Source organism: Bacillus cereus group sp. BfR-BA-01453 (assembly GCF_022662915.1).
Lineage (GTDB): Bacteria > Bacillota > Bacilli > Bacillales > Bacillaceae_G > Bacillus_A > Bacillus_A paranthracis.
In genome coordinates, this window is the sequence record NZ_JAKUEN010000020.1 from 1 (window position 1) to 56416 (window position 56416).

Here is a 56416-nt window from a genome sequence, read left to right on the forward strand (position 1 = left end):
AAGTGAAGCTAGCTTCACTTTTCACATACCAAATCATTATAAATTCATACTGGATAAACCAATGTATTGGGCCTTATCAAATTACACAGACTTCTTGACGGAACCGATATAATTTGATAATCGCTGATATATTTCGAGTTGCGCCGATATATTTCCAAAATCGCTGATATATTTTCAAACAGCAATTAATATAATTTCATTTACCGAGAAACCATTATCTGAATTTCATCAACTATTAATCAGTTGCCTTCCTATTTAAAAACGACTACAATTTTACTGTTATAGATGAACGAAAAAATAGAATAGGAGGGGAGACTATGCCAAGGAAAGTATGGCTATTAGTAGCTGGGATGATTATTAATGTCACGGGTGCTTCTTTTTTATGGCCTTTTAATACAATTTATTTGCATGATCACCTAGGGAAATCTTTATCTGTGGCCGGAATGGTATTAATGATCAACTCGCTTACTGGTGTAATCGGAAACTTGCTCGGCGGTGTTTTATTTGATAAATGGGGCGGTTATAAATCAACTTTAGTAGGGATTGTCATTACACTCGTATCGATTTTAGGTCTTGTGTTCTTCCACGGTTGGCCGTTATATGTTGTGTGGCTAGCGTTAATCGGCTTTGGTTCTGGAATGGTCTTCCCATCGATGTATGCGATGGTTGGTACGGTTTGGCCAGAGGGCGGAAGACGAGCATTTAATGCGATGTATGTTGGACAAAACGTTGGTATTGCGATTGGAACAGCGTGTGGTGGATTAGTTGCATCGTATCGTTTTGATTATATTTTCTTAGCAAACTTTATTTTATACTTTGTTTTCTTCTTAATTGCTTTTATTGGATTCCGTGGTATGGAAGATAAGAAAGAGCCAGGAGTGCAAAAAGAAGTTGAAACGAAAAAAGGTTGGTCGCTTACACCTGGATTCAAAGCACTTCTTATCGTATGTGTAGCATATGCTTTATGCTGGGTTACATACGTACAGTGGCAAGGAGCAATTGCGACACATATGCAAGAGTTAAATATTAGTCTTCGTCACTATAGTTTATTATGGACGATAAACGGAGCGATGATCGTTTGTGCACAGCCACTAGTTAGTATGTTAATTCGCTGGATGAAGCGTTCGTTAAAACAACAAATTATGATTGGGATTCTTATTTTTGCAGTGTCATTCATTGTATTAAGTCAAGCGCAGCAATTTACGATGTTCCTCGTTGCGATGGTAACATTAACAATTGGTGAGTTATTCGTATGGCCAGCAGTTCCAACGATTGCAAATATACTTGCGCCAAAAGATAAGTTAGGGTTTTATCAAGGTGTTGTAAATAGTGCGGCGACTGTAGGGAAAATGTTCGGGCCGGTCGTTGGCGGAGCAATTGTGGATTTATACAATATGGAAGTATTGTTTATAGCAATCATGGTAATGCTTGTAGTAGCGCTTATCGCAACGAGTATTTATGATAAACGAGTAAAAGTAGAAGAAACAGTTGAAGAAAAAATTGCAGTTTAGTTTGACGGAACATGTTCACATGTTTTAGAATATATTTAAATAAAACAACCTTTCGAACAAGGGAGATAGCTCGGCTGTCTTAAGACGAATTCGTTAGTTATGAAAAGTAACGATTAACCGAGAAGCCCCGCTTTAAGTAAGCTCTTTAGAGATACGAAGTGGAGGGTAGTTCAAATTAACTCATATGTGTAATAACAGTGAGAAGGAGTAGTAGTAATAGAAGCTGGTTTAGAGAGTTGACGGTCGGTGCAAGTCAATCCACGTTTCGTTATGAACTCGCCTTTGAGTTGCAGTTGTGAAATTAATAGTAGCAATTGCCGTTAATCCACGTTACGGATCTAAGCGAATGTATATTTGTACATTAATTTAGGGTGGTACCGCGGGAATCTATAACCTCTCGTCCCTTTCTAGGGATGAGAGGTTTTTTGTATTTTGGGCGGTGAAAATAAATAGAATTTCAAGGAGGGTATCTCATGAGCTTTAATCATCAAGAAATTGAGAAGAAGTGGCAAGGGTACTGGGAAGAGAATAAAACATTCCGTACGCCAGATGAGACAGAAAAACCAAAATTTTATGCACTAGATATGTTCCCATATCCATCAGGTGCAGGCTTACACGTAGGACATCCAGAAGGTTATACAGCAACAGATATTTTATCTCGTATGAAGCGTATGCAAGGATATAACGTTCTTCATCCAATGGGATGGGATGCATTCGGTCTTCCAGCAGAGCAATATGCACTTGATACTGGAAACAGCCCAGCTGAATTTACAGAGCATAATATTAATACATTCCGTAACCAAATTAAATCATTAGGTTTCTCTTACGATTGGGACCGTGAAGTAAATACAACAGATCCAAACTACTACAAGTGGACACAATGGATTTTCCTAAAACTATTTGAAAAAGGCTTAGCTTACGTTGATGAAGTACCTGTAAACTGGTGTCCAGCACTTGGTACAGTACTTGCAAACGAAGAAATCATTGACGGTAAGAGTGAGCGCGGTGGACATCCAGTTGAGCGTCGTCCGATGAGACAGTGGATGTTAAAAATTACAGCTTACGGAGATCGTCTATTAGAAGATCTAGATGAGCTTGATTGGCCAGAAAGCTTAAAAGATATGCAACGTAACTGGATCGGTCGTTCTGAAGGTGCCGAAGTACACTTCAATATCGATGGTACAGACGAGAAGTTCACAGTTTTCACAACGCGTCCTGATACATTATTCGGTGCAAGCTACTGTGTACTTGCTCCAGAACATGCACTTGTTGCTGATATTACAACTGCTGAACAAAAAGAAGCTGTAGAAACTTACATTAATTCTGTAAAAATGAAGAGTGATTTAGAGCGTACAGAACTTGCGAAAGAGAAAACTGGTGTATTCACTGGTGCTTACGCAGTTAACCCAGTAAATGGTGAGAAATTACCAATCTGGATCGCTGATTACGTTCTTGCAACTTACGGAACAGGTGCTGTAATGGCAGTTCCAGCTCATGATGAGCGTGACTATGAATTTGCATCAACGTTCAATCTTCCAATGAAGGAAGTTGTAAAAGGCGGAGACATTACGAAAGAAGCATACACAGGTGATGGTGAACACGTAAACTCAGCATTCCTTGATGGTTTAAATAAAGAAGAAGCAATCGCAAAAATGATTGAATGGCTTGAAGTAACGAGCGCAGGAAATCAAAAAGTAACATACCGTCTACGTGACTGGTTATTCAGCCGTCAACGTTACTGGGGTGAACCAATTCCAGTTATTCACTGGGAAGATGGCACAATGACAGCTGTAAAAGAAGAAGAATTACCATTAGTTCTTCCGAAAACAGACAACATCCGTCCTTCAGGTACAGGTGAATCACCACTTGCTAACATTGACGAGTGGGTAAATGTTGTTGATCCTGAGACTGGTAAAAAAGGTCGTCGTGAAACGAACACAATGCCACAATGGGCTGGTAGCTGCTGGTATTACTTACGTTACATCGATCCAAACAATAGCGAAGCACTTGTAGATCCTGAAAAAGTAAAACAATGGCTTCCAGTTGATATTTATATCGGCGGAGCAGAGCACGCTGTACTTCACTTACTATATGCTCGTTTCTGGCATAAAGTATTATACGATATCGGTGTAGTTCCAACGAAAGAGCCGTTCCAACAATTATTCAACCAAGGTATGATTCTAGGTGAAAACAACGAGAAAATGAGTAAATCAAAAGGTAACGTTGTAAACCCTGATGATATCGTAGCAAGCCACGGTGCAGATACACTTCGTCTATACGAAATGTTCATGGGACCATTAGATGCTTCAATCGCTTGGTCTGAAAATGGTCTTGACGGAGCTCGTCGTTTCCTAGACCGCGTATGGCGTCTATTCGTTCAAGATAATGGTGAATTAAGTGAGAAAATTACTGATGCACCAAATAAAGAGCTTGAAAAAGCTTACCACCAAACAGTGAAGAAAGTAACAGAAGACTATGCAGAGCTTCGCTTCAACACAGCGATTTCTCAAATGATGGTATTCATCAACGATGCATACAAAGCTGAAACACTTCCGAAAGAATATGTAGAAGGTTTCGTAAAAATGATTGCACCAGTTGCACCTCACATCGGGGAAGAGCTATGGAGCAAACTTGGATACAATGAAACAATCACATATGCAAGCTGGCCAACATTTGATGAGTCTAAACTTGTAGAAGATGAAGTTGAAATCGTTGTTCAAGTTATGGGTAAAGTTCGCGCAAAACTAACAATGAGTAAAGACGCATCAAAAGAAGAAATGGAACAACTTGCACTTGAAGCAATTAAGGACCAAATTGAAGGGAAAACAGTTCGTAAAGTAATTGTAGTTCCTGGAAAACTTGTTAACGTTGTTGCAAACTAATGAATGAAAGAAAAGCTCAGAGCGCTTATACTCTGAGCTTTTTTGTGTAGAAAATAATTTCTGGATCACCCTAGTCTAAGTTTTCAATTATTCCAATACGTACAAATAAAAGAGCGGAATTCCAATACAGACAAACACCTATTTTTCTATAGGAAATATGATAAAAAAGGTAGGCTAAAATGAGTAGAAGAGGTGAAAGGAATGAAAGGGATAGACAATAATGCACCACATGGATTTTTCGGAGGTGGATCGGATAGTTATGAACAAATGATGTTAATGGGAGGGGCTGGCCAACAAGGATACGGTGGAATTCCGAGCTGGATGGGCGGAGCGCCTGGAGGATTTTCCACATCAGTAGCTGGAGCACAAACTGGAATTCCAACATTAACAGGAGGATTTCCATCATCAGTAGCTGGAGTGCAAACAGGAATCCCAACATTTGTAGGCGGAGCAGCGGGAGGAGTACCAGTAGGCGTACCAACTACATTCCCATCTTTCGTTGGAGGAGTACAAACAGGATTTCCGGTACCGGGAGTAGGTGTTGTGGCAGGCGGAGTAGGTGGTTATCCACAAGGTTTTTACGGTCACCATGGCCACCACGACGGTCATCATGGACATCATCACCAAGGTCACCATGGCCATCATGGACACCATCACCACCAAGGTCACCATGGCCATCATGGACACCATCACCACCAAGGTCACCACGGTCATCATGGACATCATCAACAACAAGTACATCACCACGGACACCATCATATACATCCGCAGGCTGTTCTTTATCAAATTCATCAAGATCACCATGGCCACCACGGCCACCACGGCCATCAAGGTCAACATGGTCATCAAGGCCACCACGGCCATCAAGGTCACCACGGTCATCAAGGTCACCAAGGTCACCAAGGTCACCACGGCCACCAAGGTCAACATGGTCATCAAGGTTACCAAGGCCAACAACACCAACAACACCAACAACACCAACAATACCAACAGTATCAACAACAATCTTCTCCTTGGACAGGTGGAATTGGAGCAGGAGCAGCAGGAGCAGCTGCAGGAGCGGCTAGCATTAGTGGAGCAGCAGGACACGCGGGACACGTGGGTCATTAATGATTGCCAGAAAAAAAGACATAATAAAAAACTGCTAGGAAATCCTAGCAGTTTTTTTCAGCTTCTTGGCGTTGACGTTCGATTTCAGCACGAAGTTGTGGTTCTGGTGCTTGCCAGCCTTCAGGTTTTAGAATTTTGCCGTCGCCTTCACGGAATCGAGGTTTTCCATCAGGGAATAGTTTTGCCATGTTTGCGTTATTTACAATTTCGAATCCTTTATCAGGACGTACGCCCATTTCGGCAAACGTGCCGAATGCAAAGTAAATAAGGTCAATCAGTGCATCATATTGATCTTCAACAGTCGTTGCTTCCAGAAATTCTTCTAGCTCTTCTTGCATAAAACTCGCACGGATTTTTGCACGTTCTTCTGTTAGTTTTGTTGGAGTATTTGTCACAGGGTGTCCGAACTCTTTATGCATTTTTGCAACAAGTTCGTATCCTTTATCTAAACCTTTTTCGTTTGTCATGTTGTTTCATCCTTTCTCGCTTTGTCCGAATCTCATTGTAACATAGGGTGATTATGAAATGAAAAGGGACTGTCCAAAAGTTTTAGCTTTTAGTTAAGATAGGGAAAGACTATATCGAATAAACGTCAAAACATAACCCATTAATAAAAGAAAGCCATCCCGGAATACTTTTGGGACGGCCCTGCTCGTTATTTTTCTTCTTTTATTAAAATGGATAAAATAAGGTCGATGCCAAACATACCAACGAGCAACATTGGTATAACGACAAGTAAATAACGTGTGAAGGAAACATTTTTTAAATATGTATGAGCAAATAAAAAGACGCCGAGAAATAAAATACCATTTAAAATAGGCTTTACTAATTTTTTAGACATAAGCTCCCCCATAAATATCTTCTCTCTCTATCTAAAATAAAAACTCCTCTTTCCGTTGTATCATGCTGGAGAGAGGAGTTCAATCATTTCTCATTCAATTACACCAGAATTTGTAATATTTACGGTGTATTTTATAGTAACTGGAACATCTTTGTACATTTGTTTCCACTCCTCTAACTTGAATGGGCGATAATGTTGCTTATATTTAGCACCTAGCCCGAGCGGATCGACGCCTAAAGATTTAAACTGCTTAATTAATTTAGCAGCTTGTGTATTTAATTGTTTTTGAACGACCTTCTCAATCTTTGTTGTGTTCTTAGCATTCTCTAAGTTAATTTGTTTCGATACTTCTTGAATACGGGCATCAAGCTTCACATGAATGGAAAAGGAGGGCTTTCCGTTTTTTATTTTTATATCGTATGTTGGAACAGAACGAATATTGTTAATCATTACGTACCCAGGATCTGCTTTAAATTCATGTGAATCTAACTTATGTTCTTCTAACAATCCTTTAAATACAAACATATCTTTTTCCGCGATTTTACCAACATATTTATCTTTTTTAAAAAGACCAATTCCCGTGATTTTTATTTTATCACCATGTTTCTTTAGAATTGGAATATAGTAGTCTTGCCCTTCTTGATAATAACGGAATGCTCCTATATGCAGATTATCTGTTGGTAAAGGACCTGTCTTCATATTATGTTCGAGCATTTTTTTTATATAAATTGCAACGTTAGATGAAGTCGTGTACTTTCCTTTTAAAAGTTCAGTACCATTGCCGTCGAGTAAAGCAACATATAAGGCATTTCCGATATTTACATCACGAATTAATGTATCGAAGGAAGCAACCATTCCTTTTTTTGCAATTCGGAGGGTAAATAGAGAAACACGCATTTGTCCGCTGGCAAATGGTTGAGAAGACTCTAAAGATGTGTCTGCTTTTACTTGTTTTACCGCATTTGCTGTCCCTTCAAAAACTTGAACTTTGTTACCTTTTTGCTGAATAGGACAAACAAATGTTACCTTTATTTTATTATCTTTTGCTACATCAAAGACAGTTCCTTGTATAAGGTGTACGTCATCGATAATATTTTTTTGTAAACATCCAGTTAAACTAAAAAGTACTATACAAGAAATAAGCATTAATTTGCTTTTGATTTTTTCCATTTTCTTTTCACCCACACAATAATAAATAGGATTGGGATGTATACATAAATAAGCCAAAAACTCCCCTTTGATGCATTACTAATAAAATTATTAATATCGTGTCTGTTTGTTAAAAGTTGTGAAACAATGAGAGTGATAAACATAAAAGCGATTAAAACACCTCTTTGTTTTACACGGAATATTTCATGTGTTGCTCTCGTTGCTGCCCATAAAGGGAGGATAAAACTTGAAATAATAACGAGTGCATAGCCTGAAATTGCAATATATTCGAGTCTTTCTATAAACGGTAATTGAATGACTTGGGTCATAGAAAGTTGGGGCCATATCGTTTTTAACAATTGTTTTTCACTAAAAAATGCAAAAGCTAAAATGGTGCTAAATACATATAGAAGATTTGAAAATAGTGCTCCAAGCTGAGCGTATTTATGAGATTGCATAGGCTTTTTCACAAATGGATACACCATGAGGTAAATCTCAAAACCAGTCATACTGTAGATTGACACTTGAGCGGATTTTAAAATGTCTGAAAAAGAATGTGTGAATATAGGCAGTAAATTCTCCCAATGTGAATATTTCAAAACGAATAAGCTTAAAAATAAATATCCCAATGTACCACCAACAGAGATGACGCAAATACCGGTAATGACACGAAATCCAGAAGAGACAATGTAATAGCTAACTAAGCATAAAAAGAGTGTTAACATCCACGTGGAAGCAGTTGGGAACATCCATACTTGAATAATTTCAACATACGTTCGAATGACCGAAATACTGACGATTAAAAAATAAGCTGCAAAGATGATATTAAAGATATTCCCTATCCACTTTCCAAACGTTTGTCGTTGTAAATCAATTAAATTTCCATTTGTTTCTTTTAATAAAAAATACATCATCCATATAAGAAGATGGATACAGAGTCCTGTGATTACAACGCCCATCCAGCCGTCGTATCCAGCGGCCTTTGCGGTGATTCGAGCGAAGCCGAGAACGCCAGCACCGAACTGTGCACCGTGAATTAAGAAGAAAACGAAAATAGGAGATATTTGATATTTTTCTTGAACTTTACTCATCGAATGCACCTCATTTCTTAATCATCAAAGTCTGATCTATGTTTTGTTGAAATTCCTTTCGCTGCTTTTTTTACATGTTGTGGCCTTGCTTGTACATCCCGTGTATCAATCATTGTTAAAGGAAAACGAATCCAAGAGTCTTTAACAGACTGTTGTCTTGTCGGATAAAACAAAGCGTACGGCTTACGTAAGGAAGTAAGTCTAAATAGATGAGTAAATAAAAAGATAAATCCAAGAGAAATCCCGAACAATCCGCCTATTTCTGCAAACATAAGAAAAGGAAAACGTAGTAGTCGAACCGCATTACCCATTTTATAAATAGGTGTAATAAAGGAGGCGAGTGCTGATAAGGCAACGATAATTAATAAAATATTACTCGTTAAACCAGCTTGTACAGATGCTTGCCCAATTACGATACCGCCTACAATACCGAGCGTTTGACCAACTTTCATCGGTAACCTCGCGCCAGCTTCTCTCAGTAAATCGATTGCGAGTTCTAAAAAGAGTGCTTCAATTAAAGGCGGGAATGGTACTTGCGCCCTTGATAAAATTAAAGTTTCAAGTAAATCACTCGGAATGAGTTCATAATGATAATTTAAAACTGCAACGTATAACGGTGTAGCGCAAATTGAAAATAGAACGGCAATTAATCTTAAAACCCTTGAAAATGTAGCATACATCCAGGAGACGTTATAGTCTTCTGGGGAAATGAAAAAATCGAAATAGGATACAGGTGTTAGTAAAACACTTGGAGAGCCATCCACAAAAATAGCGATTTTCCCATCGATTAGTGCTTTTGTAACTCTATCAGTGCGTTCTGTATTGATATAGAGAGGGAAAATCGACTTTTCTCCCATCAATTCTTGTAAATAAGCACTATCATTAATTTGATCATATTCAAGAGCACGTAAAGACTCCTCTAGAAAATCAACATTATCTTTTTCAGCAAGGTTGTCTAAATACATCATGACAACTTTTGTTTTGGAAAACTCACCGATAATCATCTCTTTTGTTTGTAAATCTAAAACAGGAAGACGTTTTCGTACTAAATTTATGTTTGTATCAATATCCTCTACAAAACCTTCTTGCGGACCAATAACAGTCGATTCATTTAAAGGAGGAGTTGGTGCACGATAATTATCAATTGCAATATTTGCGAGCATACATTTTTGATCTTTCTGATTCAACTGAATAATCGCATGCCCCTTTAAAACCATATCTTCAATTTTTTGTAAGTCGTTCGTAATTGTAATGCCACTCATTGGAATATGTTCTTTTAGCTCTTCTAGTGAAGCACAAGGTCGTTCTAAAAGAGTGGGCATTAAATATTTTTGTAATTTCTCTCCATCAAGCGAAGGACGATAGTAAGAAATCCAATAAGGCATCGTTTCATCGTCAGATGTGTGATAATTAACAAAATCACTAGACTGTTTGAGCTTCTCTATTAAATCTTGTAGAGAATGAATATGTTCTTTTTCTGGTTTCGTAAAATCATAAATACTATTACCTTTAGAATTTTGTTGCTGCTGCCCTTGATCTGAGTTGTTGTGTTTAGAGTGTTGTTGTTGTTGTTGATCTTGCTCCGAGTTGTCTTGCTTGGAATGTTGCTGTTGATTTTGCTCCGAGTTGTCTTGCTTAGAATGCTGCTGTTGATCTTGCTCCGAGTTGTCTTGCTTAGAATGCTGCTGTTGATCTTGATCTGAGTTGTCTTGTTTAGAATGCTGCTGTTGATCTGATTTGTTTTGTTTAGAGTGTTGTTGTCCTTGAGAAGATTCGTCTTGTTTAGCACTTTGTTGCTGTTTCTGATTCGATTTGTTTTGCTTCTTATCTTTGGAAGACTCCTTGTGCTCCTCTTTTGGTTGCTCGCCATTGCTATCTTTATTATGTTTCATACTTCTAGTCTGTTGTTTGCTATTATCCTCTTGATTGTTAGGGTGTTGCTCTGAGTTATCTGTTTCGTTTTTCTCTGTTGTATTTGATTTTTTTTTCTTACGTAGCCAATTCCAAATCATATGTATGCCCTCTTTGATTGTGTAATATAGTGCTATTTTGTGGCTAATTTTGTATATTATTCATTTATTTATGAAAAGAAGGAGGAGATGGGTTTGCATAGAAAAAATCCTTTAGTAAGCAGTACATACTATGACGAGAAGAGGGCGAGTCTGTGCAAATTGTAAAAAAGGAGAAATTTATTTTAAAGGAGTTTACATTTGAAAATGGTAGGACAATTCCTGTTCAAATGGGGTATGAGACGTATGGTACTTTAAATAGAGAAAGGTCAAATACGATTTTGGTTTGTCATTATTTTAGTGCAACTAGTCACGCAGCAGGAAAATATACAGCGCATGATGAGGAGTCTGGTTGGTGGGATGGTTTAATTGGACCGGGAAAAGCAATTGATACAAATAAATACTTCGTTATATGCACTGATAATATTTGTAATGTGCAGGTGAAGAACCCTTATGTAATTACAACGGGACCGAAATCGATTAATCCGAAAACTGGAGATGAATATGCGATAGATTTTCCGGTTTTTACATTTCTTGATGTAGCTCGTATGCAATATGAGTTAATAAAAGATATGGGAATCGCAAGGCTACATGCTGTAATGGGCCCGTCAGCTGGCGGGATGATTGCGCAGCAATGGGCTGTTCATTATCCTCATATGGTAGAGCGGATGATTGGTGTTATTACGAACCCGCAAAATCCAATTATTACGTCGGTAAATGTAGCGCAAAATGCAATTGAGGCTATCAAGCTGGATCCAAGTTGGAAGGGCGGAAAATATGGAGAAGAGCAGCCAATGAAGGGGCTTCAGTTAGCAAATAGAATGATGTTTATGAACGCGTTTGACGAGCATTTTTACGAAACGACATTTCCTCGTAATAGTATAGAGAAAGAGCCTTATGAAACATTTTCTGCATTAACATCATTTGAGAAAGAAATTAACAAAGTGACAAATAGAAGTATAGCTTTAGTAGATGCAAATTCGTGGATGTACACTGCAAAAGCAGTTTTATTACATGATATTGCACATGGATTTTCGTCTTTAGAAGACGCACTGTCTAATATAGAAGCAAATGTACTTATGATTCCGTGTAAACAAGATTTGCTTCAGCCTTCACGTTATAATTATAAAATGGTAGACCTATTGCAAAGACAAGGGAAGTATGCGGAAGTATATGAGATAGAGAGTATAAATGGGCATATGGCGGGAGTATTTGATGTTCATTTGTTTGAAAAGAAAGTTTATGAATTTTTAAATCGGAAAGTGTCTAGTTTTGTGTAGAAAATAAATGATGTGAAAAAGGTGCAATGTATGTAATAGGCACCTTTTTTTACATGATTTGTAGACGAAAAATATATGTGGCAATTGCTATACCGAAGAAGGCGATACTAAGCAATAGAAACAAGAATGACATTTCTTGTGGTGATTTTATCTTTCTATTATTTTTCATACTAAGAGCAATAATTGCAGCGATTAAGAAAATGATGCCCATAATGAAAAGAAAAAGTGTCATTTTCATTGGCTCCTTTCATAAAACAAGTATATTGAGGATACAATGCAAGAGTTATGTTTGTAAAGGATAAGTTTTACGAGAAAATTGAGAAATAAATTCCCTATTCTTTGCGTTCTTTCTTTCGCATGCTAAAATTGATGAGAAATGGTTGTTTAAAGAAGAAATTAAAGGTTTTATTGTATATAAGGAGGAACGACATATGACAGAAGTGAAAACAATTACTACAGAAGAAGTGCAAGAGCGTTTAGAAAAAGGAGAAACGTTATTTTTAGTAGACGTAAGGGAAGATGAAGAAGTAGCAGCAGGAAAAATTCCAGAAGCTGTACATATTAAAATGGGTGATATCCCAAATAAAGTAGATTTCTTTGATAAAGAGAATGAATATATCTTTATTTGCCGTTCGGGAATGCGCAGTGAAAATGTATGTCATTATTTAAATGAGCAAGGCTTTAAAACAGTGAACATGGTTGGCGGTATGCTTCAATATGAAGGCGAAATCAAATAAGTAGTTTAAAAAACTTGAAACGAGTCTGTTTCAAGTTTTTTTCTTTTGCATACAGTGTACAAAAGGGGGATAGGTAAATGGGGATTAACTTACGGAAAGTAAAAATTATAAATAATACAGGGGCTGTTAATGTCGGCGATTGTTATGATATCTCACCTTTAGCTGTAGCGAAAGTGTATGCAGGTGCTGGAGGATCGAGTGCGGCTATTTTTTTAAATGGGAAAAGACAGCCAGAAGCGGTCATTAGAACATCGGTGTTTCTTCCGCCATTAGCAACGAGTACACGTACATTAGGCTCATAGAAGAAAGGTAGAGTGTAATTATGCCTGCTCATATAAAAGAGTTCGTTATTGTGAATAACACTGGGAATATATTTACTGGTGATAATCTGAGTGATACGTCATTTACTGCTTCGAAATCGTATAGTGGTTCGATGGGGTGTACTTGGATTGATGTTGTTACAGTAATAGGGACGGAGACGAAGCTTTGTTTACAGCCAGGAGATTCTGTCACAACAACGTATACGAGAGGTACTCCTGCTGGTACTGTAACAGGAACAAATATGGGGCAAAGTGTAAATGCATCGGGTATAGCACAAGCTGTCCCTAATACAGATAATATGGATTCAGTTGCTGGACTCCCCTAAAATTGTAGGGGAGTTTTTATTTGTAAGAAAATCTATAGCATAAAAATTGAAGTAATTGTTTGGAAATTAGTATTGGAGGCCTATTTGAAAAATACAATTCAAATAGAAGGTGAGTTTTTATCCCGCTTTAACGGGCAGTAAGACCTCACCTCAAAATTCAGCGAAAGTAAAGAAGTGGGGGGCGAGCTGCCCGTAAAAGCCTGATTGGTGAGGGTTGATTAAAGTTTCACTTTATATGAAATATATTTTGTAGTTGTATTTTTGGGAGGTGGTGGGAGTAGTGGAAGGAAATGATGAAAATCAAAAAATACAGAGGTTGATAAATTCTAATTTTAAGTTATCCCCAGATCTTGTCGGCCCTACTTTCCCTCCAGTACCGACTGGAATGACAGGGATAACGGGAAGTACGGGAGCCACGGGAGTAACCGGCGCGACCGGAAGTACAGGACCAACGGGAAATACGGGAGCCACCGGCCCGACAGGAAGTACGGGAGCCACCGGAGTAACAGGACCAACCGGAGATACGGGAGCTACAGGAGATACGGGTTCAACGGGAAGTACGGGTCCAACTGGAGTAACAGGACCAACGGGAAATACGGGTTCAACCGGAAATACAGGACCAACGGGAAGTACGGGAGCCACAGGAATCACCGGCCCGACAGGAAGTACAGGACCAACGGGAAGTACGGGAGCCACAGGAATCACCGGCCCGACAGGAAGTACAGGGCCAACGGGAAGTACGGGTCCAACCGGAGTAACAGGATCAACCGGAAATACGGGTTCAACGGGAAGTACGGGTCCAACGGGAAATACGGGTTCAACAGGAGTAACAGGACCGACGGGAAGTACGGGAGCCACGGGAGCCACGGGAGCCACGGGAGCCACGGGAGCCACGGGAGTCACAGGAGCCACAGGAGTAACAGGACCAATCGGAAATACGGGAGCCACGGGAAGTACGGGTCCAACGGGAGTAACAGGACCAACCGGAGATACGGGTCCAACAGGAGTAACAGGATCAACGGGAAGTACGGGAGCCACAGGAGTGACCGGCCCGACAGGAAGTACAGGAGCCACGGGAGTCACGGGTCCAACGGGAAATACGGGTTCAACAGGAGTCACGGGTTCAACGGGAAGTACGGGTCCAACGGGAAATACGGGTTCAACCGGAGTAACGGGTCCAACGGGAAGTACGGGAGCCGCGGGAGTAACTGGCCTGACAGGAAGTACAGGAGTGACGGGAGATACCGGTCCAACGGGAAGTACAGGAGCCACAGGAGTTAGTACAACTGCAACGTATGCGTTTGCGAATAATACATCAGGAAGTGCTATTTCCGTTTTATTAGGTGGTACAAATGTACCGTTGCCGAACAATCAAAATATTGGACCAGGAATTACTGTTAGCGGAGGGAATACTGTATTTACGGTTGCGAATGCGGGGAATTACTATATAGCTTATACAATAAATTTAACAGCCTCTTTACTTGTAAGTTCTCGTATAACTGTAAATGGTAGTCCGCTTGCAGGAACGATAAATTCACCAGCGGTAGCTACAGGTTCATTTAATGCGACAATCATTGCTAATTTACCTGCTGGAGCTGCTGTTAGTCTACAGTTATTTGGAGTAGTTGCAATTGCTACATTATCTACGACAACGCCAGGAGCTACTTTAACTATTATTAGATTAAGTTAATAGGAAGAAAACCTTGGGGCGTTTATGCTTCAAGGTTTTTATCTCGTTATTTGTAAGTAATCTAATTGTTTAGGAAAGTTTTACTTTATTCACTTGAGCAAAAACATCGCAGTTCGAAAATATATTATAATAGAATGAAAAGAGAGAAATTTGGCAGAAAGGGAGGGTGGCGATGCAGGAGATGGTTACAGATTTTTTTGGACGCCCACTTCAAGATTTACGCATATCTGTCATTGATCGTTGCAATTTTAGATGTACATATTGTATGCCAGCGGAAGTGTTTGGGCCAGATTATGCTTTTTTGAAAGATGAGTTTTTACTGACGTTTGATGAAATTGAGCGTTTAGCAAAACTATTTGTTAGCATCGGTGTACGAAAAATTAGACTTACTGGTGGCGAGCCACTACTTCGTAAAGATTTAGCAAAACTTATTGCACGTCTCGTGAAAATTGACGGGCTATTAGATATAGGGTTAACGACCAATGCAATTCATTTAACAAAGCAAGCAAAAGTATTAAAAGAAGCTGGATTACATAGAGTAAATGTTAGTTTGGATGCAATAGATGATGATGTATTTAAGGCTATTAATGGCCGGAATATTAATACAAATCCTGTTATAAAGGGAATTATGGCTGCAAAAGAAGCCGGACTTGATGTAAAGGTAAACATGGTTGTGAAAAAAGGGATGAATGATCATCAAGTACTTCCGATGGCTGCGTATTTTAAAGAGCAAGGAATCCCGCTTAGGTTCATTGAGTTTATGGATGTTGGTAGTACAAATGGATGGAATTTTGATCAAGTTGTTACGAAGCGAGAGTTAATTGAGATGATTCATCGCGTGTATCCGCTTGAGCCAGCTGAAGCACATTATTTTGGTGAAGTTGCGAAGCGATATCGTTACGTTGGAACAAATGTTGAAGTCGGTTTTATTACTTCTGTTTCTGAGTCCTTTTGTTCCTCTTGTACGAGAGCGAGAATTTCAGCAGATGGAAAGTTTTATACTTGCTTATTTGCGACAGAGGGACTCGACCTAAGGGAACTTCTTAGAGGAAATCTTTCGGATGAGGAGTTAGTAAGCGTTATACAAGATGTATGGATGAATAGAAAAGATAGGTATTCGGATGAACGGACAGAAGAAAGTGCGAAAAATCGTCCGAAAATTGAAATGTCTTATATAGGGGGATAAGAAGGGAGGCTATCGTATGCAGGAGCGATATTCAAGGCAAATATTATTTGCTGGTGTTGGAGAAGAAGGGCAGAGAAAAATTAGAGAGAAGCATGTGCTTATTATTGGTGCGGGAGCTCTTGGCGCAGCAAATGCAGAAGCGATTGTTAGAGCAGGTGTTGGAAAAATAACAATTGCGGATCGTGATTATGTAGAATGGAGCAATTTACAAAGGCAACAGTTATATACAGAAGAAGATGCGAAGCAGTATAAACCGAAGGCGGTAGCAGCGGCAGAGCATTTAAAAGCGATTAATTCTGAGGTGGAAATAAATCCGGTTGTGACGGATGTAACAGTGCAAGAAATGGAAGAGTTAGTGAAGGGTGTAGATTTAATATTAGATGCGACAGATAATTTTGAAACGCGTCTTCTTATTAATGATATTTCACAAAAGTATAATATTCCATGGATATATGGTGGTTGTGTCGGAAGCTACGGAGTAACGTATACAATTGTACCAGGAAAAACACCGTGTTTCCGCTGTTTAATGGAGCATCCAGCAAGCGGAGCAACATGTGATACGGCTGGCATTATACAGCCAGCAGTACAATTAGTAGTTGCGCATCAAATAACGGAAGCGCTGAAAATATTAGTAGAAGACTATGGGGCGCTTCGCGAAACGATGTTATCGTTTGATCTTTGGAATAATCAACAGATGGCATTTAAAGTGAATAGACAGAAAAAAGACACGTGTTTATCTTGCGGAAGATTACGTACATATCCGAGTTTAACATTTGAAGCGCAAACGAAAACAGAAGTGTTATGCGGACGAAATACAGTACAAATCCGTCCAGGTGTGCGGAATGAATTCAATTTAGAAGAAATTAAAAAGCGCTTACAAAGAAGTGTGGATGTAAAAGCTACTCCGTATTTAGTATCGTTTTTAGTAGAGGAATTTCGTTTTGTTTTATTTACAGATGGTAGGGCGTTTATTCATGGGACGAATGATATAAATGTGGCAAAACGTTTATATGCCAGATATATAGGTTGAACCTAAAGGGAAACCCTTTAGGTTCAACAGGGAGAAGATTAAGACTTTCTCGTATAATCTCCACTTTTTCCACCTGTTTTTTCAAGTAAGTACGTTTCACCAATAATCATACCTTTATCAACAGCTTTACACATATCGTACACGGTAAGAGCGGTAGCGGAAGCAGCTGTTAAAGCTTCCATCTCAACACCGGTGCTACCTTCTGTTTTAACTTTTACTTCAATCAGTAATCGATATTGTTCATCGGATTGTTTCCAATCGAAAGAAACGTCAACACCTTTTAATAATAAAGGATGGCACATTGGGATAATATCAGAAGTGCGTTTTGCAGCCATAATACCAGCGATTTGTGCAACTGCTAATACGTCACCTTTCCCGATTTCATTATGAGAGATTTTATCGTAAATTTCTTTTGTAACGATAATGCTAGAGCACGCAATTGCTGTTCGAACGGTTGCTTTTTTGTCGCTTATATCAACCATTTTCGCGCGTCCTTGGTCATTAAAGTGTGTGAATGAAGACATGGAATTCCTCCTTGAAGTAATTTCTATTTAATATATAAAGTTTAATCGAGATAAAAAAAATTGCAAATATGGGGTGAGAAACGATGGTAGAAAAACGAATTCCGATTCAAGTTGCTGAGGCAGTAGAGAGAGTAATGGAATATGCGAAAATTGGTGAAGTAGAAGAGGTTTCTATTACGGAAAGTTACGGGAGAATTCTTGGGGAAGATGTTGTCTCTGATCATGACGTTCCTCATTTTGATCGTTCTCCTTACGATGGTTTCGCAATTCGAGCGGAAGATACGAAAGAAGCAAATCAAGAGAATGCAATTGAGTTTGAAGTAATAGGAGAAATCGGAGCGGGGTCTGTTTTTCTAGATACAGTAGGATCTTTTCAGGCGGTTCGTATTATGACAGGAGCAGCTATTCCAGCGGATTGTAATGCAGTCGTAATGCTAGAACTGACGGAAGGCTTTGAGAAGAACGGAAAAACATATATGAAGTTAAAGCGTCCTTTTCATAGTGGCGACAATGTGTCATTTAAAGGGGAAGATATAAAACAAAATCAAGTTCTCGTTAAGAAAGGTGCTGTAATCAATCCAGGTGTTGCAGCCTTATTAGCTACGTTTGGATATAGTACTGTGAAGGTTGTAAAACAGCCGGTTGTTGGTATTGTGACGACAGGAAGTGAACTGTTAGAAGTACATGAGTCGTTACAGCCGGGGAAAATTAGAAATAGTAACTCGTATATGATTGCCGCTCAAATTATGAAAGCTGGGGGTAAAGTCCGTTATTATGGTCAACTTGCCGACGAGTTAGATGCATGTTTTACAGCTGTTCAATCGGCGATAGATGAGGTGGATCTTTTAATTACGACAGGCGGTGTGTCGGTAGGAGATTATGACTACTTACCGGCTATTTATGAAAGGTTACAGGCGAATGTACTCTTTAATAAAATAGCAATGAGACCGGGCAGTGTAACGACAGTAGCTGAAGTGGATGGAAAGTTACTTTTCGGTTTATCAGGGAATCCGTCAGCTTGTTATGTGGGATTTGAGTTATTTGTGCATCCGGTTATAAAAACATATTTGTATGCGAAGGAACCACACGTATATAGAGCAGATGCTATTTTGCAAAAAGATTTTCCAAAACCAAATCCGTTTACTCGTTTTGTAAGAGCAAAGGTGACAATCGTGGACGGGGCATTACACGCGATGCCGGTCGGTTTAGATAAATCGAGTGCGGTATCTTCTCTTGCAGATGCGAATGCTTTTATTGTGCTACCTGGAGGAACGAGAGGCTTTGAGGCAGGGATGAAAGTGTCTGTATTATTGTTAGAGCACGCTGAGGGATGTGATTGGCCATGGGCAAAGCCCCTTCGCTCTTACAAATAGTAGGGTATCAAAATAGCGGGAAAACAACACTTGTAGAGAAAATTGTGCATGCATTAGCTGAACGGAAAATGAAAGTTGCTACCATTAAACATCACGGGCATGGAGGGTTTCCAGAAGTAGCGCAAAAAGATAGTGAAAGGCATAGAAAGGCCGGTGCTGTCGTAAGTAGTGTAGAAGGTGCTGGATTACTTTCATTGTCGTCATTAAGAGAGGAATGGTCCTTGCAAGAAATTATCCGTTTATACGAGTTTTTTGAAGTGGATACAATTTTAATTGAGGGCTATAAAAAAGAGAGCTATCCGAAAGTGGTGTTACTTCGTTCTGAAGAAGACGTTGAACTTTTACTTAAAGTAGAAAATATAGTAGCGGTTATTACGTGGCATGATGCTCCTGCAAACTTACGAGAAGAATATAAAGTATTTCATATAACAGAAGAAGAGTTGTATATAGACTGGTTTTTACAAACGGTAAGGAGTGCGAAATGACACATACGTATTATGAAGTAATTGATACAGAAATTTCAATTGAAGAAGTAGCGAATAAGGTTATTCGCCGCGAATGTGGTGCTGTTACAACATTTATTGGAACGGTTAGAGAGTTTACGAAAGGGCGTCGTACATTATACTTAGAATATGTCGCTTATAAAACGATGGCAGAAAAGATGCTAGAGAAAATCGGATCAGAAGTGAAAGAGAAATGGCCAGATACACACGTTGCGATTACACATCGCATCGGTACACTGCAAATTTCTGATATCGCGGTTGTTGTGGCTGTTTCAACGCCGCATCGTAAAGCGGCTTATGAAGCAAATGAATACATTATGGAACGCATAAAACAAATTGTTCCGATTTGGAAAAAAGAGTTTTGGGAAGATGGAGACTCTTGGATTGGCGATCAATTAGAAAAAACGCCATATCCGGCGGGAGAGCCTGGGAAGGAGCTATAAGTATGATTCGAGTATTGTTATTTGCGAACTTACAAGAAGAAGCAGGAAGAAGTGAATTACAAATAGAGAAAGAAAGTATTACGGTTGCAGAGTTAAAAGATATTGTTGCAACTGAATATAATGTGCCAGTATCGGCACCAATTATGGTTGCGATTAATGAAGAATATGCAAATGAAGATGATACGATTCAATCTGGTGATGTTGTTGCACTTATTCCACCAGTGAGCGGTGGTTAATATTGGATTTATTAAAACGACTTTCCTACATAGGGAAAGTCGTTTTTTTATGGCAGTTTTGAGAACACTAATGTATAGAACAAGGAGGGAACTATGAAAAAAATATGTGCAGTTATGACAATGCTATGTGTGGCTTTTTTCTCTTCTCCAAGTGATTCTTTCGCGAAAGAATCAAGAGAACAACTTTTAGAGAGTGCATTATCGAATAGGTACTATTCAGTTATTAGGCAAGTGACAGAAGACCAATATGAATGTGCTTCAGTTATAAATATAAAGCGTCTCGGCAAGAATGGTGAGTTCGTTCCTAGATATGAAGTGACGCTACAATTTCTTACATTTCAAGGAGCACATAATCCGCCAAATGATAAAGTTACGCTTACTTTGGAAGATTATTTAGATCACGTAAAGATAAAGAAAGTGGAGCGAGAAAAGAATGTTTCTGGTGCTATTGCAGAAAAGATTTGTGAAAGGGAAAAAGAAAAAATAAAAGCTCACTCTACTGATTCAGAGAGATAACTTATGACATTTAGTAAAGAAAGGTAATGAGCGATGGATATATTTTTAGCGATTTTACCAGCTATATTTTGGGGAAGTATTGTGCTATTTAACGTGAAACTGGGCGGAGGGCCTTATAGTCAAACGCTCGGTACAACGTTTGGCGCACTTATTTTCTCAATTGTTGTTTATATTTTTATGAAACCAGTATTGACTCCTACTGTTATCGGAGTTGGGATTGTGTCAGGTTTATTTTGGGCTCTCGGTCAGGCGAATCAATTAAAAAGTATTGATTTAATGGGCGTTTCAAGGACGATGCCCATTTCAACAGGACTTCAATTAGTTTCGACGACTTTATTTGGAGTCATCGTATTTCATGAGTGGTCCACAACAATATCAGTCGTCCTTGGTGTATTAGCTCTCGTTTGTATTATTATTGGTGTTATTTTAACATCGCTTCAAAGTGAAGAAGAAAAGAATGCAGAGCAAGCGGGGAATTTTAAAAAAGGCATTATCATTTTATTGATTTCAACAGTCGGTTATTTAGTTTATGTAGTAGTGATTAGACTATTTAAAGTAGATGGTTGGTCAGCTTTGTTGCCACAAGCAGTTGGTATGGTGTTAGGGGGGATTTTGCTTACTTTTAAACATCATCCATTTAATAAATATGCAATAAGAAATATTATTCCAGGATTAATTTGGGCAGCTGGAAATATGTTTTTATTCATTTCACAGCCGCGTGTTGGAGTGGCAACAAGTTTCTCGTTATCGCAAATGGGGATTATTATTTCGACACTTGGCGGGATTCTTATATTAGGTGAAAGAAAAACGAAACGTCAATTAACGGGTATTGTTGTCGGTATCGTTTTTATTATTGCAGCCGGAATTATGCTAGGTATAGCAAAAAGTTAAAGGAGGTATGGAAATGTATAGTGATTTAGAAGGAAAAGTTGTCGTTATTACAGGATCAGCAAGCGGTCTTGGAAGAGCAATGGGAGTAAGGTTTGCTGCGGAGAAAGCAAAAGTAGTGATTAATTATCGCTCACGGGAGTCAGAAGCGAATGATGTGTTAGAAGAAATTAAAAAGGTAGGCGGAGAAGCGATTGCTGTAAAAGGTGATGTGACGGTCGAATCAGATGTGGTAAATCTCATTCAATCTGCTGTAAAAGAGTTTGGTACGCTTGACGTTATGATTAATAATGCAGGGATAGAAAATGCGGTACCATCGCATGAAATGCCGCTTGAAGATTGGAATAGGGTAATTAACACAAATTTAACAGGTGCTTTTTTAGGAAGCCGTGAAGCGATTAAATATTTTGTAGAACACGATATTAAAGGATCTGTCATTAATATGTCGAGTGTTCATGAGAAAATTCCGTGGCCCTTATTCGTGCACTATGCAGCAAGTAAGGGTGGTATTAAACTGATGACAGAAACGTTAGCGTTAGAATATGCACCAAAAGGTATTCGAGTAAATAATATAGGGCCAGGTGCAATTAATACGCCGATCAATGCAGAAAAGTTTGCTGATCCTAAAAAACGTGCTGACGTAGAAAGTATGATACCGATGGGCTACATTGGAAAACCGGAAGAAATTGCAGCAGTCGCAACGTGGCTCGCTTCCTCAGAGGCGAGTTATGTAACTGGAATTACGCTATTTGCAGATGGTGGAATGACGTTATACCCATCGTTTCAAGCTGGGCGTGGGTAATAGAAAAGGACGAAGAGATAAAACTCTTCGTCCTTTTTTTACACAAAAAAAATAGCGGCCAGCTATTTTAAATTTAGTGATTAATAGTGTCTTGCAGATATTCTGTTGCTTGATGTTCAGAAACATTTTGTACGAGTGCAACTTCACTAATCATCATTTTTCGGGCGTTATCTAGCATTTGTTTTTCGCTCGCATTTAAAGCTCTCTCTTTATTGCGGCGAAGTAAATCTCGAACAACTTCTGCACTATCTTGCAGATTGCCGTTTTTCATTTTTTCCATATTCATTGTATATCTTTGTTTCCAGGAAAGTGATGTATCTGATTCCCCGTTTTGAAATTCAAGAAGTATATCATCTAACGTACCTTTATCTACGATATAACGAATACCTGATTTTTGTAATTGATCCATCGGAAGCATTACTTGCATATCTTTACTAATGATACGTATTACACAATATTGACGTGTTGTTCCTAATATTTCTTTCTCTTCAATGGCTTCGATGACTCCTGCGCCGTTCATTGGATAAACGATTTTATCACCAATTTGAAACAAATCATCCACCTCCATATGTGGTAACCATCTTTAATGATAGCATAAGTTAATTAAAATGTCAAATTTTATATAATACCATAATAATTATATTTGAGTCAATAAGTAAAAGTTCCTTTTATATATATTTTTTTGCTTCTATTTATTGATGATTTTGTTAGAAAAATAGTACAGGCGGAGAAAGGAGGCATATCCACTTATTTTTAAGCATAAAATGTAAAATCGCTAATACAATATACCTAAATCCGTTCTTTGCAAAGGAGGGAGAGAAGGTGGGGCGCACAATAAAAATTGATATTACAAATAAAGTTGTAGCTAAATTTAGGCCAGATTATTTGGAATTATATACGAGTAAATTTATGATAGGTAAGTTTTATGTCTATACTGAAGGTAAACAATATGTGTTAGAAGACGGATATATATATGAAGACGGAAAGTTTTATCGCATCATAGATACGCACCGTGGCAATAATCAAGCGGCGGAGGGCTGCGATCTAGGATGGTGTTAACATGATTCGTGTAAAAGTGTTTGATGAAAGTCACGAAAAAGACTTAGAAGACGCTGTAAATGTTTTTTTGAAAAAAATTGATGATAGTAACTTTGTAGATATTAAGTACCAAGTCGGGGTTTCTATTAATGATGACGAAAACCAAATTTATTGTTTTTCAGCAATGATCGTTTATAAAGCATAAAAAAGAGCTGGGTGAGCCAGCTCTTTTTTATGCTTTATGTTGGGACAACATGTGTCGGTAATACGTTCATAATAGATTGGGTTGTGCCTAATTGTTTTGTAGTTAAAAGAGGCTCCCCTGTCTGATGATTTTGGGCATCTTTACACATACCAAGGTGATAACGATCACCTAAAAATGGATCAATATAAAACCCGTTTTTGAATACTTTATCATTCGGATGTTTTTCATGGTGAATGTCAGAGCAGTTAATGCAATAGAACATAGCGTTCAACCCCTTTTTATTTTTGTTTGAAAAAAGTGAGTCGGTAGTCATTTCGCTCCTAAGGAAATGTTGAGGAGAAGAGAAATAACTACCTACTCAAATGGTGGGCATATTCCTTCTGATTTTCCATATTTCGCGTAGTGTCCCTGAGGGAAGGAGGAGAGACGAAATACGCATGATATACGTAAGGCGCTTCTTCCAAGATGAATGATGGAGTTTCATGTTGAGAGAAGTTTTTATTTTTTGTTGCCTTTGTGAGTATATTATGAGGAAATGCTCGGAGGGTGTTTGTCCTGTTGAAAAAATGTTGAGAATTTCTCAACAATAAAAAAGAGTTAGCGTTGACATGAAACTAAAAGGTGTTATATTATCGAAGTGTAACCAAAAGGTGTTATATTTGATTGCCGAATAAAGGAGAATGGAAATGGAACAACAACATACATTAACTGACATTAAACAAACGATCGTTTTTAACGCGTCTATTCAAAAGGTGTGGAATGTAGTATCAACTGCAGAAGGGATTGCCTCATGGTTTATGCCAAATGATTTCCTATTAGAGGTAGGACATGAATTTCATGTACAATCACCATTTGGACCATCACCATGTAAAGTGTTAGCAATCGATGAGCCAAACTATTTATCTTTCTCATGGGATACAGATGGCTGGGTCGTTTCATTTCATCTGAAAGACCTAGGAGATAATAAAACAGAATTTACGTTAATTCACGGCGGCTGGAAACACCCTGATGAAATTCTTCCGAAAGCGAATGCGAAGAGCTCTATTATTCGCGACAGAATGAGCGGAGGCTGGGTAGCGATTGTAAATGAAAAACTGAAAAAGGTTGTCGAAGGCTAAGTGTCCTCATCAGCAGCGAAATATGATGTGTTTCAAGCAATTGCTGATCCAACCCGCCGAGAAGTAATACGGTTATTAAGTGATAAAGAGTTACCGATTTCCAAAATAACGGATCATTTTCCGATGAGTCGTACTGCGGTTGTAAAGCACCTTCATATTCTTTCAGAAGCGAATTTAGTAAGTGGAAGAAAAAGCGGAAGAGAGAAAATATATCGCTTGCATCCAGAACCATTAGAGGAATTACAACAGTGGCTCTCGTATTATGAACGTTTTTGGGATAATAAATTGTCCATGTTGAAACATATTGTGGAGAATGAAGAGTAAAAAGAGGATGACCATTTTGGTCATCCTCTTTCTTATTGCTCACTCGTTTGTGTAGCGGGCTTTAATAAAAGCCAAGCGATAATTAATGTACATACTGCCAATACAAAAGTACTCATATAAATGACGTGTACACTTGATGCTAATGCGGATTGCGATTCGGTTACTACGTTTGTTGTAGTACCTCCATGTCCGCCAGATACAAGATCAAGGTTTTTAATACCACGTGCGTGAATCATCGTATTGAAGATTGTACCGAATATTGCCGCACCTAACGTTTGGCTAAATGTATTAATAAATGTGTTTAAACCAACGGCTGTTCCGCGTGTATGAGCTGGTACGGCTGCTTGAATTGTTACCATGTAAATAGGTGTTACAAGCCCCATTCCTAAGCCGAATAATCCGACTGCCACATAAATAAGGAACGATGGTGAATGTGTTGATAATGTAAATAATAAGAACGTAGCGACTGATAAAATGCTAGCCCCAAGTAAAATGATTTGTTTCGTTTTTAATTTTCCTACTAAGTTACCAGAGAAAATAGCTCCAAATGTCCACATAACAGGGATTGGCATTAAAATAAGTCCAGCTTCTGTCGCATTTTTTCCTAATACTCCTTGGCTCCAAATTGGAAGGTACATTGTAATACTAATAATCATTGCGCCAGCAATAAGCGTTAATATATTAATCGTAGATAATGTACGGTTAGAGAAAAGTGCTAGCGGAATTAATGGTTCCGGAGATTTTTTCTCGATGAATAAGAAAATAATGAATGAAACGACGGCGAAGATTAATAGGCCGATAATTGTTATGTCTCCCCAGTTTTGCTTACTGCTACCTGTTAATAACGCGTATAGTAGAGCAATCGTACTTAATGAGAAGACTGTTGCACCAAGATAGTCGATATGGTGTTTAGCTGGCTTAATAGATTCTTTGTAGTAAATGGCAATCATTAAGCAGGCAATAATTCCAAATGGAACGTTTAAGAAGAAAATATAACGCCAAGAAAGAGAATCAACTAAAAATCCACCTACTAACGGTCCGATAACACCTGAGACACCCCAAACGGCACTCATCCAGCCTTGTGCTTTCGCGCGGTCTTTCGCTTCGCTATATAAGTCTCCAATAATCGTCATTGTGATCGGCATAACAGCACCAGCACCGATACCTTGAAGAGCGCGGAAGAAGATTAATTGTTCCATTGATGTAACGACACCGCAAAGTGCAGAACCGACTAAAAAGATTGTAGCTCCAATAAGTAAAACTTTTTTACGGCCAAATAAATCAGCTAGCTTTCCGTATATGGGAGTTGAAACCGCTGTGGCAAGCATGTAAATTGCGTAAACCCAGCTAACAAGTTCAACGCCGGATAAATCACTCGTTATACGAGGGATTGCTGTACTAACAATCGTTCCTTCTACCGCAGAAAGAAACGTCATTAGCATTAAAGACATCATGACTTTTTTTCTCATATGTTTTCCCCTTACCCTTTTTCAAATATTCAACAATATAAAATATAAAGGTACTAAGGTATATAAAGCAACAAAAAAGCAATGGGAAGTTACATGGAGCGGATATTTGTCGCTTCTTGTCGGTAAGTCGATATATTTGAGAAATCGCCGATATAAGTTGTAGAATCGCTGATAAATTTGGAAAATCGCCGATATAATTTCATGTACCTATAAAAAAAGAAACAGGAATCCCTGTTTCTCAGTTTAATATTGCATTTTCGCGTTTTCTCCAGCTGTTGTTCCGGCAATTCTACCAGTAACGAGAGCAGATGTAATATTATAGCCACCAGTATAACCGTGAATATCAAGAACTTCCCCGCAGAAATATAAGCCGTTCGTGAATTTAGAAGACATTTCTTTTGGGTTAATTTCTTTAACAGATACACCGCCGCCAGTAACGAATGCTTTTTCAATTGACTGCGTACCATTTACGTTTACAGTAAATTCTTTAAAGTCTTTCACAAGTGCACGAATCTTTTCGTGAGAAACTTGTCCAGCTTGCTCGCTGCCATCAATTTCATTTTTTTCTAATAAGAATAGGAAGTAACGTTCAGGAACATAACCTCTTAACACGTTTTTAATTCCTTTTTTCGGATCTTCTTTCATTTGTTTCAGCATGCGCTGGAATAGTTGCTCGCTATTTTCTTCTGGCAACGCATCAATACTCATTTGAACTGTATTCGTTTTGAACTTTTTCAGTGCTTTTACAACGAATTGACTACAGCGAAGTGCAGCAGGACCAGATAAGCCGAAATGAGTGAAGAGCATGTCCATTTTGTGAGAAATGATAGCTTTTCCTTTCGGGTTTAATACACTTAAGTTTACGTCTCGTAAAGCAAGTCCTTGTAGTGAACGGTCTCGAATAAATGGTTCGTTTGAAAGGATTGGTACTTCTGTTGGGAATAATTCTGTAATTGTATGACCTGCTTTTTCTGCCCAAGCATATCCGTCTCCAGTAGAACCGGTTTGCGGAACTGATTTTCCGCCGACAGCGATAACGACGTGATTTGTTTCTAGCACTTCGCCAGTCTTTAGTACGACTGCTTTCGTTTGACCATTTTCATATTCAATCGTTTCAACAGGTGTATTCGTGCGGATCTTTACACCTAAATCTTTTAATCGTGTTAAAAGTGCGTCTACTACCGATTGCGCTTTATTTGAAACAGGGAACATGCGGCCATGATCCTCTTCTTTCAGTTTTACACCGAGATTTTCGAAGAATGTAATAATATCTTCATTATTAAAAATAGAAAAAGCGCTGTATAAGAAGCGGCCATTTCCTGGTATATGTTTAACGATCTCATCAAGTGGTAGACGGTTCGTTACGTTACAGCGGCCGCCACCAGAAATCGCAAGTTTACGCCCTAGTTTATTTCCTTTATCAAGAAGTAAGACGCTTGCGCCTTCTTCTGCAGCACCGATTGCAGCCATTAGCCCAGAAGGCCCACCGCCGATGACAATAACATCATAATGCATAATATATCGACCTCATTTTCTACATTTCCTGCCTAAAAGAATAGCATGTTTTCCCTTAAAAGAAAAATAGAGTGAAGTACTGCTTAAGGAGAGAATTGTGGTACAATACAAAAGTTAGAGTTCAGCACTATCCTGTTATTTGTGGGCCATAGGACTAAAACCTTATGAGTTAGGGGAAGTCTAATAGTTCTCGAATGCTCGAATAGTTCAATTTATTATAGTTTCACTTTACCCCGCTATTTGCGGGCAGTAAGACTCCCGCCTTAAAGTTCAGTGGGAGATTAACTGCCTGTAAATGCCCGATTGGTGGGGGCTAATAATCAGTAGGGAAGAACACCCACTGATTAAAGTTTCACTTTATGTAGATGTAGGAGGATTTTTGTATGTCCGATTCGAAATTTCTGCGCGGAACGCTTATTGTTACGTTAGGGACATTTTTAGTGAAGTTCTTAGGCATGATTTACGTCTTTCCGTTTCATGCATTAGTAGGGACAGAAGGCGGAACGCTCTATACATATGGATACATTCCATATACGATTTTTTTAAGTATTGCAACGGCAGGGGTGCCGCTTGCTGTTTCAAAATTCGTTTCCAAATATAATGCGCTTGGCGATTATAAAACGAGCCGGAGAATGTTCCGCTCGGGAATGGTTATGATGATAGTAACAGGAGTTCTTTCATTCCTAGTACTGTACATGACGGCGCCGTTGTTTGCAGAAGCAATGCTTGGTAAACAAAGTGTACACAGTAATATAGGAGAAGTTACGACGATTATTCGTCTTGTAAGTTTTGCGCTTATTGTTGTGCCGGCAGCGAGTTTAATTCGTGGTTATTTCCAAGGTCACCAATCGATGGGACCAACTACTGTTTCGCAAATTATTGAACAAATTATTCGTATCGTCTTTTTATTAGCGGGTAGTTTTATCGTTATTAAAGTACTTGGTGGTACAGTTGCAACAGCAGTTGGGGTAGCGACATTTGCTGCATTCGTTTCAGCAGTTGGAGCGCTCGGTGTACTCATTTGGTACTGGCTAAAACGTAAAAAACATTTGGATCAATATTTAATTGAACAAACTGTACCAGAATCGACAGTGAGTACGGTTCAATTATTTAAAGAATTATTTGCATATGCGATTCCTTACGTTGTAATTGGGTTAACAATTCCTTTATATCAACAAATTGATACATTGACATTTAACTCAATTATGCAAGCGATTGGCCAAGGTGATATTGCAGAGCGAGCGCTCGGTATTTTCACAATGTGGACGCATAAATTAATTATGATTCCTGTATCACTTGCGACAGCGTTTAGTTTAACGCTCGTACCAGCGATTACAAAATCATTTACTGAAAAGCAATACCGTTATTTAAAGTTACAAATTACACAAACATTCCAGGCAAATATGTTCTTAACATTGCCAGCAGTTGTCGGTATTTCATCACTTGCCTATCCGATTTATACTGCGTTTTACGATTCAGATCCATTAGGTGGACAAGTATTAATGTGGTATGCTCCAGTTGCGTTGTTATTTGCTTTATTTACGGTAACAGCGGCAATTCTGCAAGGTATTAACCAACAAAAGCATGCGATTATCGCACTTATAATGGGTGTTATTTTGAAATTTGTATGTAACGTAATCTTTATTCGTTACTTCGGTACAGTAGGGGCAATTCTAGCAACAGCTGTTGGTTTCTTAGCTTCTGTTTGGTACACAAATCAACAAATTAAAAAATACGCACACTATTCATTTGGTGTTGTATATAAGAGAACATTCCAAATTGCAGTATTAACATTTGTAATGGTTGTGGTCGTAAAACTATCACAATGGATTCTATCCTTCGTGATTTCGCCGGACGGCCGAATGGGTGCTCTTATTACAGTTGCAATTTGTGCAGGTCTTGGCGGTCTTGTTTACGGATTGTTAGCGATTCGCACAGGAGTACTTGAAAGAGTATTTGGTGGAGAAGCGTTAGAGAAGATCCAACGTAAACTTGGCAATAGATTCAAAATAAAGTTGAAATCAAAAGGGGCGTAATTACGTCCCCTTTTCTATGATAAATAAAGAAGGTGAAAAACGTGAGATTAGATAAATTATTAGCAAATATGGGATATGGAAGTAGAAAAGAAGTAAAGAAATTATTGAAAGACGGCGTTGTGAAAATTGATGGAATATCAGTGAAAGATGCAAAGGTTCATGTAAATGTAGAAGAGCAAGAAGTTATGATTCACGGTGAAGTTGTGGAATATAAAGAGTTTGTTTACTTAATGATGCATAAACCACAAGGCGTTATTTCAGCGACAGAAGATGATAATCATGAAACGGTAATAGATTTATTAGAGTTAGAGGATGCGATTTTTAATCCGTTCCCAGTTGGAAGACTTGATATTGATACAGAAGGTTTCTTATTAATAACAAATGACGGGAAGTTATCACATCAATTGTTATCTCCGAAAAAGCATGTGCCGAAAAAATATTATGCACACGTTGCAGGAGTAGTAACAGAAGAGGATGTAAAAGAGTTTGCTAAAGGTGTTATTTTAGATGATGGCTATGAAACAAAGCCAGGTGCACTTACAATATTAAAAAGCGATGATATTTCTGAAATCGAGCTTGTCATTACAGAAGGAAAGTTCCATCAAGTAAAGCGTATGTTTGAAGCGGTAGGGAAAAAAGTAGTCTACTTAAAGAGAACAGAGATGGGACCGTTAGTGTTAGATGAAGAGCTAGAACTTGGACAATACCGTGAGCTAACAGATGAAGAAGTAGAGATGTTAAAAACATATCAAGTAGATACTGAGAAATAGTGCTATTTTTAGGCGCAGAAAAGACCCCTTTCTAATGAGTTAGAAAGGGGTATGTATTTATTTACATACAATTATTTTTCGTTATGAGGTCATTCTCACTTTCTTTCCTGTTGTTGTCCACTTACCGCGGCAAGGGCTATACACGAGTTCATTAAACTGCAACACATTTAGATCACGTTGTATCGTTCGCGGTGTGATCCCGAACTCATCTACAAGGTCTTTCGTCGTTACCGTTCCGTTTTCATTGATGTACATATAAATTGATTTAATGCGTGTTAGCATACGAGTAGTTGTAGGTTTCAAGAGAAAACCACTCCTCTACTAGTTTTTTTGACCCCATTCAGGAAAGAAGGTCGTTACTACCATTGTACTCTACATGATAAAATTCATGCTTTAATCTACTTAAATTTTACAGAAATTTAACAAATATTCATATAGAAAAATATTGGTAGTTGACATTGTATATATGGTCAGTCAACTAACACATAAAATTCTACGTAAAACGCCAAATTCCTGCAAATTTTTTTAGAAAAATAAAAGAAAAACTAATAAGAAATATCTGAAATATTACAATTGTTCGGTATTTGGTTTTCGTGTATGGCATAAGAGATTTCGGTTTGTTATGATGAAAGAAACAATATAGTGAAGGATGGATGCGTGATGTCAGCAATTAATTGGACAGAAGAAGTTGCAAAACGAAAAGATGATTTAATTCGTGATACACAACAATTTTTACAAATTAAAAGTGTATGGGAAGAAGAGTCGGCAAAAGAGGGCGCACCGTTCGGTGAAGGTGTAGAAAAAGCTTTATCTTTCATGTTACATAAAGGAGAAACGGAAGGTTTTACTTCTAAAAATTTAGAAGGGTATGCAGGTCATCTTGAAATGGGACAAGGAGAAGAATTAGTAGGTATTCTTTGTCACGTTGACGTTGTACCAGAAGGAGATGGTTGGACGACTCCTGCATATAGTGCAGATATTCGCGATGGAAAGATTTTTGCACGCGGTGCAATTGACGATAAAGGCCCAACGATGGCAGCTTACTATGCGATGAAAATTGTGAAAGAATTAGGTTTACCTCTTTCAAAACGCGTTCGTATGATTTTAGGAACAGATGAGGAAAGTAATTGGAAATGTGTAGATCATTACTTTAAAAACGAAGAAATGCCAACAATCGGTTTTGCGCCAGACGCGGACTTTCCAATTATTAATGCAGAAAAAGGAATTTCTGATATACAAGTTGTGCAAAATGGTAGTGGAGAGAAGAAAGGTACATATGAACTTGTTTCATTTGAGTCAGGTCGCCGTTTAAATATGGTTCCTGATTTTGCAGAAGCGGTTGTTACAGGAGAAGATGTAAATGCACTTACAGTAGCATATGAAGAGTATTTACAAACTGCTAAAAAAATAGGTGAAGCAATTGTAGAAGGTAATACAGTAACGTTGCAAATTAAAGGAATTTCAGCTCACGGATCTACTCCTGAAAAAGGAGAAAATGCAGGTTTATTACTGGCAAACTTCTTAACGAAAGTTGCTCTTGATGGAAAAGGGGCTTCGTTTGCGACATTTGTAGCAGCAACATTTATTGGTGATATTTATGGTAAAAAGGCTACTATCGCTTATAAAGATGAGGTTAGTGGTCCGTTAACAGTGAATGTTGGTCGCCTTTCTTATACGAAAGAAAATGGTGGCAATTTAGGATTAAACGTACGTTACCCAGTTACGACTAACTTTGAAGAAATGATTGCAAAGTTAAAAGAATATGTGGGGACTCATGGATTTGAAGTAGATGATTATTCAAACTCTCGTCCGCATCACGTTGATAAAGACCACGTATTAATTCGTACGTTGCAGCGCGTATATGAAGAACAAACAGGTGAAAAAGCAGAACTATTAGCAATTGGCGGTGGTACTTACGCTCGTTCGTTAAAAGCTGGTGTTGCATTTGGCCCATTGTTCCCTGGAAAAGAAGAACTTGCACATCAAAAAGATGAGTATATTGAAATTGAAGACTTATTAAAAGCAACAGCAATTTACGCGCAAGCAATTTATGAATTAGCGAAGTAATGGATATATAAATAATAAAAGACCGTCCCGATACATTCTTTGGGACGGTTTTCTATTACGTGTCGTTTGTTGGTAAGCAGATGTTCCTTGTCGAAATGTCGATATCATTTCATCTATTAACGCGACCTGAACTTGGTTAGACTTGTAGGGAAGTTGGATTCTTTTTAATGGAATGAGATAAGAAAGAAAAGCAACAATAGAAAGAAGGAGAAGATGTACATGGAACTGCATTATTTTGTCGCGATTACGTTACCAAATCATATAAAAGAAGTGCTATCTAACTATAGAGAGGAAATGCAGGAGGAATTACCATTTCGTTCGTGGGTACATAAAGAAGACTATCATATTACCCTTTCATTTTTAGGGAGTGCGACAGAGGAACAATTAGAAGGAATACAGAATGGATTACAAATACTTAAAGAAACAAAGGAACTCTCGTTTACGTTACAAGGATTTTCAACGTTCGGTATGGAAGATAGGCCACGTATTTTTTGGGCGAAGGTAAGCGAGAATCAAGCTTTGTTTCAAGTGCAAAAGCAAGTACACGCTATTTGTGAAGGGAATGGATTTTCTTTAGAAACGCGCCCGTATCATCCGCATATTACTGTTGCCCGTAAATGGGTAGGAGAAGAAAAGTTTGATTTAGAGCATATAAAGGAAGTGCCTGAAATATCATTTCAAGCGGATACGATTACTTTATACGAATCTCACGTAAAGGAGACACCGAAATATAAAGCAATTGCTGAAATAAAATTACAAAAATAGAATGTATGAAAACGTTTTTTATACAGGTGAATATACTATAAAGAACAATGTGTTACTGTATAGGGCTTCGCTGATAAGAAAAGCCTTATCATTTGCAGCTCGTTTCATTTTAACTTTAAGAATGATGGTGATTTTTTTATGTTGAAAGTAAAACGTCCATTTGATGCCTATTTAGATGAAATGAATAAAATTACAATTTTGCTCCCACATGCGTATGGAACAAGTCGGACATTTCGTTTGCAAGAAGGAAGTAACGTGAAAGATTTACCGATTGCTCATACAATTGCGCTTCCGGATGCAACGAAGTATGAGTGCTTTATAGAAGAGCCGCTAGATGTGGGGAAGTATTATACAGTACGAGATGAACGGAATGAAGAAACAGATTTACAAATAGGTGCTGTCATAAGAACAGCGATTTTCGATGAGAAGTATTATTACGAAGGTATAGATTTAGGGGCAGTACACCAAAAGGAAGCAACTACATTTAAAGTATGGGCTCCAACTGCGAGGCTTGCGAAAGTAAGAATTTATAAAAGTGATAAAGAATATACAGATTACGAAATGTACAGAGAAGAAAATGGAGTTTGGGCTCATACATTGCACGGCGATTTAGCCGGTGAAAAGTATACATTTCTTGTTTGTATAAATTTAATATGGAACGAAGCTGTGGATCCTTATGCAAAATCAGTGACTGTAAATGGGAAGTACGGCGTTGTTATTGATTTGGAAAAGACGAATGTAACAAAGCGAGGGCAATTACCACTATTACAAGCAATGACAGATGCTATATTGTATGAACTGCATATTCGTGATGCTACTATTCATGAGGGCAGTGGAGTGAGTAAAAAAGGAACGTATAAAGGGCTAATGGAAGAAGGAACGACAGGGCGAAATGGGACGTTAACAGGTTTGTCTCATATAAAAGATTTAGGTGTTACACATGTTGAATTATTGCCTTTATATTGTTTCGGTGGTGTAGATGAGGCGAATCCTTCTTCTGCATATAATTGGGGTTACAATCCATTATATTACAACGCGCCAACGGGGTTTTATGCTACAAATCCATCTGACCCGTATAACAGGATTGTAGAGTGTAAGCAACTGATTGAAACATTTCATGAACACGGTATTAGGGTGATTATAGATGTTGTATATAATCATGTGTATGAAAGAGAGCTATCATCATTTGAAAAGCTTGTCCCAGGATATTATTTTCGTCATGGTGAAAATGGTATGCCTTCTAATGGGACGGGAGTCGGAAATGATATAGCATCTGAGCGGAAAATGATGAGGAAATTCATTGTAGAGTCTATTTTATATTGGCTTACGGAATACAATGTTGATGGATTCCGGTTCGACTTAATGGGGATTTTAGATGTCGATACAATAAATATAATAGAAAAAGAAGTGCGAAACATAAAGCGAGATGCATTGCTATTAGGAGAAGGGTGGGATTTGCAAACACCACTTCCTCTAGAGGAAAAAGCAACGTTAAATAATGCAAACAAAATGCCGCATATTGCGCAATTTAATGATCAATTTCGTGATGGGATAAAGGGAAGTACCTTTCATATAAATAAACGTGGTTTTGCATTTGGTGGGCATGTAGACCGTAATCATTTGCAATATATAGTATCAGGAAGCCTTTTGAGTATGAAAGAAACAGGTTTGTTTCTAGAGCCTGTGCAAAGCATTAACTATGTAGAATGTCATGACAATATGACGATGTGGGATAAACTAATGCGCAGTAATGAAGAGTCGGAAGAGATTTTGAAAAAACGTCACGTGCTAGCAACTGCAATGGTGATTCTGTCGCAAGGCATCCCTTTCTTACATGCGGGGCAAGAGTTTTATCGTACGAAGCAAGGGAATGAAAATAGTTATAATGCAAATGATGAAATTAATCAATTAGATTGGGATCGAAAAGAGAAAGAAATAGAGACCGTTAACTATATAAAAGGTTTAATTGCGATTCGTAAAGAGCACGGAGCATTCCGATTACAAAACGCAGACCTAATAAAAAAGCACATGACTTTTTTGCAAACATCTCCAGAAGTACTTGCATACCACTTAGAGCACGTAGAATCGCTTGGATCGTGGAAAGAGATTGTCGTTTTATTTAATAGCAGTTTAGAAGCGAAAATGGTGCAACTTCCGAAAGAAGAAACGTGGCATGTGTTAGTAAACGAAAAGCAAGCTAAAATAGAGCCAATTTCTTCATTTAGAGGAAAGGAACTTAGGCTCGCTCCGATTAGCACGTATATATTGACGATAATGTGACAAATCGCTACTTGACGATGAGAATGTAATAAATGTAGAATTGACAAAGGTGACGATTTTGATAAGTTGTCATTCTATGGCTGGTTTTGTAAAATAAAATAGAGAGTTTTTGGCTTATGCCAAGTTTTCTTTTCATTTACAGTAAAATATATATGAATCCACAACATGTGTAGAAATGTTGCGGTTTTTCTTTTCATAACTATAAAAGATAAGGATTTGTTAACGGGTAATGAATATGGAATGGTTGGAACAATTATTAGGAAAAGAGTGGAGTCTTGTACCGGCTGGTGGAGTAACGGGCGATGCATATATTGCGCAAAACGGACAACAGAAGTTATTTTTAAAGCGGAATACATCGCCCTTTTTAGCGGTATTGTCAGCAGAAGGAATTGTTCCAAAATTACTTTGGACAAGAAGGGTAACGAACGGTGATGTAATTTCTGCTCAAAAATGGCTTCCGGGACAGAAGCTAGAGCCAGAGGATATGAAACTAGAACGTGTTGCGAAACTTTTGAAGAAAATACACTCCTCTAAAGCACTCGTGCAGATGATTCAAAGACTTGGGAAGCAGCCGCTTCACGCACAAGAGTTATTACAACAGCTGCAACTCGTTTTAAGAGGAGATATAAGGGATGAGGAAACAATTCAGCAAGGTCTTCAATATTTAATGGATTCATTAAAAGATATTGAATACAACGAATTCGTTGTATGCCATTGTGATGTAAACCATAACAATTGGCTATTGTCGGATGAAGATGAGTTGTTTTTAATTGATTGGGATGGAGCTGTAATTGCTGACCCAGCTTTAGACCTCGGTATGTTATTATATTGGTACATTCCGCGCCAAGAATGGAGTGAGTGGCTCGGTTATTATGATATTGAAATGGATGAATCACTGCTTAAACGTATGAGATGGTATGTGATAGCGCAAACGATTTTATCTATTCAATGGCATACAACAAAAAAGCAGCAAGCAGAAGCTGAATATTGGCATCAATATTTACAGCAACTACTTGCTTCAGAGTAATACTTAAGAAAAATTGTCCATTCCAGCAATCCACTGAGTAAGTTGTTCTTGATTATTGGAAATGTGGTTGTCCAAATTAGAGGAAGATTTACCCGATTGACTATAAGAATATACATCGTTTAGCATTGCTTTAGCGTCACTACTTATATTATCGTTTGCGAGTAACGATTGAATGAGACGCTCTAATTGCTCGCATTCAGAAACTGTCCCGCAACAATCACTTTGGTGATTGACTAAAATATCTTTCAGCACTTCTAATTGATGTTGTTGATTAATTGGCATGAACGGATCATCCTTTCGATTGTTTTTCTCTTCTTAGAAAAGTAAGAGAAAAAGCTGTTTCGTCATGGAATGTTTAATGCTGTATGTAGTTTTTATCAAAATGGTACATCTTATACTTGAAAGAAACGGACCGAGTGCTCGTACGTACTTGGTTTTTTGTTTGGTAGATTGATTAAAAACAGAAAGAAGGAATTATTCCTTTAAAATAGCTATGTAAAGAGAGGGAAACATCTATGCGTTTAAGACATAAACCATATGCAATGGATCGAATTAATGAGTATTCACATATCGTAATCGGAAACCCAGAGGAGCGCGCTGGTAACTGGAAAGAAGTATTTGGAAATGAGCAACCCATTCACATCGAAGTAGGTACAGGTCGTGGCCGCTTTATGTATGATATGGCAAAAGCCAATCCACATATTAATTATATTGGAATTGAAAAATTCACAAGTGTTGTTGTAGATGCACTTGATAAATTAATTGAAGAAGAATTACCGAACTTAAAGTTAATTAATAAAGATGCTGAAGATTTAACAGTTTTCTTTGCAAAAGGTGAGATTGATCGCGTGTATTTAAACTTCTCAGATCCATGGCCAAAGAAACGTCATACGAAGCGTCGTTTAACGTACAAAACGTTTTTACGCAATTATGAAGAAGTGTTAGTAGAAGGCGGAGAAATTCATTTCAAAACAGATAACCAAGGTTTATTTGAATATTCTCTTATGAGTATGGCGGAGTATGGTATGTTACTAACTTACTTAAGCTTAGATCTTCATAACAGCGACTTTGAAGGTAACATTATGACTGAGTACGAAGAGAAATTCTCTAGTAAAGGTCATCGCATTTACCGAGTAGAAGCAAAATATCGTACAGAGCCTATGCAGTAATGCATAGGTTTTTTGTGTCTAAAATAATCAGAATTTTATGTTAGTATTGTAAGAAAAGGGGGATGAAAAATGGAACAGTTACAAATTGGAGATATAAAAGTGACGTGGCTAAAAGGTGGGAACACACATTTAGATGGAGGAGCAATGTTTGGCGTTGTACCGAAAGTACTTTGGTCACGTAAATATAAACATAATGATACAAATCATATTTATTTACGAACAGATCCGTTACTTTTGCAAACGAAAGACGGTAATATGCTCATTGATTCTGGAATAGGAAACGGTAAATTGAATGAAAAGATGAAGCGGAGTCAAGGTGTAACGGAAGAGTCGTCAGTTGAGAATTCTTTAGAAAAGCTGGGACTAAAGCCTGAAGATATTCATTACGTTTTAATGACGCACCTTCACTTTGATCATGCATCTGGTTTAACGAAATGGGAAGGTGATCAACTTGTACCAACTTTTCCAAATGCGAAAGTTTACGTAAGTGAAACAGAGTGGAATGAAATGAGAAATCCAAATATTAGATCCCGTAATACATATTGGAAGGAAAATTGGGAGCCAATTGTAGACCAAGTTATTACGTTTCAACAAGAAATAGAAATTACGGATGAAATAAAAATGGCGCATACGGGCGGCCATAGTGACGGACACGCAGTGATCGCTTTAGAAAGCAAAGGGGAAACGATGCTGCATTTAGCAGACCTATTGCCGACGCACGCCCATCAAAATGTATTATGGGTCATGGCTTATGATGATTATCCGATGACATCGATTGAAAATAAGCAAAAGTGGATGAAGTATGGAGCTGAAAAGGATGCTTGGTTTACATTTTATCATGACGCATATTACCGTGCAGTAAAGTGGAATGAGGAAGGGCATATTGTAGAAAAGATAGAGAGAAAAACGAGTATAGAAGCATAAAAAGAGCAGGTTGTTCCAGAATATTTGCTGGAGCGACCTCTTTTTTATTGTCGGCTTTTGTCGGTAAGTCGATATAATTGGGAAATCGCTGATATAAACCGAGTTGCGCCGATAAATTTAGAAAATCGCTGATATAAATTGAGTTGCGCCGATATATTCGGAAAATCGCCGATATAATTTCAAACACTACCCATAATTAAAAAATAAGAGGTTCACCTAATGGGAACCCTCCTGTTTATGCTGCTATAACCTCTAAAACAGTACCTGTTTTAGCATCAACTAAAAATTCAAATCGTTCTTGTATATCATTTAACATCGTTGTAAGACCGCCGCGATACACTTCATACGCGACATCATATTTTTCAAATGTCTCTGGAACCATATGTACCCAAGAGCCAGTAATTTCACCTTTATGACTTAATGCTTGTTTCACCATTTTCAATGCTTTTTCTGAAGAAATATGGGATTGTTCTTGTACTTTGTTTGCAACGAAATAACCAGCTGCGAACCCAACGCCAAGACCTGCTACTAAACCTTTCCAGCTCATATATTCACCTCAATTCTATAAAATAAAAATAGTGTACCGATAATAATTATAAAGCAAATACAGCTAAAAAAGAAGAAACTAGAAACATTTCGAAAATTTCGTTACAATAAAAGAGGTATTCTACTAAGGTTTGAAAGAAGGGGACTTCGTGAATAAAGAGACATTACAATTATTTCGTACGTTAACAGAATTACAAGGTGCATCAGGTTTTGAACATGATGTACGCCGTTTTATGAAGCAAGAATTAAGCAAATATGCTGATGAAATTGTACAAGACGGTTTAGGTAGCGTATTTGGTCTGAAAAAAGGGGACGAAACTGGCCCGCGTGTTCTTGTAGCAGGTCATATGGATGAAGTAGGTTTCATGATTACGCAAATTACGAAAAACGGAATGCTTCGTTTTCAACCGTTAGGCGGCTGGTGGAGCCAAGTACTATTAGCTCAGCGCGTACAAGTGATGACGAAGAATGGCCCTGTTATTGGGGTTGTTGGTTCTATTCCTCCTCATTTATTAAGTGACGCGCAACGTGCAAAACCGATGGATATAAAAAATATGTTAATTGATATAGGCGCAGATAGCTATGAAGATGCGATTGAGATTGGTGTAAAACCAGGACAACAAATCGTGCCAATCTGCCCGTTTACGCCGATGGCAAACGAAAAGAAAATTATGGCGAAAGCTTGGGACAACCGTTATGGATGTGGCCTTGCAATCGAATTACTAAAAGAATTAAAAGACGAAACATTACCAAACACGTTGTACTCTGGTGCGACTGTACAAGAAGAAGTTGGTCTTCGCGGTGCTCAAACTGCTGCAAATATGATTCAACCAGATATTTTCTATGCGCTTGATGCAAGTCCAGCCAACGACGCATCTGGTGATAAAACACAGTTCGGTCAATTAGGAAAAGGTGCTCTTCTTCGTATTTATGACCGTACGATGGTAACGCATAGAGGAATGCGCGAATTCATTTTAGATACAGCAGAAACAAACAACATTCCGTACCAATACTTTATTTCACAAGGCGGTACAGATGCGGGACGTGTACATACAAGTAACTCAGGTATCCCATCAGCAGTAATTGGTGTTTGCGCACGTTACATTCATACACATGCTTCTATTTTACATGTTGATGACTATGCGGCAGCGAAAGAGCTAATTACGAAGCTTGTAAGAGCAACGGATAAAACGACGTTAGAGACAATTAAGAATAACGCGTAGAGAAGAAGGGCTGAAGAGCCTTTCTTTTTTTGGATTGAATAGATGACCCATCCATGAATGGTAGCGGTCAGTGCTTAATGGGTGCTCGAATGGTGTATTAAGAGCGCGGGTAGGAAGCGAGAGGAAGACTATTTTTGTGTTCGAGGTCTGTAATTGAGGGAAGCAACCTTTCTTTTTGGATTGAATAGATGCCCGGCGATGTGCGGGAGCGATCGGCAATGTTGTGAGAAAACCCTTCTTTTTTTAGATTGAATAGATGCTCGAGCGATGTATGGTAGCGGTCAGTGCTTAATTGATTCTCGTACGGGGATTAAAACCTCGGGTAGGAAGTGAGAGTAAGGTTGTTTTTCGGTTCGAGGTCCGCAATGTTGTGAGAAAAACTCTTCTTTTTTAGAGTGAAGAGACAAACAAGCGATGTGTGGTGGCCGTGCTCCCGTGTATAAAGAACAATTTGATTAAGGGAAAATGATAAATTTTTATAGAGGTGAATGAAATGAAAGTAGTAGTTGGATCGAAGAATAAAACGAAGGTTGGAGCTGTGGAGAAGGTTTGGAAAGATGCTACAATTACATCTCTTTCTGTTCCTTCAGGAGTAGCAGCACAACCGTTTTCAGATGAAGAGACGATGCAAGGAGCGATCAATAGAGCGAAGCGAGCGCTAGAGGAAGGGGGAGCTCAAATTGGCATTGGACTAGAAGGCGGCATAATGAAAACAGAGCACGGTTTATTTATGTGTAATTGGGGCGCGCTAGCAACAAGTGATGGTAAAACATTCGTTGCTGGCGGGGCACGTATTACGTTACCAGATGATTTTTTAGCACCTCTTGAAGGTGGTAAGGAGTTAAGTGAAGTGATGGAAGAGTTTGTACAGAGAAAAGATATTCGTAGTCATGAAGGTGCTATCGGTATTTTTACGGATGATTATGTGGACCGTACGGAATTATTTGTACACGTTGTTAAGTTACTTGTTGGGCAATATAAGTATGATGAAAAGCAAGCATAAACCTTGCACCGTGCGCGATGTATGGTAGTATAAAAGAAAGATTATAACATGAAAAATGCACTCGTTAGAGGAGGAAATATAGATGAAATCATTAGAAAGCATGGAGCAATTCCAAGAGTTAAAAAATGAAGAGAATGTAATCTTTATGTTCTCAGCAGAATGGTGTCCAGACTGCCGCTTCGTAGATCCATTTATGCCAGAAGTAGAAGAGAAATATAGTGATTTCTCATTTTACTATGTAGATCGTGATGAGTTTATTGATCTATGCGTAAAATTAGACGTATTTGGCATTCCGAGCTTTGTAGCGTACAATAAAGGTGAAGAAACAGGTCGCTATGTAAACAAAGATCGTAAAACACAAGAACAAATCGAAGAGTTCATTGAAGGTTTAAAATAAGGCAATTTGCCAATTGAATTGTAAAACAACCTCTACCTTCGCGGGGGAGGTTATTTTTTTGGAAGGGAGGAAAAAGAGATGAAGATGACAAGTAAAAAGATGAAAGACGAGTTAATGAAGAGATTATCTCGCCCGGAATGGGACTTTCAGTATGATAGTGAGAAAGAAGTTCTACGTATAGAACAGAAAGACTCAAAAAAAGGTATTAACGTATCGCTTCCAGGAGTTGTAGCAAAATGGGAAGTGAATAAAGAAAAGGCGATTGAAGAGGTTGCCTACTACGTACAAGAAGCGTTAATTGCGATGCATAAGGAAGAAAATAGCGCGGCGAAAATTTTACCTGTTATTCGCTCTACTTCTTTCCCGAAACAAGCAGAAGAAGGAAATCCGTTTATTATGACGGATCATACGGCGGAAACACGTATTTACTATGCGCTAGATTCGAATAAAACATATCGTCTCATTGACGAGCGTTTATTACAAAAATTAGGGCTTACAGAGCAACAAGTACGTGAAATGGCATTATTCAACGCTCGCTCATTAGGTTATGAATTTAAACAAGACACAGTAGCAGGTAATACATTCTACTTTTTAAACACAAATGATGGGTATGATGCCACTCGTATTTTAAACGAATCGTTACTACAATCGATGCGTGAAAAGATTTCTGGTGACATGGTTGTTGCTGTTCCTCACCAAGATGTATTAATTATTGCTGATATCGTCAACGAAATCGGTTATGATATTATTGCACAAATGACAATGAAATTTTTTGCCGAAGGGCATGTTCCGATTACATCACTTTCATTCGTATATGAAGATGGGGACTTTGAACCAATCTTTATTTTAGCGAAGAATCGGAAGAAGACAGATGGAAAAGAGAAAGGATGAACGAAGTGAACGTTTTTTACAACCTTGAAGGAATTGGTGACACTTTAATTGTTGCCTTACAAGATATTACTTTAGAGAACCGTACTTTTGATCGCAAAGGAGATGTTGCACGCGTATACGATCGTGAAAGCAACGAAACAGCAGGATTCAACATCTTTAATGCATCTTCTTACTTAGAAGTAAAAGAAACAGGTAACCTTACGTTAACGAAAGAACTTGTAGAAAAAATCAACGAAATTTTAGCGAAGAACGGCTTTGAAGAAACAGTAGAAGCAGATCTTTCTCCGAAATTTGTTGTAGGCTATGTAGCTGAAAAAGAGAAACATCCAAATGCCGATAAGCTAAACATCTGTAAAGTAGAAATCGGTACAGAAACATTACAAATTGTATGTGGCGCACCAAACGTTGATGCAGGACAAAAAGTTGTCGTTGCAAAAATCGGCGCTGTAATGCCAAGCGGTATGTTAATCAAGCCAGCTGAGCTTCGCGGAGTTCCTTCTGCTGGAATGATTTGTTCAGCACGTGAATTAGAGCTTCCAGATGCTCCACAAGAAAAAGGTATTCTTGTATTAGAAGATAGCTTTGAAGTTGGACAAGAGTTTAAATTTTAATTGATATAAGAAAAGAGAGGTTGTCCTTTTGGATAACCTCTCTTTTCTATTGAATCGTTGATATATTGTGAGTTGTAATAGATATATGTAGAAAATCGTTCATATTCATAAGGATGTCACCTTTTTTCTTAAAATCTATATTGTGTTTTATAAACAAAATAGTTAAAATTTAGAAAAATAGAAGGGGATAGACTTATGAAACAACAACCAAAAATCGCAGAACTTCTGAAACGAATTGAAACTTCAAAACAGCAAGATATCGAGTTAGGTACTTATGAGATATATTTGTTTAGTGAAAATGAATTAGAAAAAGGACAAATTGGTTATCGATATGATAAACATCAAAATTCATTAATAAGTGAAGAACACGGAAAATGGAAAGATGAATGGATTGTTATTGGGTATGAAACAGATATGGGAGACCCAGTTTTCGTGAATATCGATGATGATGCGTATCCAGTGTATACGGCAGAGCGTGGTACAGAATTGTGGCAACCCGTTCATATTGGAAATATAGATGAGATTATAAAACAATTATAAAAAACTTTGAGACCGGTGCAAAGTGTAACGGATAGTGTAGATGAATATCGGAAGAGTAAAGCTTAAACGCAGTCTTACATGTAAGGCTGCGTTTTTCTATATGAAAACACTCGTAAATTAGAATATTATGGATAAATATGACATGCTTAATTTTACCTGCACTTTTTGCCGAATGCTGATACAATAAAGGATGTTACTATTTAGTAGAAAGAGTGGTAAGCATGTTAGATTGGATGAAAAAGCTGTTTAACAAAGAGGAAGAACAAACAGCGATGAATAAAGAAGTACCAAAGCAAGTTGAAAGTCAGCCGAAAATTCCTCGTGTAAACCACTACACCGAAGCAAGAGAAGCACAAATGGCAAGTAGGAATGCAGGTAAATGCCGTTTTCCATTAGTACCGGATAATGGGTTCGATGAAGAGGATGTTATAGAAACAGGGCGTTTTGAAGAACAACCTGTTCAAGCTGTAACATATAAAGAGTCGCCTATTCAAAGAGGAATTAAAGTGGAAAGAAGCAGACGACAGTATGTGGAGAAGGTAGTTTCTACATATGAAGAGCCGGAAATGCAATATGAACCGGAGCGAGAACCTGTCGTAAAGAAAGCATCTACACCAGCGCAAGAAAGTAACCGTAGACCATTTCGTCCAACAGAAATGATTTCGCCAATTTACGGATATAATCGTCCTTCAGTAGAGAAAAAGGAAGAAAAGCAGGAGGAAGTAAAGGAAAGAGAAGACCTTGAAATATCTGTAGAGGGCAAATCAGTCGTTGATGCATGGTTAGAGAAAAAAGGATATACATTATCTGATTTCTCAGAAGGACAAGCACCGACTTCTTCTAGTCATAGAGCTGCTAACGAGCAAGGAGAGCAACAATATGAAGAGAGTAAAAAGGAAGAAAAGTCAGTTGTTGATCAATGGCTAGAGAAAAACGGTTATGAAATCGAACGCCAAGAGCCTATAGTGGAAGAAAAAGAAGTGGTTCAAGAAATGAGTGCACCGCAGGAAGTTCCAGCGGCTGAATTACTTCATGAAACAATTGCTGAGCGCATGGAAGGTACGAAGCAAGAAAGTGATGTAGTGGACAAAAACATTCTACAAGAGGAATTAGTAGATTCTAAAGTAGAGCACGAGGATACAATATTATCAGAAGAAATTAAACGTAGTACAGAAATAGAACAACCTACTATTGAAGTAGAAAAACAAGCACCAGAAGAATCAGTGATTGTCAAAGCAGAAGAAAAACTTGAAGAAACAATTGTTGTAGAAATACCAGAAGAAGTGGAAGTAATTGCAGAAGCAGAAGAGTCAGAAGAAGTGGAAGTAATTGCAGAAGCAGAAGTAATTGCGGAAGCAGAAGAGTTAGAAGAAGTAGAAGTAATTGCAGAAGCAGAAGAGTCAGAAGAAGTGGAAGTAATTGCGGAAACAAAAGCACCAGAAGAAGCTGAGCCTGTAGCACTTGAGGAAATGCAACAAGAAATGGTGTTAAATAAAGCAATTGAACAAAAGAATGAATTCATACATGTTGCTGAGGCTGATGAACAAACGAAAAAAGATGTTCAAAGCTTTGCGGATGTTTTAATTGCAGAAGAACAACGAGTTGTAGAGGAAGCACCGGTCGTAGAAGAACAATCAGTTGTAGAAGAAGCACCGATTGCAGAAGAACAACCAGTTGCAGAAGAACAACGAGTTGCAGAGGAAACATCGATCGTAGAAGAACAACGAGTTGCAGAGGAAGCACCGATTGCAGAAGAACAGCCAGCTGTAGAAGAAACACCGATTATAGAAGAACAACCTGCTGCAGAAGAAGCACCGGTCGTAGAAGAACAACCAGTTGCAGAAGAAACATCGGTCGTAGAAGAACAACCAGCTGCAGAAGAAACACCGATTGTAGAAGAACAACTAGCTGCAGAAGAAGCACCGATTGCAGAAGAACAACCAGCTGCAGAAGAAGCACCGGTCGTAGAAGAACAGCCAGTTGCAGAAGAAGCACCAGTCGTAGAAGAACAAACAGTTGTACAAAAAGAAGAACCAAAACGTGAGAAAAAGCGTCACGTACCATTTAATGTTGTTATGTTGAAACAAGACAGAACGCGATTAATGGAAAGACATGCGGCTAGAACAAATGCAATGCAACCTTCTATGAGTGAACGAGTAGAGAATAAGTCTGTACATCAAGTAGAAGAAAAACCACAAGTGGAAGAAAAACAAATGCAACAAGTAGTAGTGAAACCACAAGTGGAAGAGAAACAAATGCAGCAAGTAGTGGAACCACAAGTGGAAGAAAAGTCAATGCAGCAAGTAGTGGTAGAACCGCAAGTGGAAGAAAAACCAGTGCAGCAAGTAGTAGAGCCACAAGTGGAAGAAGTGCAGCCAGTACAACAAGTAGTGGCAGAGCAAGTACAAAAGCCAATTTCAAGTACGGAAGTAGAAGAGAAAGCATATGTTGTAAATCAAAGAGAGAATGATGTGCGAAATGTATTGCAAACGCCACCGACGTATACGATTCCATCATTAACATTACTATCGATTCCGCAGCAAGCAGCGTTAGATAATACGGAATGGTTGGAAGAACAGAAAGAATTATTAGATACAACGTTTAATAATTTCCACGTTGGCGCACATGTTATTAATGTATCGCAAGGTCCAGCAGTAACTCGTTTTGAAGTACAGCCAGATCCAGGTGTAAAAGTAAATAAAATTACAAACTTAAGTGATGATATTAAGCTAAGTTTAGCGGCGAAAGATATTCGTATTGAAGCGCCGATTCCAGGGAAGAGTGCGATTGGAATCGAAGTTCCCAATAAAGAAAGTAAGCCAGTATTTCTTCGTGAAATTTTAAGAAGTCCTGTGTTTACAAAGAGTGAATCACCGCTTACGGTTGCGCTTGGACTTGATATTTCAGGTGATCCAATTGTAACGGATATTCGAAAAATGCCACACGGACTTATTGCGGGTGCAACAGGTTCAGGTAAAAGTGTGTGTATTAACGCCATTTTAACAAGTATTTTATATAAAGCGAAACCACATGAAGTGAAGTTAATGTTAATCGATCCGAAGATGGTTGAGCTTGCACCATACAATTCTGTTCCACATCTTGTAGCACCTGTTATTACGGATGTAAAAGCAGCGACAGCTGCATTAAAATGGGCAGTTGAAGAAATGGAGCGCCGTTATGAATTATTTGCGCACGCAGGAGCTCGTGATTTAACTCGTTACAATACGATTGTAAGTGAGCGAGAAATTCCGGGAGAGACATTACCTTATATCGTTATTGTCATTGACGAGCTAGCCGATTTAATGATGGTAGCACCTGGTGATGTTGAGGAAGCGATTTGTCGTATTGCGCAAAAAGCACGTGCTTGTGGTATTCATTTATTAGTAGCGACGCAGCGTCCATCTGTAGATGTTATTACAGGTTTAATTAAGTCAAACATTCCAACGCGTATTGCGTTTACTGTATCATCTCAAGTTGATTCGCGTACGATTATTGATATTGGGGGCGCGGAGAAATTACTTGGCCGTGGTGATATGTTATTCTTAGGGAACGGTACGTCTAAGCCAGTTCGTGTACAAGGTGTATATGTATCGGATGATGAGATTGAAAAGACAGTTGATCATGTGAAAAAGCAAATGAAGCCGAATTACTTATTTAAGCAAGAGGATTTATTAGCGAAAACAGAACAGGCTGAGTCGGAAGATGAATTGTTCTTTGAAGCATGTCAATTTGTTGTAGAACAAGGGGGAGCGTCCACATCTTCTGTACAGCGAAAATTCCGCATCGGTTATAATCGCGCGGCACGTCTCATTGAAGAGATGGAATCGCAAGGGATTATTTCTGAAGCAAGAGGAACGAAGCCAAGAGATGTCCTTATTTCTGAGGATGAATTTGCTGCTATGCAGGAAACAAATGTATAGTAAACGGTTTTGCTGTATACTAAGAGAAAATGTTGGATAGTAAAGTAGGGAGTAAAGCGACATGAAAGAAATTGAATTAAAATTAAAAGGTGAAATAAGTAGACTAACAAATAAAACATTTAAATTTGACGAACGTGTTGGAGAAGGTTGGTTCTCTGCCGTTTACTTTTTAAAGACTAGAGAAATCATTCAAGAATTTCGCCCGAAAAGTGTTGTAACGATGCAATTTTTCCAAAAAGAAAATGCAGTTCTTTGCGGAACAGATGAAGTCATTGCATTGCTACAAACATTCGCTAAAAATCCTGAGGAACTTGAGATTAACTCTTTAAAAGATGGCGATAAAATTAGTCCATTTGAAACAGTGTTAACAATTCATGGTCCTTATGAAAATTTCGGATTTTTAGAAGGTGTTATTGATGGGATTTTAGCTCGTCGTACATCGGTTGCGACAAACGTATATAACGTTGTCCAAGCTGCACGTAGCGTAGATAAAGAAAAACCAGTTATTTTCATGGGAGACCGTGATGATCATTATACACAACAAGCTGGTGACGGTTATGCAGCATACATCGGTGGTATGAGCGCACAAGCGACGCATGCGATGAATGAATGGTGGGGCAAAAGTGGTATGGGGACGATGCCTCACGCATTAATTCAAATGTTTAATGGTGATGTTGTGGAAGCGGCAAAAGCATATCATAAGAAATTCCCAGAAGATGAATTAGTTGTATTAATTGATTACAACAATGATGTCATTACAGATGCACTTCGCGTAGCACGTGAATTTGGATCAACATTAAAAGGTGTACGTGTAGATACGTCTCGCACGATGATTGATCAATACTTCATTCGCCACCCAGAAGTACTTGGAACATTTGATCCACGTGGTGTAAACCCATCGCTTGTATTCGCACTTCGTAAAGCACTTGATGAAGAAGGATTCCAGCATGTAGACATCGTTGTAACTGGTGGATTTGATGAGAAACGTATTCGTGAATTTGAAGCTCAAAACGTACCTGTTGATATATACGGAGTAGGAAGTAGCTTATTAAAAATGAATATTGGCTTTACTGGTGATAACGTAGAATTAAATGGAAAACCGGAAGCGAAAGCTGGTCGTAAATATCGTCCAAACCCACGTCTAGAACGTGTTCAATTAGAAAAAAGAGAAGATATGTAAGAGAGAGAAAAACTGATAGGTGATTGACCCTATCAGTTTTTCTGTTATCATAGTATAGCGGCTTCTTTTTTGCTATAATGGATTTGTTATGGACATAAAAAAGAAGTACGTACGAGTTTATCCTGATAAGTGAAGGGAAGAATAACTTCACTACATCAAAAATGTATGATGATTACCAAAATAAGAAAAGATTCATATACTGTCTTATAGATAGGCCGTTGTATTAGTTCGAAATGTTGGAGGTTCTTTAAGATGACAGTTTACCATTTTGTAGGAATTAAAGGAACAGGAATGAGTTCATTAGCGCAAATTCTTCATGACATGAAGCATACTGTTCAAGGGTCTGATTATGAAAAGCGTTTCTTTACACAAACAGCGTTGGAAAAGCGTAGTATCTCGATTCTTCCTTTTGATAAAAGTAATGTAAAAGAAGGACAAGTGATTATTGCAGGAAATGCATTTCCTGATACGCATGAAGAAATCGTAGCAGCAAAAGAATTAAACATCCCAGTACATCGTTACCATCACTTCTTAGGTGACCTTATGAACCAATACACAAGTGTTGCTGTAACTGGTGCACATGGAAAAACATCAACAACTGGTTTGTTAGCCCATGTAATGCAAGGTGCACACCCTACATCTTACCTTATTGGAGATGGAACAGGGCATGGGGTAGAAAATAGTAAGTATTTTGTATTTGAAGCTTGTGAGTATCGTCGTCATTTCTTGTCTTACAATCCAGACTATGCGATTATGACAAACATTGATTTTGACCATCCAGATTATTTCACAGATATCAATGATGTATTCAGTGCATTCCAAGAGATGGCATTGCAAGTGAAAAAAGGCATTATTGCATGTGGAGATGATGAAGAACTTCAAAAAATTCAAGCGAAAGTACCTGTTATTTTCTATGGATTTGGAGAAGATAATGATTTCCAAGCACGTAACATTCAAAAGAGAACAGATGGTACTATTTTCGATGTATTCGTTCGTAATACGTACTATGACACGTTCAAAATTACAGGATACGGCAATCACAGCGTATTAAATGCATTAGCAGTAATCGCGCTTTGCCATTATGAAAACGTTGATGTAGAAGCAGTTAAGCATCAGTTAACAACTTTTGAAGGCGTAAAACGTCGCTTTAATGAGAAGCCGATGGGAGAGCAAGTTATTATTGATGACTATGCACACCATCCGACAGAAATTAATGCAACGATTGAAGCAGCTCGTCAAAAACATCCAGAGCGTGAAATTGTCGCTGTATTCCAGCCGCACACATTCTCACGCACAGAAAAGTTCTTAGATGAGTTCGCAGAAAGCCTAAGCAAAGCTGACCAAGTATACTTATGTGATATTTTCGGATCAGCGCGCGAAAACAAAGGTGAATTAACAATCGAAGATCTGCAAAAGCGTATTGACGGTGCAGAATTAATTACAGATACAACAACGGATGTATTAAAGAAACATAAAAACGGCGTTCTCATTTTCATGGGCGCAGGAGACATTCAAAAATTCGAAGCAGCTTACGTAAAAGAAGTTCAAGTTGCAGAGAAGTAATAGAAAAGACGCATAGCTGTGGCTGTGCGTCTTTTTGTTGTGTTGTAGGGTGTAAGTAATGTTGTCGAATTTAGTCGGTAAGTTGATATCCCTTGTCGAATCGTCGATATATTTTAAAAATCGTTGATATGTTAGAAGGGTATTTTCTATTTATAAGTGTTAGAATAATAAGAAAACTAAAAAGGAGCTAAAAACCATGTTCACACTTCGAGTAGACGATGAAATCGAATTACAGTTATTAGAAAAGCATCATAAAGAGGAACTATATCAATTAATAAATCAAAACCGTAACCATTTAAGAAGATGGCTTCCTTGGGTAGATGGGACGAAATCTGCTGATGCTTATAATGAGATTTGTCCGATGTGGTTAAAGAAGTTTGCAGAGGGAGACGGTTTTGAAAGTGGTATACGTTATAAAGGAAAGCTCGTTGGTATGGTAGGTATTCATCCAGTGAGCTGGGGAAAGAAAGCAGCTAGTCTCGGATATTATCTTGCAGAAGATGCTGGCGGGAAAGGTATTATGACGCGTAGCGTAAAGGCTGTACTTCACTATGCATTTGAGAATTTAAAATTAAATAAAATGGAAATTAGATGCGGTGTTGAAAATGTGAAAAGCCGCGCGATCCCAGAGCGTTTAGGATTTAAGTTAGATGGTATTTTAAGAGATGAAGAATGGCTATACGATCACTTCCACGATATCGCTGTATATAGTTTATTAGCTTCAGAGTGGAAGGAGATTCGATGAACGAGAAGATTCATATTGTTCCGTATGAAAGTACATTTCAAGAGGAAGTAGTAAATCTTATCGTTCATATTCAGCAGAAAGAGTACAATGTCCCCATTACGAAAGAAGAGCAGCCAGACCTGCTTGAAATAGAAACATTTTATCAAAGGAATCATGGCAACTTTTGGGTAGCAACTTATGATGGTAAAGTAGTTGGAACAGTAGCTTTATTAGATATTGGGAATCATCAAGTAGCGTTAAGAAAAATGTTCGTAAAAAAAGAATTTCGCGGAAAAGAGTGGGGTGCATCACATAAGTTGCTCCAAACAGCAATTTCGTGGGCTAAGAATAAAAAGCTGAAAGATATTTACTTAGGAACGACAGTGAAATTTTTAGCAGCACATCGCTTTTATGAAAAGAATGGTTTTCAAAGTGTGGATATAGAAGATTTGCCAAAAAGTTTTCCAGTGTTACAGGTGGATAAGAAATTCTATAGATATATCGTTTAAGAAGGTCATGTAGAAATGGCCTTTTTTTTATGAACTAAAATGGAAAAAGTGGTATAATTTAGGTTAGGGGTGCGTGTATGAACTTTCCGATTCAAAGAAGTAAATCGGTAGTAATTTTCGTTTGTCTCACGTTAGCTTTTATGTTTGTGTATCCGCTTGTCATGATTATCGCTAATAAAGAGCAGTGGATGACAGCGTTAATTGGGATGGGTTTATGCTTCCTTGTTAATGTACCACTCGTTTGGGAAGTGTTTATTAAAAAGCATAAAGTAGAAAATGGTGTATTAAAGTACGGTGTTTTAAATGACGATATCGTATTGAAAGAGATAAGAATCATTCGTCAAGTTGGGAAATCTCTTGAAATTACGACGAATGCATATAAAGTACATATGATTGCGATGCCGCAACATATGACTGAATTCTTGGCGCTTATCGAGAAAGAGAATCCAAATGTGAAAATAGAAATGGTAGGGAAGAAATAAAAAACGCTCGGCGAAAATTCCGAGCGTTTTTTATTATTTTAAGTTCTCTGGGTTTAAAGCTTCTAATTCAGGTACAACGAAGCGTCCGTCTTTACGGATTAGTACGTCGTCGAAGTAAATTTCGCCGCCGCCGTATTCAGGGCGTTGGATGCATACTAAATCCCAGTGAATGTTCGAGTTGTTACCGTTCCATGCATCGTCGTAAGCTTGTCCAGGAGTGAAGTGGAAGCTGCCATCGATTTTTTCATCGAATAGGATGTCTCCCATTGGATGTAAGATGTATGGGTTTACGCCGATTGCGAACTCACCAACGTAGCGTGCGCCTTCGTCTGTATCGAAGATTTTGTTAATGCGCTCTGTATCGTTTGCAGTTGCTTCAACGATTTGGCCGTTCTCGAACTTAAGTTGTACATTTTCAAATGTATAACCGTTGTAAGGAGATGGCGTGTTGTAAGAAACTGTACCGTTAACAGAATCACGAACTGGTGCAGAGTATACTTCACCGTCTGGAATGTTTAAATGACCTGAGCATTTAATTGCTGGAATGTCTTTAATAGAGAATGTTAAGTCAGTCCCAGGTCCAGTTAGGCGCACTTTATCTGTTTTATTCATTAATGTAACAAGGCTATCCATCGCCTTATCCATTTTACCGTAGTCTAAGTTACATACTTCGAAGTAGAAGTCTTCGAAAGCTTCTGTGCTCATTTTCGCAAGCTGTGCCATAGAAGCATTTGGGTAGCGAAGAACAACCCAGCGTGTTTTTGGAACGCGGATGTCTCTATGAACTTTCTTACCAACTGTTTGACCGTGAATTTGCATTCTTTCACTTGGCACGTCAGCTTGTTCGTTAATGTTATCGCCAGAGCGAAGACCGATATAAGCGTCCATATCTTTCATTACGCTTGCTTCATACGCTGCGATTTGTTCAAAATGTTCTTCAGTAGCACCCATTAATAAAGAGCGATCTACTTGATGATCTTTTAAAGAAACGAATGGGAAACCACCAGCTGCATATGCTTCTTTAACAAGTGCAGTTACAAGTTCTTTTTGTAAGCCAAAGTTTTCAATTAATACTTTTTCGCCTTTTTGTAAGCGAATAGAGTAGTTAATTAAATTGTATGCTAACTTTTCAATGCGTGGATCTTTCATATGTAAAGCCTCCCTACTAATTATGTATCCTCTCCTATTGTAACCTACTTAGTGGAATTTGTTGAATCATTTATGTTAAAGTTAACGAATAAGTATGAAAATTCTAATGGGAAGATAGGGATTAGAACGAAACGGAAAATGATTGTATAATAGGGGAAAGTATGAAAAAGATAAAGGAAGTGATGAAATGCAAGTTCTTTTATATGTAAGTGCAGCTATTATCGCGGTTGCTTTCGCTGTATTAGTAGTGTATGTATGCAGAACGTTGTTATCGGTTCAGAAGACGTTAGAAAACGTTGCAAGCACGTTAGAAGGTTTAGAAAAGCAAATGCAAGGGATTAGCGTAGAGACGGAGCAATTATTACATAAAACAAATGCGTTAGCTGATGACATTCAACAGAAGTCACAATCATTAAATAAAGTAGTATCGGGTGTAGATGGAATTGGAACGACAATCCACTCCTTAAATACGAAACTTCGTAATGTATCAGAGTCTGTTACGGATGAAATTGAAAATAATGCAGATAAAGTAGCGCAAGTTGTACAGTGGAGTAGCGCAGCAATTGAAGTATACAATCATTATCGTGCGACAAGACAAGAGAAAAAGGTTGAAAAAGAAGAGCGTAAATTAGAAAGACTTGAGAAAAAAGCTGAAAAGAAAGAGAAGCGCTCTAGACTTCGTATGAGAGGTGAATCGTAATGAATATGACAAAACTTGAAACAATTGAAGAGTTTGAAGTACTAGTAGAAAAAAACGAGCCTTATGTTCTTTTTAAACATAGTACGACATGTCCTATTAGTCATGGTGCTTATACAGAATTTCAAGCTTATTGTAGTGAAGAAAGAGCGGTACCAGCGTACTACTTATACGTACAAGATGCAAGAGATGTTTCGAATCGTGTTGCAGAACAGTACAGCATGAAACATGAATCTCCGCAAGTGTTATACATAAAAGATGGGATGGTAGTATGGAATACGTCTCATTGGAACATTAAAAAAGATGTTTTAGAAGAGAATATTAAGTAAAAAGAAGCAAGCGAAAGGTGCTTGCTTCTTTTTTTTGTTTTTGTTGAAATATATTTAATGGTAAACTGTTAATAGTTCAAACTAAATAACTAGATTGTTGAAAGTAGGTTTTAAGTAATGAAGAAAATGGCATTATCCTTCGCAGTCGTAAGTTTATTACTAGGAGCTTGTAGTAATGATACGATTAGTAAGAAGGATGAAGTTATACAGAAAGATACGAAAGAAAAAAGCATGATTCCGAGAACTGCTGTTTCTAAAGATTATTATAGAACTGTAATTCCTTTAAAAGAACAAAAGGTTATCAATACAGCTAATGTAAAAACAAATTCTAAATTAGATTTAGCAGAGTATGAAAATGGTTTAATGAATATTGCAAAAGAGCAATTTGATACAGAAAACCATGTGCTTCAATTAAATCAGTATATTCCTGAGAAGTTAGTTGATGAACTAGTCGCAAAAGTAGAAGCACCTGTTTTGACAAATATTATAGAACAAGACTATTTCGGGAAACAGAATTCAAATGAATTAAGTTTATCTGGCGTTGTAATTGGGTTAGCTATGTCTTCAAGTGTATCCAATGAAGAGGCAATGTCTAAGGGGACTGAAGTTGCTAAGCAACTTATTGAAGCTATTCATAAAAATGACAAGTATAACAAATCTCCAATTACGTTTGCTATCTTTAAGCAAGAAAGTACAAGTTCTTTAAAAAATGGCACATATATTGCTAGTGCTACCGTTCAAAAGAATGATACGAACCTTGGAAATTGGAATGCAATTGAAGAAAAAGCGTATTCATATCCTTCCGATGAATTTACACAAGCACATGGAGAAGATAATGAAAAAATAAATAAATTTGCTGAGGCAATGAAAGGTTTTTCTCCTGGAGACTTTATCCCAGTAAATGCTAAAGTTTCTTATAAGAAAAATCAAATGGATACATTAAATATGGATATTGTTATTAAATATAACGGTAAAACAGAATTAATGGCTCTTACTCAACTCGCCGCTCAAAGTATGTTAGACCAATTACCGAAAGATGCAAAAGTACAATTGCAGATAAAGTCCGAGAATAAAATTGAGGCAATTGTTATAAAAGAGAAAAACAGCGATAAACCGTTTGTTTCCTTCTTATAAAAAAAGACAGTGTTTAAACTGTCTTTTTTTATTGTAAATAAAAGTGTAAGATAGGACAGAGCGCTGCGTAATACGCTCCATATTTCCGCTGCACCTTCCTGCCCTTGCATTGGCGATGTAACGCATTGTGATCTTCGCAAATTGCCGAGTACTTCCAGATCCAGCGCATCAAATGGTGATCATTGTCGTTTGATGTCGGTAAGTCGATATATTTAAAAAATCGCTGATATATTTCGAGTTGTGGTCGATATATTGATGATGTATAAAAGTATGTGTAAACATTTTTAGGCAAAAAATAAGGCAAAGTACCCCCTAGGTTTATCCAGAACCTAAAATGAAAGGAGACTTTGCCTCATGCCTAATA

General features: G+C 38.0%; 59 protein-coding genes and 1 other annotated feature. Of the genes, 44 read left to right on the forward strand and 15 right to left on the reverse strand.

The window, feature by feature from the left end; all coding sequences use genetic code 11:
- The first annotated feature begins 317 nt into the window (after positions 1–317).
- The 3 genes from MR070_RS24240 (at position 318) to MR070_RS24250 (ending at position 5503) form a co-directional block, all read left to right on the forward strand.
- Positions 318–1511, forward strand: coding sequence for an MDR family MFS transporter (locus MR070_RS24240; RefSeq protein ID WP_001137564.1), 1194 nt, complete (start codon positions 318–320; stop codon positions 1509–1511).
- Positions 1512–1699: 188 nt separating this feature from the next.
- Positions 1700–1919, forward strand: a binding site (T-box leader).
- Positions 1920–1984: 65 nt separating this feature from the next.
- Positions 1985–4393, forward strand: coding sequence for a leucine--tRNA ligase (gene leuS, locus MR070_RS24245; protein WP_242262121.1), 2409 nt, complete (start codon positions 1985–1987; stop codon positions 4391–4393).
- A gap of 201 nt (positions 4394–4594) precedes the next feature.
- Entirely contained in the window at positions 4595–5503 is a 909-nt protein-coding gene (locus MR070_RS24250) for a hypothetical protein (RefSeq protein ID WP_242262122.1), read from the forward strand.
- A gap of 44 nt (positions 5504–5547) precedes the next feature.
- Here the strand turns inward: MR070_RS24250 and MR070_RS24255 are convergent, their stop codons facing one another.
- The 5 genes from MR070_RS24255 to MR070_RS24275 form a co-directional block, all read right to left on the reverse strand.
- Positions 5548–5970 (reverse strand): pyrophosphohydrolase domain-containing protein, encoded by a 423-nt coding sequence (locus MR070_RS24255; RefSeq protein ID WP_000180559.1) that lies wholly within the window; start codon positions 5968–5970, stop codon positions 5548–5550.
- A 188-nt stretch (positions 5971–6158) separates the two neighbouring features.
- Positions 6159–6344, reverse strand: coding sequence for a hypothetical protein (locus MR070_RS24260; protein ID WP_000038782.1), 186 nt, complete (start codon positions 6342–6344; stop codon positions 6159–6161).
- A 90-nt stretch (positions 6345–6434) separates the two neighbouring features.
- Positions 6435–7514, reverse strand: coding sequence for a Ger(x)C family spore germination protein (locus MR070_RS24265; RefSeq protein ID WP_000411385.1), 1080 nt, complete (start codon positions 7512–7514; stop codon positions 6435–6437).
- On the reverse strand, positions 7490–8584 hold the full coding sequence (locus tag MR070_RS24270) for a spore germination protein (RefSeq protein ID WP_242262123.1): 1095 nt from the start codon (positions 8582–8584) through the stop codon (positions 7490–7492). The genes MR070_RS24265 and MR070_RS24270 overlap by 25 nt, the downstream gene beginning before the upstream one ends.
- Before the next feature lie 17 nt (positions 8585–8601).
- Positions 8602–10596: a spore germination protein gene (locus tag MR070_RS24275; protein ID WP_242262124.1), complete on the reverse strand. Its 1995-nt coding sequence runs from the start codon at positions 10594–10596 to the stop codon at positions 8602–8604.
- A 152-nt stretch (positions 10597–10748) separates the two neighbouring features.
- On the opposite strand from MR070_RS24275, the gene MR070_RS24280 reads away from it, so the two are divergent.
- Complete coding sequence (locus MR070_RS24280) at positions 10749–11873, forward strand: homoserine O-acetyltransferase family protein (RefSeq protein WP_242262125.1); 1125 nt, start codon at positions 10749–10751, stop codon at positions 11871–11873.
- 49 nt (positions 11874–11922) lie between these two features.
- Here MR070_RS24280 and MR070_RS24285 read toward each other — a convergent pair whose 3' ends face one another.
- A complete protein-coding gene (locus MR070_RS24285; protein WP_000171883.1) occupies positions 11923–12105 on the reverse strand; it encodes a hypothetical protein in 183 nt (60 codons plus the stop codon).
- A gap of 199 nt (positions 12106–12304) precedes the next feature.
- Between MR070_RS24285 and MR070_RS24290 the strand changes: the two genes are divergently transcribed.
- The 6 genes from MR070_RS24290 to MR070_RS24315 all read left to right on the forward strand — a co-directional run bounded on the left by MR070_RS24290 (position 12305) and on the right by MR070_RS24315 (position 17162).
- Complete coding sequence (locus MR070_RS24290; protein ID WP_000141202.1) at positions 12305–12610, forward strand: rhodanese-like domain-containing protein; 306 nt, start codon at positions 12305–12307, stop codon at positions 12608–12610.
- Positions 12611–12687: 77 nt separating this feature from the next.
- A complete protein-coding gene (locus MR070_RS24295; protein WP_000512463.1) occupies positions 12688–12912 on the forward strand; it encodes a spore germination protein in 225 nt (74 codons plus the stop codon).
- Between the two features lie 20 nt (positions 12913–12932).
- A complete protein-coding gene (locus MR070_RS24300; protein ID WP_001110853.1) occupies positions 12933–13256 on the forward strand; it encodes a hypothetical protein in 324 nt (107 codons plus the stop codon).
- A 280-nt stretch (positions 13257–13536) separates the two neighbouring features.
- On the forward strand, positions 13537–14946 hold the full coding sequence (locus tag MR070_RS24305; RefSeq protein ID WP_242262126.1) for a BclA C-terminal domain-containing protein: 1410 nt from the start codon (positions 13537–13539) through the stop codon (positions 14944–14946).
- Positions 14947–15118: 172 nt separating this feature from the next.
- Positions 15119–16132: a GTP 3',8-cyclase MoaA gene (gene moaA, locus MR070_RS24310; protein WP_242262127.1), complete on the forward strand. Its 1014-nt coding sequence runs from the start codon at positions 15119–15121 to the stop codon at positions 16130–16132.
- Positions 16133–16148: 16 nt separating this feature from the next.
- On the forward strand, positions 16149–17162 hold the full coding sequence (locus MR070_RS24315; RefSeq protein WP_242262128.1) for a molybdopterin-synthase adenylyltransferase MoeB: 1014 nt from the start codon (positions 16149–16151) through the stop codon (positions 17160–17162).
- Between the two features lie 38 nt (positions 17163–17200).
- Here the strand turns inward: MR070_RS24315 and moaC are convergent, their stop codons facing one another.
- Positions 17201–17686 (reverse strand): cyclic pyranopterin monophosphate synthase MoaC, encoded by a 486-nt coding sequence (gene moaC, locus MR070_RS24320; protein ID WP_242262129.1) that lies wholly within the window; start codon positions 17684–17686, stop codon positions 17201–17203.
- A gap of 83 nt (positions 17687–17769) precedes the next feature.
- Here moaC and moeA point away from each other — a divergent pair, with 83 nt between their 5' ends.
- The 7 genes from moeA (at position 17770) to MR070_RS24355 (ending at position 22447) form a co-directional block, all read left to right on the forward strand.
- Positions 17770–19059 (forward strand): molybdopterin molybdotransferase MoeA, encoded by a 1290-nt coding sequence (gene moeA / locus MR070_RS24325; protein WP_242262130.1) that lies wholly within the window; start codon positions 17770–17772, stop codon positions 19057–19059.
- The gene (gene mobB, locus MR070_RS24330) at positions 19029–19544 is read left to right on the forward strand and encodes a molybdopterin-guanine dinucleotide biosynthesis protein B (RefSeq protein ID WP_000513648.1); all 516 of its coding nucleotides are present in this window, start codon (positions 19029–19031) and stop codon (positions 19542–19544) included. Before moeA ends, mobB begins: the two co-directional genes overlap by 31 nt.
- Positions 19541–20005, forward strand: a complete 465-nt coding sequence (moaE, locus tag MR070_RS24335; protein ID WP_000149942.1) for a molybdopterin synthase catalytic subunit MoaE — start codon at positions 19541–19543, stop codon at positions 20003–20005. Before mobB ends, moaE begins: the two co-directional genes overlap by 4 nt.
- Before the next feature lie 2 nt (positions 20006–20007).
- On the forward strand, positions 20008–20241 hold the full coding sequence (gene moaD, locus MR070_RS24340) for a molybdopterin converting factor subunit 1 (RefSeq protein WP_242262131.1): 234 nt from the start codon (positions 20008–20010) through the stop codon (positions 20239–20241).
- A gap of 93 nt (positions 20242–20334) precedes the next feature.
- Complete coding sequence (locus tag MR070_RS24345; protein ID WP_242262132.1) at positions 20335–20757, forward strand: DUF3888 domain-containing protein; 423 nt, start codon at positions 20335–20337, stop codon at positions 20755–20757.
- Between the two features lie 33 nt (positions 20758–20790).
- Positions 20791–21648: a glucose uptake protein GlcU gene (gene glcU, locus MR070_RS24350; protein ID WP_242262133.1), complete on the forward strand. Its 858-nt coding sequence runs from the start codon at positions 20791–20793 to the stop codon at positions 21646–21648.
- A gap of 13 nt (positions 21649–21661) precedes the next feature.
- Positions 21662–22447: a glucose 1-dehydrogenase gene (locus MR070_RS24355; RefSeq protein WP_242262134.1), complete on the forward strand. Its 786-nt coding sequence runs from the start codon at positions 21662–21664 to the stop codon at positions 22445–22447.
- Between the two features lie 73 nt (positions 22448–22520).
- On the opposite strand, the gene MR070_RS24360 is transcribed toward MR070_RS24355, so the two are convergent.
- Positions 22521–23015, reverse strand: a complete 495-nt coding sequence (locus MR070_RS24360; RefSeq protein WP_001993652.1) for a CarD family transcriptional regulator — start codon at positions 23013–23015, stop codon at positions 22521–22523.
- Positions 23016–23269: 254 nt separating this feature from the next.
- Between MR070_RS24360 and MR070_RS24365 the strand changes: the two genes are divergently transcribed.
- The gene (locus MR070_RS24365; RefSeq protein ID WP_000533800.1) at positions 23270–23506 is read left to right on the forward strand and encodes a DUF2553 family protein; all 237 of its coding nucleotides are present in this window, start codon (positions 23270–23272) and stop codon (positions 23504–23506) included.
- Between the two features lies 1 nt (position 23507).
- Positions 23508–23690, forward strand: a complete 183-nt coding sequence (locus MR070_RS24370) for a sporulation protein Cse60 (protein WP_000621751.1) — start codon at positions 23508–23510, stop codon at positions 23688–23690.
- 34 nt (positions 23691–23724) lie between these two features.
- Here the strand turns inward: MR070_RS24370 and MR070_RS24375 are convergent, their stop codons facing one another.
- Positions 23725–23952: a DUF3973 domain-containing protein gene (locus tag MR070_RS24375; RefSeq protein WP_000498992.1), complete on the reverse strand. Its 228-nt coding sequence runs from the start codon at positions 23950–23952 to the stop codon at positions 23725–23727.
- Between the two features lie 424 nt (positions 23953–24376).
- On the opposite strand from MR070_RS24375, the gene MR070_RS24380 reads away from it, so the two are divergent.
- The gene (locus MR070_RS24380) at positions 24377–24808 is read left to right on the forward strand and encodes an SRPBCC family protein (RefSeq protein WP_242262135.1); all 432 of its coding nucleotides are present in this window, start codon (positions 24377–24379) and stop codon (positions 24806–24808) included.
- A complete protein-coding gene (locus tag MR070_RS24385) occupies positions 24809–25132 on the forward strand; it encodes an ArsR/SmtB family transcription factor (protein ID WP_000098837.1) in 324 nt (107 codons plus the stop codon).
- 32 nt (positions 25133–25164) lie between these two features.
- Here MR070_RS24385 and MR070_RS24390 read toward each other — a convergent pair whose 3' ends face one another.
- On the reverse strand, positions 25165–26601 hold the full coding sequence (locus tag MR070_RS24390) for an MDR family MFS transporter (RefSeq protein WP_001228012.1): 1437 nt from the start codon (positions 26599–26601) through the stop codon (positions 25165–25167).
- Between the two features lie 243 nt (positions 26602–26844).
- Positions 26845–28116 carry a BaiN/RdsA family NAD(P)/FAD-dependent oxidoreductase gene (locus MR070_RS24395; RefSeq protein WP_000558879.1) on the reverse strand — a complete coding sequence of 424 codons (1272 nt, stop codon included), beginning with the start codon at positions 28114–28116 and terminating at the stop codon, positions 26845–26847.
- A gap of 383 nt (positions 28117–28499) precedes the next feature.
- Between MR070_RS24395 and MR070_RS24400 the strand changes: the two genes are divergently transcribed.
- Entirely contained in the window at positions 28500–30152 is a 1653-nt protein-coding gene (locus tag MR070_RS24400; protein ID WP_070806989.1) for a putative polysaccharide biosynthesis protein, read from the forward strand.
- 41 nt (positions 30153–30193) lie between these two features.
- Entirely contained in the window at positions 30194–30922 is a 729-nt protein-coding gene (locus MR070_RS24405) for a pseudouridine synthase (protein WP_001234935.1), read from the forward strand.
- An 81-nt stretch (positions 30923–31003) separates the two neighbouring features.
- Here the strand turns inward: MR070_RS24405 and MR070_RS24410 are convergent, their stop codons facing one another.
- Entirely contained in the window at positions 31004–31225 is a 222-nt protein-coding gene (locus MR070_RS24410) for a DeoR family transcriptional regulator (protein WP_000805512.1), read from the reverse strand.
- A gap of 357 nt (positions 31226–31582) precedes the next feature.
- Between MR070_RS24410 and pepV the strand changes: the two genes are divergently transcribed.
- The 4 genes from pepV to MR070_RS24430 all read left to right on the forward strand — a co-directional run bounded on the left by pepV (position 31583) and on the right by MR070_RS24430 (position 37061).
- Positions 31583–32989 carry a dipeptidase PepV gene (pepV, locus tag MR070_RS24415; protein ID WP_001274278.1) on the forward strand — a complete coding sequence of 469 codons (1407 nt, stop codon included), beginning with the start codon at positions 31583–31585 and terminating at the stop codon, positions 32987–32989.
- Between the two features lie 219 nt (positions 32990–33208).
- Positions 33209–33754 (forward strand): RNA 2',3'-cyclic phosphodiesterase, encoded by a 546-nt coding sequence (gene thpR, locus MR070_RS24420; RefSeq protein ID WP_044790885.1) that lies wholly within the window; start codon positions 33209–33211, stop codon positions 33752–33754.
- Positions 33755–33892: 138 nt separating this feature from the next.
- A complete protein-coding gene (gene pulA / locus MR070_RS24425) occupies positions 33893–36034 on the forward strand; it encodes a type I pullulanase (RefSeq protein WP_242262136.1) in 2142 nt (713 codons plus the stop codon).
- A gap of 229 nt (positions 36035–36263) precedes the next feature.
- Complete coding sequence (locus tag MR070_RS24430) at positions 36264–37061, forward strand: phosphotransferase family protein (RefSeq protein WP_001055736.1); 798 nt, start codon at positions 36264–36266, stop codon at positions 37059–37061.
- A 3-nt stretch (positions 37062–37064) separates the two neighbouring features.
- Here MR070_RS24430 and MR070_RS24435 read toward each other — a convergent pair whose 3' ends face one another.
- Positions 37065–37343, reverse strand: coding sequence for a YtzH-like family protein (locus MR070_RS24435; RefSeq protein ID WP_001122234.1), 279 nt, complete (start codon positions 37341–37343; stop codon positions 37065–37067).
- A 233-nt stretch (positions 37344–37576) separates the two neighbouring features.
- Here MR070_RS24435 and trmB point away from each other — a divergent pair, with 233 nt between their 5' ends.
- Together trmB and MR070_RS24445 are read left to right on the forward strand one after the other, a co-directional pair.
- Positions 37577–38230, forward strand: a complete 654-nt coding sequence (trmB, locus tag MR070_RS24440; RefSeq protein ID WP_001239380.1) for a tRNA (guanosine(46)-N7)-methyltransferase TrmB — start codon at positions 37577–37579, stop codon at positions 38228–38230.
- A 69-nt stretch (positions 38231–38299) separates the two neighbouring features.
- Positions 38300–39154: a YtnP family quorum-quenching lactonase gene (locus MR070_RS24445; RefSeq protein ID WP_242262137.1), complete on the forward strand. Its 855-nt coding sequence runs from the start codon at positions 38300–38302 to the stop codon at positions 39152–39154.
- A 235-nt stretch (positions 39155–39389) separates the two neighbouring features.
- On the opposite strand, the gene MR070_RS24450 is transcribed toward MR070_RS24445, so the two are convergent.
- Positions 39390–39701, reverse strand: a complete 312-nt coding sequence (locus MR070_RS24450; RefSeq protein WP_000118540.1) for a PepSY domain-containing protein — start codon at positions 39699–39701, stop codon at positions 39390–39392.
- Positions 39702–39849: 148 nt separating this feature from the next.
- On the opposite strand from MR070_RS24450, the gene MR070_RS24455 reads away from it, so the two are divergent.
- The 12 genes from MR070_RS24455 to MR070_RS24510 all read left to right on the forward strand — a co-directional run bounded on the left by MR070_RS24455 (position 39850) and on the right by MR070_RS24510 (position 52743).
- Positions 39850–40923, forward strand: coding sequence for a M42 family metallopeptidase (locus tag MR070_RS24455; protein WP_001031503.1), 1074 nt, complete (start codon positions 39850–39852; stop codon positions 40921–40923).
- 493 nt (positions 40924–41416) lie between these two features.
- Positions 41417–41926 carry a DUF84 family protein gene (locus MR070_RS24460; RefSeq protein ID WP_242262138.1) on the forward strand — a complete coding sequence of 170 codons (510 nt, stop codon included), beginning with the start codon at positions 41417–41419 and terminating at the stop codon, positions 41924–41926.
- 82 nt (positions 41927–42008) lie between these two features.
- On the forward strand, positions 42009–42323 hold the full coding sequence (locus MR070_RS24465; protein ID WP_000838188.1) for a thioredoxin family protein: 315 nt from the start codon (positions 42009–42011) through the stop codon (positions 42321–42323).
- Between the two features lie 78 nt (positions 42324–42401).
- Positions 42402–43214, forward strand: a complete 813-nt coding sequence (locus tag MR070_RS24470; protein ID WP_000784613.1) for a DUF1444 domain-containing protein — start codon at positions 42402–42404, stop codon at positions 43212–43214.
- Complete coding sequence (gene ytpR / locus MR070_RS24475; protein WP_001006759.1) at positions 43211–43825, forward strand: YtpR family tRNA-binding protein; 615 nt, start codon at positions 43211–43213, stop codon at positions 43823–43825. Before MR070_RS24470 ends, ytpR begins: the two co-directional genes overlap by 4 nt.
- A gap of 195 nt (positions 43826–44020) precedes the next feature.
- Positions 44021–44365: a thiamine transporter gene (locus MR070_RS24480; protein WP_242262139.1), complete on the forward strand. Its 345-nt coding sequence runs from the start codon at positions 44021–44023 to the stop codon at positions 44363–44365.
- Positions 44366–44586: 221 nt separating this feature from the next.
- Positions 44587–48285 carry a DNA translocase FtsK gene (locus MR070_RS24485; RefSeq protein WP_242262140.1) on the forward strand — a complete coding sequence of 1233 codons (3699 nt, stop codon included), beginning with the start codon at positions 44587–44589 and terminating at the stop codon, positions 48283–48285.
- A 61-nt stretch (positions 48286–48346) separates the two neighbouring features.
- Positions 48347–49465 (forward strand): nicotinate phosphoribosyltransferase, encoded by a 1119-nt coding sequence (locus tag MR070_RS24490; protein ID WP_242262141.1) that lies wholly within the window; start codon positions 48347–48349, stop codon positions 49463–49465.
- Between the two features lie 252 nt (positions 49466–49717).
- Positions 49718–51028: a UDP-N-acetylmuramate--L-alanine ligase gene (gene murC / locus MR070_RS24495; protein WP_000219470.1), complete on the forward strand. Its 1311-nt coding sequence runs from the start codon at positions 49718–49720 to the stop codon at positions 51026–51028.
- A 196-nt stretch (positions 51029–51224) separates the two neighbouring features.
- Entirely contained in the window at positions 51225–51773 is a 549-nt protein-coding gene (locus MR070_RS24500) for a GNAT family N-acetyltransferase (protein WP_000494672.1), read from the forward strand.
- Complete coding sequence (locus MR070_RS24505; RefSeq protein WP_001003095.1) at positions 51770–52261, forward strand: GNAT family N-acetyltransferase; 492 nt, start codon at positions 51770–51772, stop codon at positions 52259–52261. Before MR070_RS24500 ends, MR070_RS24505 begins: the two co-directional genes overlap by 4 nt.
- 77 nt (positions 52262–52338) lie before the next feature.
- A complete protein-coding gene (locus MR070_RS24510) occupies positions 52339–52743 on the forward strand; it encodes a PH domain-containing protein (protein ID WP_001010631.1) in 405 nt (134 codons plus the stop codon).
- A gap of 33 nt (positions 52744–52776) precedes the next feature.
- Here the strand turns inward: MR070_RS24510 and MR070_RS24515 are convergent, their stop codons facing one another.
- Positions 52777–53892, reverse strand: a complete 1116-nt coding sequence (locus MR070_RS24515) for an aminopeptidase (RefSeq protein WP_000654739.1) — start codon at positions 53890–53892, stop codon at positions 52777–52779.
- 187 nt (positions 53893–54079) lie between these two features.
- Between MR070_RS24515 and MR070_RS24520 the strand changes: the two genes are divergently transcribed.
- The 3 genes from MR070_RS24520 to MR070_RS24530 all read left to right on the forward strand — a co-directional run bounded on the left by MR070_RS24520 (position 54080) and on the right by MR070_RS24530 (position 56052).
- Positions 54080–54592 carry a DUF948 domain-containing protein gene (locus MR070_RS24520; protein ID WP_001197726.1) on the forward strand — a complete coding sequence of 171 codons (513 nt, stop codon included), beginning with the start codon at positions 54080–54082 and terminating at the stop codon, positions 54590–54592.
- Positions 54592–54918: a bacillithiol system redox-active protein YtxJ gene (ytxJ, locus tag MR070_RS24525; protein WP_044790864.1), complete on the forward strand. Its 327-nt coding sequence runs from the start codon at positions 54592–54594 to the stop codon at positions 54916–54918. The genes MR070_RS24520 and ytxJ overlap by 1 nt, the downstream gene beginning before the upstream one ends.
- 117 nt (positions 54919–55035) lie before the next feature.
- On the forward strand, positions 55036–56052 hold the full coding sequence (locus MR070_RS24530) for a CamS family sex pheromone protein (protein ID WP_000738019.1): 1017 nt from the start codon (positions 55036–55038) through the stop codon (positions 56050–56052).
- Positions 56053–56416 lie beyond the last annotated feature (364 nt).

Bases quoted from the DNA above. Each gene is read 5' to 3' on its own strand.
- thpR (WP_044790885.1), top strand. From the start codon at position 33,209: ATGGAACTGCATTATTTTGTCGCGATTACGTTACCAAATCATATAAAA.
- MR070_RS24260 (WP_000038782.1), bottom strand. From the start codon at position 6,344: ATGTCTAAAAAATTAGTAAAGCCTATTTTAAATGGTATTTTATTTCTC.
- MR070_RS24515 (WP_000654739.1), bottom strand. From the start codon at position 53,892: ATGAAAGATCCACGCATTGAAAAGTTAGCATACAATTTAATTAACTAC.
- MR070_RS24300 (WP_001110853.1), top strand. From the start codon at position 12,933: ATGCCTGCTCATATAAAAGAGTTCGTTATTGTGAATAACACTGGGAAT.
- MR070_RS24265 (WP_000411385.1), bottom strand. From the start codon at position 7,514: ATGGAAAAAATCAAAAGCAAATTAATGCTTATTTCTTGTATAGTACTT.
- mobB (WP_000513648.1), top strand. From the start codon at position 19,029: ATGGGCAAAGCCCCTTCGCTCTTACAAATAGTAGGGTATCAAAATAGC.
- MR070_RS24500 (WP_000494672.1), top strand. From the start codon at position 51,225: ATGTTCACACTTCGAGTAGACGATGAAATCGAATTACAGTTATTAGAA.
- leuS (WP_242262121.1), top strand. From the start codon at position 1,985: ATGAGCTTTAATCATCAAGAAATTGAGAAGAAGTGGCAAGGGTACTGG.
- MR070_RS24360 (WP_001993652.1), bottom strand. From the start codon at position 23,015: ATGGAGGTGGATGATTTGTTTCAAATTGGTGATAAAATCGTTTATCCA.
- MR070_RS24460 (WP_242262138.1), top strand. From the start codon at position 41,417: ATGAAAGTAGTAGTTGGATCGAAGAATAAAACGAAGGTTGGAGCTGTG.
- glcU (WP_242262133.1), top strand. From the start codon at position 20,791: ATGGATATATTTTTAGCGATTTTACCAGCTATATTTTGGGGAAGTATT.
- MR070_RS24290 (WP_000141202.1), top strand. From the start codon at position 12,305: ATGACAGAAGTGAAAACAATTACTACAGAAGAAGTGCAAGAGCGTTTA.
- MR070_RS24345 (WP_242262132.1), top strand. From the start codon at position 20,335: ATGAAAAAAATATGTGCAGTTATGACAATGCTATGTGTGGCTTTTTTC.
- MR070_RS24530 (WP_000738019.1), top strand. From the start codon at position 55,036: ATGAAGAAAATGGCATTATCCTTCGCAGTCGTAAGTTTATTACTAGGA.
- trmB (WP_001239380.1), top strand. From the start codon at position 37,577: ATGCGTTTAAGACATAAACCATATGCAATGGATCGAATTAATGAGTAT.
- MR070_RS24315 (WP_242262128.1), top strand. From the start codon at position 16,149: ATGCAGGAGCGATATTCAAGGCAAATATTATTTGCTGGTGTTGGAGAA.
- moaD (WP_242262131.1), top strand. From the start codon at position 20,008: ATGATTCGAGTATTGTTATTTGCGAACTTACAAGAAGAAGCAGGAAGA.
- MR070_RS24355 (WP_242262134.1), top strand. From the start codon at position 21,662: ATGTATAGTGATTTAGAAGGAAAAGTTGTCGTTATTACAGGATCAGCA.
- MR070_RS24450 (WP_000118540.1), bottom strand. From the start codon at position 39,701: ATGAGCTGGAAAGGTTTAGTAGCAGGTCTTGGCGTTGGGTTCGCAGCT.
- MR070_RS24395 (WP_000558879.1), bottom strand. From the start codon at position 28,116: ATGCATTATGATGTTATTGTCATCGGCGGTGGGCCTTCTGGGCTAATG.
- MR070_RS24505 (WP_001003095.1), top strand. From the start codon at position 51,770: ATGAACGAGAAGATTCATATTGTTCCGTATGAAAGTACATTTCAAGAG.
- MR070_RS24490 (WP_242262141.1), top strand. From the start codon at position 48,347: ATGAAAGAAATTGAATTAAAATTAAAAGGTGAAATAAGTAGACTAACA.
- pulA (WP_242262136.1), top strand. From the start codon at position 33,893: ATGTTGAAAGTAAAACGTCCATTTGATGCCTATTTAGATGAAATGAAT.
- MR070_RS24370 (WP_000621751.1), top strand. From the start codon at position 23,508: ATGATTCGTGTAAAAGTGTTTGATGAAAGTCACGAAAAAGACTTAGAA.
- MR070_RS24250 (WP_242262122.1), top strand. From the start codon at position 4,595: ATGAAAGGGATAGACAATAATGCACCACATGGATTTTTCGGAGGTGGA.
- MR070_RS24390 (WP_001228012.1), bottom strand. From the start codon at position 26,601: ATGAGAAAAAAAGTCATGATGTCTTTAATGCTAATGACGTTTCTTTCT.
- MR070_RS24430 (WP_001055736.1), top strand. From the start codon at position 36,264: ATGAATATGGAATGGTTGGAACAATTATTAGGAAAAGAGTGGAGTCTT.
- moaA (WP_242262127.1), top strand. From the start codon at position 15,119: ATGCAGGAGATGGTTACAGATTTTTTTGGACGCCCACTTCAAGATTTA.
- moaC (WP_242262129.1), bottom strand. From the start codon at position 17,686: ATGTCTTCATTCACACACTTTAATGACCAAGGACGCGCGAAAATGGTT.
- MR070_RS24270 (WP_242262123.1), bottom strand. From the start codon at position 8,584: ATGAGTAAAGTTCAAGAAAAATATCAAATATCTCCTATTTTCGTTTTC.
- MR070_RS24510 (WP_001010631.1), top strand. From the start codon at position 52,339: ATGAACTTTCCGATTCAAAGAAGTAAATCGGTAGTAATTTTCGTTTGT.
- MR070_RS24380 (WP_242262135.1), top strand. From the start codon at position 24,377: ATGGAACAACAACATACATTAACTGACATTAAACAAACGATCGTTTTT.
- ytxJ (WP_044790864.1), top strand. From the start codon at position 54,592: ATGAATATGACAAAACTTGAAACAATTGAAGAGTTTGAAGTACTAGTA.
- MR070_RS24470 (WP_000784613.1), top strand. From the start codon at position 42,402: ATGAAGATGACAAGTAAAAAGATGAAAGACGAGTTAATGAAGAGATTA.
- MR070_RS24240 (WP_001137564.1), top strand. From the start codon at position 318: ATGCCAAGGAAAGTATGGCTATTAGTAGCTGGGATGATTATTAATGTC.
- MR070_RS24400 (WP_070806989.1), top strand. From the start codon at position 28,500: ATGTCCGATTCGAAATTTCTGCGCGGAACGCTTATTGTTACGTTAGGG.
- MR070_RS24375 (WP_000498992.1), bottom strand. From the start codon at position 23,952: ATGTTCTATTGCATTAACTGCTCTGACATTCACCATGAAAAACATCCG.
- moaE (WP_000149942.1), top strand. From the start codon at position 19,541: ATGACACATACGTATTATGAAGTAATTGATACAGAAATTTCAATTGAA.
- MR070_RS24255 (WP_000180559.1), bottom strand. From the start codon at position 5,970: ATGACAAACGAAAAAGGTTTAGATAAAGGATACGAACTTGTTGCAAAA.
- pepV (WP_001274278.1), top strand. From the start codon at position 31,583: ATGTCAGCAATTAATTGGACAGAAGAAGTTGCAAAACGAAAAGATGAT.
- MR070_RS24275 (WP_242262124.1), bottom strand. From the start codon at position 10,596: ATGATTTGGAATTGGCTACGTAAGAAAAAAAAATCAAATACAACAGAG.
- MR070_RS24295 (WP_000512463.1), top strand. From the start codon at position 12,688: ATGGGGATTAACTTACGGAAAGTAAAAATTATAAATAATACAGGGGCT.
- MR070_RS24485 (WP_242262140.1), top strand. From the start codon at position 44,587: ATGTTAGATTGGATGAAAAAGCTGTTTAACAAAGAGGAAGAACAAACA.
- MR070_RS24520 (WP_001197726.1), top strand. From the start codon at position 54,080: ATGCAAGTTCTTTTATATGTAAGTGCAGCTATTATCGCGGTTGCTTTC.
- murC (WP_000219470.1), top strand. From the start codon at position 49,718: ATGACAGTTTACCATTTTGTAGGAATTAAAGGAACAGGAATGAGTTCA.
- ytpR (WP_001006759.1), top strand. From the start codon at position 43,211: ATGAACGAAGTGAACGTTTTTTACAACCTTGAAGGAATTGGTGACACT.
- MR070_RS24285 (WP_000171883.1), bottom strand. From the start codon at position 12,105: ATGACACTTTTTCTTTTCATTATGGGCATCATTTTCTTAATCGCTGCA.
- MR070_RS24465 (WP_000838188.1), top strand. From the start codon at position 42,009: ATGAAATCATTAGAAAGCATGGAGCAATTCCAAGAGTTAAAAAATGAA.
- MR070_RS24445 (WP_242262137.1), top strand. From the start codon at position 38,300: ATGGAACAGTTACAAATTGGAGATATAAAAGTGACGTGGCTAAAAGGT.
- MR070_RS24480 (WP_242262139.1), top strand. From the start codon at position 44,021: ATGAAACAACAACCAAAAATCGCAGAACTTCTGAAACGAATTGAAACT.
- MR070_RS24435 (WP_001122234.1), bottom strand. From the start codon at position 37,343: ATGCCAATTAATCAACAACATCAATTAGAAGTGCTGAAAGATATTTTA.
- moeA (WP_242262130.1), top strand. From the start codon at position 17,770: ATGGTAGAAAAACGAATTCCGATTCAAGTTGCTGAGGCAGTAGAGAGA.